Annotated in this window: 59 protein-coding genes (1 of these 59 cut by a window edge); 15 read left to right on the forward strand and 44 right to left on the reverse strand. The window is 65.5% G+C overall.

Annotated elements, in window-relative coordinates:
* The coding region (locus DK368_RS08225; RefSeq protein WP_162305932.1) for a transposase at window positions 1-326 on the forward strand (326 nt) is incomplete at its 5' end.
* A gap of 90 nt (window positions 327-416) precedes the next feature.
* On the opposite strand, the gene DK368_RS08230 is transcribed toward DK368_RS08225, so the two are convergent.
* From DK368_RS08230 to dapA, 3 genes are all read right to left on the reverse strand, one after another.
* Window positions 417-818, reverse strand: coding sequence for a DUF1036 domain-containing protein (locus tag DK368_RS08230; RefSeq protein WP_162305933.1), 402 nt, complete (start codon window positions 816-818; stop codon window positions 417-419).
* Between the two features lie 71 nt (window positions 819-889).
* Window positions 890-1366: an SsrA-binding protein SmpB gene (gene smpB, locus DK368_RS08235; protein WP_114393472.1), complete on the reverse strand. Its 477-nt coding sequence runs from the start codon at window positions 1364-1366 to the stop codon at window positions 890-892.
* Between the two features lie 25 nt (window positions 1367-1391).
* The gene (dapA, locus tag DK368_RS08240) at window positions 1392-2267 is read right to left on the reverse strand and encodes a 4-hydroxy-tetrahydrodipicolinate synthase (protein ID WP_114393473.1); all 876 of its coding nucleotides are present in this window, start codon (window positions 2265-2267) and stop codon (window positions 1392-1394) included.
* A gap of 45 nt (window positions 2268-2312) precedes the next feature.
* Here dapA and DK368_RS08245 point away from each other — a divergent pair, with 45 nt between their 5' ends.
* Complete coding sequence (locus DK368_RS08245) at window positions 2313-4304, forward strand: lytic transglycosylase domain-containing protein (RefSeq protein ID WP_240002402.1); 1992 nt, start codon at window positions 2313-2315, stop codon at window positions 4302-4304.
* Between the two features lie 249 nt (window positions 4305-4553).
* Window positions 4554-4784, forward strand: a complete 231-nt coding sequence (locus DK368_RS08250) for a hypothetical protein (protein WP_114393475.1) — start codon at window positions 4554-4556, stop codon at window positions 4782-4784.
* 33 nt (window positions 4785-4817) lie between these two features.
* Here DK368_RS08250 and DK368_RS08255 read toward each other — a convergent pair whose 3' ends face one another.
* Window positions 4818-5420 carry a DUF2934 domain-containing protein gene (locus DK368_RS08255; RefSeq protein ID WP_338045696.1) on the reverse strand — a complete coding sequence of 201 codons (603 nt, stop codon included), beginning with the start codon at window positions 5418-5420 and terminating at the stop codon, window positions 4818-4820.
* 293 nt (window positions 5421-5713) lie between these two features.
* Here DK368_RS08255 and DK368_RS08260 point away from each other — a divergent pair, with 293 nt between their 5' ends.
* The 4 genes from DK368_RS08260 (at window position 5714) to DK368_RS08275 (ending at window position 10127) form a co-directional block, all read left to right on the forward strand.
* Complete coding sequence (locus tag DK368_RS08260; protein ID WP_114393477.1) at window positions 5714-6355, forward strand: helix-turn-helix domain-containing protein; 642 nt, start codon at window positions 5714-5716, stop codon at window positions 6353-6355.
* Between the two features lie 259 nt (window positions 6356-6614).
* Window positions 6615-7424: a hydroxyethylthiazole kinase gene (gene thiM / locus DK368_RS08265; RefSeq protein WP_114393478.1), complete on the forward strand. Its 810-nt coding sequence runs from the start codon at window positions 6615-6617 to the stop codon at window positions 7422-7424.
* Complete coding sequence (thiE, locus tag DK368_RS08270; RefSeq protein WP_114393479.1) at window positions 7421-8116, forward strand: thiamine phosphate synthase; 696 nt, start codon at window positions 7421-7423, stop codon at window positions 8114-8116. The genes thiM and thiE overlap by 4 nt, the downstream gene beginning before the upstream one ends.
* Window positions 8117-8243: 127 nt before the next feature.
* Entirely contained in the window at window positions 8244-10127 is a 1884-nt protein-coding gene (locus tag DK368_RS08275) for an asparagine synthetase B family protein (protein WP_162305934.1), read from the forward strand.
* Between the two features lie 104 nt (window positions 10128-10231).
* Here DK368_RS08275 and DK368_RS21320 read toward each other — a convergent pair whose 3' ends face one another.
* The 4 genes from DK368_RS21320 to DK368_RS21730 form a co-directional block, all read right to left on the reverse strand.
* Entirely contained in the window at window positions 10232-10393 is a 162-nt protein-coding gene (locus tag DK368_RS21320; protein ID WP_155524517.1) for a hypothetical protein, read from the reverse strand.
* 400 nt (window positions 10394-10793) lie between these two features.
* A complete protein-coding gene (locus DK368_RS08280; RefSeq protein ID WP_155524518.1) occupies window positions 10794-11300 on the reverse strand; it encodes a hypothetical protein in 507 nt (168 codons plus the stop codon).
* Between the two features lie 113 nt (window positions 11301-11413).
* Complete coding sequence (locus tag DK368_RS21325; RefSeq protein WP_155524519.1) at window positions 11414-11602, reverse strand: hypothetical protein; 189 nt, start codon at window positions 11600-11602, stop codon at window positions 11414-11416.
* Between the two features lie 106 nt (window positions 11603-11708).
* Window positions 11709-11870, reverse strand: a complete 162-nt coding sequence (locus tag DK368_RS21730; protein WP_193552268.1) for a hypothetical protein — start codon at window positions 11868-11870, stop codon at window positions 11709-11711.
* Between the two features lie 279 nt (window positions 11871-12149).
* On the opposite strand from DK368_RS21730, the gene DK368_RS08285 reads away from it, so the two are divergent.
* Window positions 12150-12455: a DUF6916 family protein gene (locus DK368_RS08285; RefSeq protein ID WP_114393482.1), complete on the forward strand. Its 306-nt coding sequence runs from the start codon at window positions 12150-12152 to the stop codon at window positions 12453-12455.
* Between the two features lie 123 nt (window positions 12456-12578).
* Here DK368_RS08285 and DK368_RS08290 read toward each other — a convergent pair whose 3' ends face one another.
* From DK368_RS08290 to DK368_RS08315, 6 genes are all read right to left on the reverse strand, one after another.
* A complete protein-coding gene (locus tag DK368_RS08290) occupies window positions 12579-13076 on the reverse strand; it encodes a GNAT family N-acetyltransferase (RefSeq protein ID WP_205028104.1) in 498 nt (165 codons plus the stop codon).
* A 45-nt stretch (window positions 13077-13121) separates the two neighbouring features.
* Window positions 13122-13670 (reverse strand): phage tail protein, encoded by a 549-nt coding sequence (locus DK368_RS08295; protein ID WP_114393483.1) that lies wholly within the window; start codon window positions 13668-13670, stop codon window positions 13122-13124.
* Between the two features lie 31 nt (window positions 13671-13701).
* Window positions 13702-14289 carry a phage tail protein gene (locus DK368_RS08300; protein WP_114393484.1) on the reverse strand — a complete coding sequence of 196 codons (588 nt, stop codon included), beginning with the start codon at window positions 14287-14289 and terminating at the stop codon, window positions 13702-13704.
* Between the two features lie 23 nt (window positions 14290-14312).
* Entirely contained in the window at window positions 14313-14858 is a 546-nt protein-coding gene (locus DK368_RS08305) for a phage tail protein (RefSeq protein ID WP_162305935.1), read from the reverse strand.
* Window positions 14859-15130: 272 nt separating this feature from the next.
* On the reverse strand, window positions 15131-16069 hold the full coding sequence (locus DK368_RS08310; protein ID WP_114393486.1) for a phosphoenolpyruvate carboxykinase (ATP): 939 nt from the start codon (window positions 16067-16069) through the stop codon (window positions 15131-15133).
* Between the two features lie 70 nt (window positions 16070-16139).
* Entirely contained in the window at window positions 16140-16409 is a 270-nt protein-coding gene (locus DK368_RS08315) for a PqqD family peptide modification chaperone (RefSeq protein WP_162305936.1), read from the reverse strand.
* Between the two features lie 243 nt (window positions 16410-16652).
* Here DK368_RS08315 and DK368_RS08320 point away from each other — a divergent pair, with 243 nt between their 5' ends.
* On the forward strand, window positions 16653-18500 hold the full coding sequence (locus DK368_RS08320) for a phosphoenolpyruvate hydrolase family protein (protein ID WP_162305937.1): 1848 nt from the start codon (window positions 16653-16655) through the stop codon (window positions 18498-18500).
* Here the strand turns inward: DK368_RS08320 and DK368_RS08325 are convergent.
* On the reverse strand, window positions 18453-19154 hold the full coding sequence (locus DK368_RS08325; RefSeq protein WP_114393489.1) for a phosphoenolpyruvate hydrolase family protein: 702 nt from the start codon (window positions 19152-19154) through the stop codon (window positions 18453-18455). The two genes, DK368_RS08320 and DK368_RS08325, sit on opposite strands and share 48 nt — an antisense overlap.
* Before the next feature lie 246 nt (window positions 19155-19400).
* On the opposite strand from DK368_RS08325, the gene DK368_RS08330 reads away from it, so the two are divergent.
* From DK368_RS08330 to DK368_RS08340, 3 genes are all read left to right on the forward strand, one after another.
* Window positions 19401-20627, forward strand: a complete 1227-nt coding sequence (locus tag DK368_RS08330; RefSeq protein WP_114393490.1) for a Tm-1-like ATP-binding domain-containing protein — start codon at window positions 19401-19403, stop codon at window positions 20625-20627.
* A gap of 17 nt (window positions 20628-20644) precedes the next feature.
* On the forward strand, window positions 20645-21478 hold the full coding sequence (locus tag DK368_RS08335; protein WP_114393491.1) for a phosphoenolpyruvate hydrolase family protein: 834 nt from the start codon (window positions 20645-20647) through the stop codon (window positions 21476-21478).
* A gap of 224 nt (window positions 21479-21702) precedes the next feature.
* Window positions 21703-22761 carry a beta/alpha barrel domain-containing protein gene (locus tag DK368_RS08340; RefSeq protein ID WP_162305938.1) on the forward strand — a complete coding sequence of 353 codons (1059 nt, stop codon included), beginning with the start codon at window positions 21703-21705 and terminating at the stop codon, window positions 22759-22761.
* Between the two features lie 30 nt (window positions 22762-22791).
* Here the strand turns inward: DK368_RS08340 and DK368_RS08345 are convergent, their stop codons facing one another.
* The 25 genes from DK368_RS08345 to DK368_RS08465 form a co-directional block, all read right to left on the reverse strand.
* Entirely contained in the window at window positions 22792-23103 is a 312-nt protein-coding gene (locus tag DK368_RS08345) for a DUF3325 domain-containing protein (RefSeq protein WP_114393493.1), read from the reverse strand.
* Complete coding sequence (locus tag DK368_RS08350) at window positions 23096-24775, reverse strand: PepSY-associated TM helix domain-containing protein (RefSeq protein ID WP_114393494.1); 1680 nt, start codon at window positions 24773-24775, stop codon at window positions 23096-23098. The genes DK368_RS08345 and DK368_RS08350 overlap by 8 nt, the downstream gene beginning before the upstream one ends.
* Window positions 24776-24787: 12 nt before the next feature.
* Window positions 24788-25099, reverse strand: a complete 312-nt coding sequence (locus DK368_RS08355; RefSeq protein ID WP_114393495.1) for an iron uptake protein — start codon at window positions 25097-25099, stop codon at window positions 24788-24790.
* A gap of 8 nt (window positions 25100-25107) precedes the next feature.
* Window positions 25108-27546 carry a TonB-dependent siderophore receptor gene (locus DK368_RS08360; protein ID WP_114393496.1) on the reverse strand — a complete coding sequence of 813 codons (2439 nt, stop codon included), beginning with the start codon at window positions 27544-27546 and terminating at the stop codon, window positions 25108-25110.
* Window positions 27547-27662: 116 nt separating this feature from the next.
* The gene (locus DK368_RS08365) at window positions 27663-28646 is read right to left on the reverse strand and encodes a FecR family protein (protein WP_114393497.1); all 984 of its coding nucleotides are present in this window, start codon (window positions 28644-28646) and stop codon (window positions 27663-27665) included.
* Entirely contained in the window at window positions 28643-29170 is a 528-nt protein-coding gene (locus DK368_RS08370; RefSeq protein WP_114393498.1) for a sigma-70 family RNA polymerase sigma factor, read from the reverse strand. The genes DK368_RS08365 and DK368_RS08370 overlap by 4 nt, the downstream gene beginning before the upstream one ends.
* A gap of 164 nt (window positions 29171-29334) precedes the next feature.
* Window positions 29335-29874, reverse strand: a complete 540-nt coding sequence (locus DK368_RS08375; protein WP_420818892.1) for a hypothetical protein — start codon at window positions 29872-29874, stop codon at window positions 29335-29337.
* A 663-nt stretch (window positions 29875-30537) separates the two neighbouring features.
* On the reverse strand, window positions 30538-32277 hold the full coding sequence (locus DK368_RS08380) for an AIPR family protein (protein WP_114393499.1): 1740 nt from the start codon (window positions 32275-32277) through the stop codon (window positions 30538-30540).
* A 282-nt stretch (window positions 32278-32559) separates the two neighbouring features.
* Entirely contained in the window at window positions 32560-33702 is a 1143-nt protein-coding gene (locus tag DK368_RS08385) for a virulence-associated E family protein (RefSeq protein ID WP_240002404.1), read from the reverse strand.
* Between the two features lie 208 nt (window positions 33703-33910).
* Window positions 33911-37051: a type I restriction endonuclease subunit R gene (locus tag DK368_RS08390; RefSeq protein ID WP_114393500.1), complete on the reverse strand. Its 3141-nt coding sequence runs from the start codon at window positions 37049-37051 to the stop codon at window positions 33911-33913.
* Window positions 37051-37728: an abortive infection family protein gene (locus tag DK368_RS08395; protein WP_205028106.1), complete on the reverse strand. Its 678-nt coding sequence runs from the start codon at window positions 37726-37728 to the stop codon at window positions 37051-37053. The genes DK368_RS08390 and DK368_RS08395 overlap by 1 nt, the downstream gene beginning before the upstream one ends.
* Before the next feature lie 56 nt (window positions 37729-37784).
* Window positions 37785-38291, reverse strand: coding sequence for a DUF4411 family protein (locus DK368_RS08400; protein WP_114393502.1), 507 nt, complete (start codon window positions 38289-38291; stop codon window positions 37785-37787).
* Window positions 38288-39445 (reverse strand): XRE family transcriptional regulator, encoded by a 1158-nt coding sequence (locus tag DK368_RS08405; RefSeq protein WP_114393503.1) that lies wholly within the window; start codon window positions 39443-39445, stop codon window positions 38288-38290. The genes DK368_RS08400 and DK368_RS08405 overlap by 4 nt, the downstream gene beginning before the upstream one ends.
* Entirely contained in the window at window positions 39442-40740 is a 1299-nt protein-coding gene (locus tag DK368_RS08410) for a restriction endonuclease subunit S (protein ID WP_114393504.1), read from the reverse strand. The genes DK368_RS08405 and DK368_RS08410 overlap by 4 nt, the downstream gene beginning before the upstream one ends.
* Window positions 40733-42553 carry a class I SAM-dependent DNA methyltransferase gene (locus DK368_RS08415; protein WP_114393505.1) on the reverse strand — a complete coding sequence of 607 codons (1821 nt, stop codon included), beginning with the start codon at window positions 42551-42553 and terminating at the stop codon, window positions 40733-40735. Before DK368_RS08415 ends, DK368_RS08410 begins: the two co-directional genes overlap by 8 nt.
* A gap of 11 nt (window positions 42554-42564) precedes the next feature.
* On the reverse strand, window positions 42565-42759 hold the full coding sequence (locus tag DK368_RS08420) for a type II toxin-antitoxin system Phd/YefM family antitoxin (RefSeq protein WP_114393506.1): 195 nt from the start codon (window positions 42757-42759) through the stop codon (window positions 42565-42567).
* A gap of 256 nt (window positions 42760-43015) precedes the next feature.
* The gene (locus DK368_RS08425) at window positions 43016-43270 is read right to left on the reverse strand and encodes a hypothetical protein (RefSeq protein WP_114393507.1); all 255 of its coding nucleotides are present in this window, start codon (window positions 43268-43270) and stop codon (window positions 43016-43018) included.
* 26 nt (window positions 43271-43296) lie between these two features.
* Window positions 43297-44724, reverse strand: coding sequence for a glycosyl hydrolase family 28-related protein (locus DK368_RS08430; protein WP_114393508.1), 1428 nt, complete (start codon window positions 44722-44724; stop codon window positions 43297-43299).
* A 3-nt stretch (window positions 44725-44727) separates the two neighbouring features.
* Window positions 44728-45885, reverse strand: coding sequence for a phage tail fiber repeat family protein (locus tag DK368_RS08435; RefSeq protein ID WP_114393509.1), 1158 nt, complete (start codon window positions 45883-45885; stop codon window positions 44728-44730).
* A 4-nt stretch (window positions 45886-45889) separates the two neighbouring features.
* Window positions 45890-47299 (reverse strand): phage tail protein, encoded by a 1410-nt coding sequence (locus DK368_RS08440; protein ID WP_114393510.1) that lies wholly within the window; start codon window positions 47297-47299, stop codon window positions 45890-45892.
* Window positions 47299-47718 carry a DUF6950 family protein gene (locus DK368_RS08445; RefSeq protein WP_114393511.1) on the reverse strand — a complete coding sequence of 140 codons (420 nt, stop codon included), beginning with the start codon at window positions 47716-47718 and terminating at the stop codon, window positions 47299-47301. The genes DK368_RS08440 and DK368_RS08445 overlap by 1 nt, the downstream gene beginning before the upstream one ends.
* Window positions 47715-48284: a hypothetical protein gene (locus DK368_RS08450; RefSeq protein ID WP_114393512.1), complete on the reverse strand. Its 570-nt coding sequence runs from the start codon at window positions 48282-48284 to the stop codon at window positions 47715-47717. Before DK368_RS08450 ends, DK368_RS08445 begins: the two co-directional genes overlap by 4 nt.
* A complete protein-coding gene (locus DK368_RS08455; RefSeq protein WP_114393513.1) occupies window positions 48281-48964 on the reverse strand; it encodes a hypothetical protein in 684 nt (227 codons plus the stop codon). The genes DK368_RS08450 and DK368_RS08455 overlap by 4 nt, the downstream gene beginning before the upstream one ends.
* Window positions 48961-49557, reverse strand: coding sequence for a hypothetical protein (locus DK368_RS08460; protein WP_114393514.1), 597 nt, complete (start codon window positions 49555-49557; stop codon window positions 48961-48963). Before DK368_RS08460 ends, DK368_RS08455 begins: the two co-directional genes overlap by 4 nt.
* Complete coding sequence (locus DK368_RS08465) at window positions 49554-52226, reverse strand: phage tail tape measure C-terminal domain-containing protein (protein WP_114393515.1); 2673 nt, start codon at window positions 52224-52226, stop codon at window positions 49554-49556. The genes DK368_RS08460 and DK368_RS08465 overlap by 4 nt, the downstream gene beginning before the upstream one ends.
* Before the next feature lie 382 nt (window positions 52227-52608).
* Here DK368_RS08465 and DK368_RS08470 point away from each other — a divergent pair, with 382 nt between their 5' ends.
* Window positions 52609-53475 (forward strand): hypothetical protein, encoded by an 867-nt coding sequence (locus DK368_RS08470; protein WP_205028108.1) that lies wholly within the window; start codon window positions 52609-52611, stop codon window positions 53473-53475.
* A 285-nt stretch (window positions 53476-53760) separates the two neighbouring features.
* Here the strand turns inward: DK368_RS08470 and DK368_RS22385 are convergent, their stop codons facing one another.
* Together DK368_RS22385 and DK368_RS08475 are read right to left on the reverse strand one after the other, a co-directional pair.
* Window positions 53761-53976, reverse strand: a complete 216-nt coding sequence (locus DK368_RS22385) for a DUF7697 family protein (protein WP_420818893.1) — start codon at window positions 53974-53976, stop codon at window positions 53761-53763.
* Window positions 53977-54113: 137 nt separating this feature from the next.
* Window positions 54114-54473 (reverse strand): hypothetical protein, encoded by a 360-nt coding sequence (locus DK368_RS08475; protein ID WP_114393516.1) that lies wholly within the window; start codon window positions 54471-54473, stop codon window positions 54114-54116.
* Between the two features lie 88 nt (window positions 54474-54561).
* On the opposite strand from DK368_RS08475, the gene DK368_RS08480 reads away from it, so the two are divergent.
* Both DK368_RS08480 and DK368_RS08485 read left to right on the forward strand, forming a co-directional pair.
* Window positions 54562-54822: a type II toxin-antitoxin system Phd/YefM family antitoxin gene (locus DK368_RS08480; protein ID WP_089290722.1), complete on the forward strand. Its 261-nt coding sequence runs from the start codon at window positions 54562-54564 to the stop codon at window positions 54820-54822.
* Complete coding sequence (locus DK368_RS08485) at window positions 54822-55226, forward strand: type II toxin-antitoxin system VapC family toxin (RefSeq protein ID WP_089290723.1); 405 nt, start codon at window positions 54822-54824, stop codon at window positions 55224-55226. The genes DK368_RS08480 and DK368_RS08485 overlap by 1 nt, the downstream gene beginning before the upstream one ends.
* Before the next feature lie 18 nt (window positions 55227-55244).
* Here the strand turns inward: DK368_RS08485 and DK368_RS08490 are convergent, their stop codons facing one another.
* Together DK368_RS08490 and DK368_RS08495 are read right to left on the reverse strand one after the other, a co-directional pair.
* Complete coding sequence (locus tag DK368_RS08490) at window positions 55245-56180, reverse strand: phage tail tube protein (protein WP_114393517.1); 936 nt, start codon at window positions 56178-56180, stop codon at window positions 55245-55247.
* A gap of 16 nt (window positions 56181-56196) precedes the next feature.
* Window positions 56197-56380 carry the end of an acyl-CoA transferase gene (locus DK368_RS08495; RefSeq protein WP_114393518.1) on the reverse strand. 266 nt of this gene lie beyond the right edge of the window, so the window shows 184 of its 450 coding nt (coding positions 267-450); its start codon lies beyond the right edge, outside the window — the gene reads right to left on this strand; the stop codon is at window positions 56197-56199.

Below are 56380 nucleotides of genomic sequence, written 5' to 3' on the forward strand. Positions count from 1 at the left end.
CGGCCTTCCTGGCCTATGTGGAGCAGGTGCTGGCGCCGACGCTGGCGCGGGGCGACGTGGTGGTGATGGACAATCTGCCGGCCCACAAGCTGGCCGGCGTGCGCGACATCATCGAGCGGACCGGGGCCGAACTGCGCTACCTGCCGCCCTACAGCCCCGACTTCAACCCCATCGAGATGGCCTTCTCCAAGCTCAAAAGCCTGCTGAAGAGGGCGGCGGCCAGAACCAAAGAGGACCTTTGGCAGGCCATCGCCACCAGCATCGATGCCTTCACCCCAACTGAATGCCAAAACTACTTTGCCGCTGCGGGATATGACCTCGATTGAAAGGAAAACGCTCTAGGACCGGGCCCGCCCCCGTTGCAGGACGGCACGCCGGCGCTTCGCCGCCACTCGGTCGCCGCCAGTCGGTCGCCGTCAGTCGGTCAAGGTGTGGGTGACGGAGGTGGCACCGTCGGTGGTGACGACGAAATAGCCGGCCGTGACGTGTCCACGGGCCTCGCACGCCGCGTCGCCACGGATGCGGAAATCCTTGGCGTCGATGCAGAACGGATATTCCCCGGCCCAGCCGGCCGCCCCGGGCGTCAAGGGTCGGGCATAGAGGTAATAATCGGCCTGGGTCAGGTCGGTCTCGATCACCGTGGCACAGGCCCCGGGCTTGATCTGCCACCAGCCACGGGACAGCCAGCCCTCCGCCTCTTCCGCCCCGACGGCGACCCGCACCGTGTCGCTGCTCTTGTTGCAGACCGTCAGCCGGGCCTCCGCCGGCGACACCGGCAGCAGCAGCGCCGCCAGTCCCACAAGTATGATCCCGCGCACCGGCAGCTCCGATCGACCGTGGCAGCACCGGGCCAGGATACGCCGGCAGAAGGCTGCGCGGAAGTGGTGGATCAGCCGCGGGCCCGCATCAGTCGGGCCTTGTCGCGCTGCCAATCGCGCTCCTTCTCCGCCTCGCGTTTATCGCCCTTCTTCTTGCCCTTGGCGATGCCGATCTCGACCTTGGCCTTGCCGCGGTCGTTGAAATAGATCGACATGGGAATCAGGGTCATGCCCTCGCGCCGGACGGAATTCAGCAGCCGGACCAGCTCGCGCTTGCGCACCAGCAGCTTGCGTGGACGCTTGGTCTCATGCTGGAAGAACTGCCCGGCCTGCTCGTACTCCGGGATATAGGCGTTGACCAGGAACAGCTCGCCATTCACCTCGCCGGCATAGGACTCGGCAATGCTGGCCTTGCCGGCGCGCAGCGACTTCACCTCGGTGCCGTGCAGCATGATGCCGGCCTCGAGCGTGTCTTCGATAAAATAGTCGAACCGTGCCCGCCGGTTCTGCGCGGCGAGGCGATTCGGCGCGGAGTCTGCGCGGGACATGGACTTGGAACCTTTTCTTAAGCTATCAGCTCAACAATCCCGCCTGCACCATCGCGTCGCGGACCTGGGGACGGGCCGCCTCGCTGCAGGGCACCAGGGGCAAACGCACATCCGCCGTACATTTGCCGAGCAGGCTGGCGGCGTATTTCACCGGGGCCGGGCTGGTTTCGACGAAGAGGGCATGATGCAGCGGCATCAGCAGATCGCGGATACGGGCCATCTCCACCAGGTCGCCACGGCTCCAGGCGTCCTGCATCTGGGCGCAGAGGGCCGGCGCGACGTTGGCCGTCACCGAGATGCAGCCGACGCCGCCCTGGGCATTGAAGGCCGTTGCCGTGGCATCCTCGCCCGAGAGCTGGCAGAACTCCGGACCGATCTCCACCCGCGTGCGCAGCGGCCGGGCCAGATCGCCGGTGGCATCCTTGACGCCGACGATGTTCGGCAGCTTGGCCAGCCGCGCCATGGTCGCAACGCTGATATCCACCACGCTGCGGCCGGGGATGTTGTAGACGATAATGGGAAGATCGACGGCGTCGTTGATCGCCTTGAAGTGCTGGTACAGCCCCTCCTGCGACGGCTTGTTGTAGTAGGGCGCCACCACCAGCGCCGCATCGGCGCCCACCTGCTTGGCATGTTTGGTGAGTTGAATGGCTTCTTCCGTGCTGTTGGATCCGGACCCGGCAATGACCGGAACCCGCCCCTTGGCCACCTCGACGGCCAGAGCGACCACCAGACGGTGCTCCTCATGACTGAGCGTCGGCGATTCCCCGGTGGTGCCGACGGGGACCACCCCGTGCGTACCCTGTTTGATCTGCCAGTCCACGAAGTCCTGGAAAGCGCGCTCATCCACCGTCCCGTCCCGGAAGGGCGTGATCAGTGCGACGATAGACCCCCTGAACATAGCGATATCCCTCGGCCAGATCTCATGAAGCGGCGAACCTTAGCGGTGTCATTTGGGCGAAACAAGGGCTCCCTGCGCGCCCTTGCCGCCTCCCTCCTCTTCCTTGCCTGGACAGGCACCGGCACGCCGGCGCTGGCCGCCCTCGGCACGGAGGACGTACAGATCTACCGGCAGGCGCTGCGCGCCGCCGATGGCGGCCGCCTGGACGAGGCAGAGCGCATCGCCCGGCAGGCCCGGGAAAACCTGCCGGAAAAGCTCATCCGCTGGATGGACCTGACCCGGCCGGAAACCGATGCCAGTTGGGAGGAGTTGAACCGCTTCCTCAAAGACAATCCAACCTGGCCCAATCTTGCGGCCATCCGCCGCAATGCCGAAACCCGGATGCCGGCCCTGCCCTGGAAGGAGGTGCGGACCTGGTTCGAGGCGCATCCGCCCCTGACCACCATCGGCTTCACACGCTATGTCGATGCGCTGATGGAGACCGGGGCCAGCGACAAGGCCATCGACCTGGTGCGCAAGCGCTATGTGAGCGGCAGTTTCGGCGCCGTGGAGGAGAAGGACTTCCGCCAGCGCTATGTCGCGCTGCTGCGGCCGCACGACCATTGGGCCCGGCTGGACCGGCTGCTGTGGGACGGGGACGGCGTGACCGCCAAGCGGATGATGCCGCTGGTCGATCCGGGGCATCAGGCCCTGGCCCTGGCCCGTCTGGCGCTGGCGGACATGGCGCCCGGTGTCGAAGCCGCCCTGCGCAAGGTTCCGGCCAAGCTGCAGGCCGATCCCGGCCTGCTGTACGAACGGACCCGGTGGCGCCGGCGCAAGGACCAGGATGCCGGGGCCCTGGAGATCCTGATCAAGCCGCCCAAGGACATGGGCCGGCCCGAGGCCTGGTGGACCGAACGCCACATCATGGCCCGGCGGCTGATGGAACAGGGCCAATATGGCCGCGCCTACCAGCTGGCCGCCGCCCACGGCACCGGTGACGGTCTGGCCTTCGCCCAGGCGGAGTTCCTGGCCGGCTGGCTGAGCCTGCGCTTCCTGAAGAAGCCGGAGCAGGCGCTGAAGCATTTCGAGACCCTGTTCCGCGGCACCTCCAGCCCCATCAGCCGCTCACGCGGGGCCTATTGGGCCGGCCGCGCCCTGGATGCCATGGGCAACCAGGAACGGGCACGGCAATGGTACGAGGCGGCCATGTCCTACAACAGCACCTTCTACGGGATGCTGGCCGTGGACCGGCTGGGACTGGCGGCAGGAGCGGCGCCGGTGACGGAGACCGCCGTGGCCCCCGAGGCCGAAAGAGCATTCGAACGCAACGAACTGGTCCGTCTGGCCAAGATGCTGCACCGGATCGAGGGCAGTGACAGCCGGCGCCTGGAGCTGTTCCTGCGCCGGCTGAGCGGTACGGCCCTGTCGGCCGACAATTTCCGCCTGACCGCGGCGCTGGCTGCCGAGCTGGACCGCCCGGATCTGGCGGTGTGGACGGCGCGGCAGGCGCTCCAGGACGGGTTCGTCGTCTATACCGCCGGCTATCCCCTGCTGGAGCGTGGCGTGGCCGCCAAACCGGAAGCCGGGCTGATCCACGCCATCACCCGCCAGGAAAGTTCGTTCGATGCCGGCGCCGTCAGCCCGGCCGGCGCCCGCGGCCTGATGCAGCTGATGCCGGCCACGGCGCAGCATGTGGCCAAGGGGCTGGGGCTGAAGCACAGCCACGACCGGCTGACCAGCGATCCCACCTACAACCTGCAACTGGGGGCCAGCTTCCTGCAGGATCTGGTGGACCGTTACAACGGCTCCTATGTGCTGGCCATCGCTGCCTACAATGCCGGTCCCGGACGTGTATCGGGATGGCTGACATCCTTTGGCGACCCGCGCGACCCCGGCGTCGACCCCGTGGACTGGATCGAGACCATCCCGATCTATGAGACCCGGAACTATGTGCAGCGTGTTCTGGAGAATCTGCACCTGTACCGGGCTCGGCTGAAGCAGTCGCCGGTGCCGATGACGGTCGATCTCAAGCGCGGCGCGGATGGCAATGGCTGAGACGGTCCGGCATTCTCGGGGCTTGCGCCGGATGGACTACCCCGTTCGGCGCAAGCCCCGAGAAAAGCTACAGTCGAAGCCCATTTTCACAAAGGCTTCCCTGAGTCTGTGCCATACGTTTCGGGTTAGCGCCAAAGATGAGGGGACATGAAAAAGCCCCTTTACCACTCCTTAACTGGGCAGGGATGTAGATGGCCCTGCGTTCCGAATGCTGTCAGCAGCATCAACCAGTGACCAAGGGGCAGATCTATGCGCGGCGTTGCAATCGAGTCCGAAATCCGGCGTGCGGCCTATATCCATGCCAGCCTGCTGGACTCGTTCATTGCGCTGACGGAAGCCGAACTGGCCGGGCATGATTCCGGCTTCATCGCCGAAAGCCTGCAGGAGCTGCTGGAGACCCTGCGCAGCGAACGCAGGGCCTATGGCAGCATCGGCGGCGTCATGGCGGTGCCGATGCCGGTCATCGAAAACGCCGCCTGAAACGCAGCGCCGGTCTGCCGACGGATCCGGCGGTCAGGCTTCGCCTTTTCCCTCCGGTCTGGCCGGCACGCGCCGCGTGGCGGGTCCTTGCCTGCTCCCCGCGTCCGCCTCGATTCCGGATGCCGGCGCTTCCGCCGCAGGCACAGCGCCCGACGGCGTCCGGCTTGCCCCCGTGCGGCCGCGGCCGCGCGGCCGCGGGCCGGCCGGGTCGGCCTCGCCGCTCCCCTGGTCCGACGCCGCCGACCGCCCCCGACGGGCCGGAGCCGCCTCCGTTCCCTCCGTCTGCGGCCCGTCCCCGGACACTGTGCTCACGGTCTCTGCACCGGTGTCGGCGCCCCCTTCCCCTTCGGCGAGAACCTCCTCCCGCGCCCTGGCCCAATGCTCGTCCTGCCGGCCATCCGGGCAACCTTCGCGTTGCCAGATGTCATAGGCCCGCTGCCGGATTTGCGCATCCAGATCAGTCATGCTGTTGCCCCGTGGTTGGCCTGTTATCCTTGCGCCCTCTAACGGCGCGAGTGCGCCAGGGTTCCACCGGCCCCTCCGATCCCGGAGCGCAACCGCACGTCCTCCGAGTCGGCGCCAGATCGACGCCCCGGCCCGCGCCGGTGGCGCAGAAGATCCCGGAACTGCGCGCATAAGGTGATGACAAGCCGCATATCCCGGCGCATCATATCAGTTCATGCCGTGCTTGCACGCGATAGAGGGGGCAAGACCTCTGCGTGTGCATGGAAGCTATGGACAGACGGCTGTGGCGGCTTCATCCTCGCACACGATAGTATGTGATTCATGACAGCGGCCCGCCCTCTGTCGGCCGGACGCACCTCCAAGGGTTGTGCAGCACCGAATTTTCACATACGCATTCAGCCAATTCCGCCCTGCAGGAAGAACAGAGTGGCTGCAGCGGTGCAATATGGAGGCTTTAGGTTTCTATGCCGAGAAGAAGCAAGAACGTAGCGGTTGCCGCTTTGGAATCATCGATTGAGAACCATGTGGCGAGCCGCATACGTCTCCGCCGTGGTCTCCTGGGCATGAGTCAGTCCGACCTTGCCAAGTCCCTGGGTATCACATTCCAGCAGGTGCAGAAGTACGAGCGCGGTTCGAACCGTGTCTCGGTCGGCAAGCTGTATCGACTTGCCGAGATCCTGGACGTGCCTCTGACCTTCTTCTTCGACGGGCTGGATCTGCCCGACCTGAAGCGGCCGCCGGAATCCTTTGCCATGACCGAGGATGGCCAGAACCCCATCCTGTCGCGGCGCGAGCTCGATCTGCTGCGGGCGTGGAAATCCTCCCCCGACGAGATCGCCGACGCCGTCGCCTCGCTGCTGCGCTCCGTATCCTCCATGGCGGACTTCACTGAGGACACGCCGGCCCCGGTTTCCGTGGCCACGGACGCCGCTGCCCCCGTGATCGCCGAAGCGGTCAGCGCACCGGTGAAGGCGAAGCCCGGACGGCCGGCCAAGGCCGCCGCCGCCGCAGGGGCCGCAGCCGCGGCCGGCGGATCCCGCCGTCGCCGCGGTGCGGTCTGGGACCCGGCCGACATCCGCAACTATGACGACCGCGACAAGGACTGATCCGCCGGAAAGCCATGGCGCAACGGCCATGGCCCTGGTGTCAGGGTTCCAAAGCGTTCACAGGGCGGCTCTCCCGGAGCCGCCCATTTTTTCGGCATCGTTCCAGACACCCATGCCGGCGGCGCCGGGCTGCATCACCTTGCCCCCTTCCCCCGCAGCCCCCACCCTTGAGAAGACCAGCAGGACAACGCCCCGCCCTCATGCGGCCGGTGCTCATCCGACCGGTGACCGCGGGGGCGTCCCCGCCGCAGGAGACATCATGGCTTCGCACAATACTGCCTCCGATCAGGCTGCCGACCTTCTGGCCGCGCTGCGCCAGCGCCGCCCGCTGGTCCAGAACATCACCAACTATGTGGCCATGGACCTGTCAGCCAACGGGCTGCTGGCCATCGGCGCTTCGCCCGCCATGGTGCATGCGGTGGAGGAGGCGGCGTCCTTCGCCGTGCTCGCCGAGGCGCTGGTGGTGAATATCGGCACCCTGTCCGCTGCCTGGGTCGAGGCCATGACCCAGGCGGCCAGGGCCGCGGGCGCCGCCGGCCGGCCCTGGGTCCTGGACCCGGTGGCCGTCGGCGCCACCGATTTCCGCAACCGCACGGCCCGCGATCTCTGCACCCTGCGCCCGACCGTGATCCGCGGTAACGCCTCGGAGATCCTGGCCCTGCACCAGCAGGGCCAGGGTGGCGGGCATGGCGTCGATTCCCGGCACAGCAGCGACGAGGCCCGCGAGGTGGCGCGGGATCTGGCGCGATCCTTGGGCTGCGTCGTCGCCATGACCGGTGCCGTGGATTACGTCACCGATGGCGACCGTCTGCTGGCGGTGGAGAACGGGCACCCGCTGCTGGGGCTGGTCACCGCCACCGGCTGCACCGTCAGCGCCATCGTCGCCGCCTTTCTGCCCCTGTCCAACGACCCGGTGATGGCCGCGGCGGCGGCCCTGGCCGTGTTCGGCCTGGCCGGCGAGCAGGCCGCGGCCGGAGCCGCCGGTCCGGGCAGCTTCCGCGTCGGGCTGCTGGACGCGTTGTACCAGCTGACACCGGACGATGTGCGGACAGGAGCCAGAATCCGATGAGCGGGACCCGGACTGCGCCGCGCCTGCGCCGGCGCCCGTTCAATGCCGGCCTGTATCTGGTCACCGACCGCGCTCTCTGCCACGGGCGCCCGCTGGTGGAGGTGGTGCAGGCGGCGGTAAGCGGCGGCGCCACCCTGGTGCAGCTGCGCGAAAAGGCCCTGGAGACCCGCCCGTTCCTGGAACTGGCGCGGGCGTTGAAAGCGGCCTTGCAGGCCAGCGGCGTGCCGCTGATCATCAATGACCGTGTCGATGTGGCCCTGGCCGCCGGTGCCGACGGGGTGCATGTGGGCCAGGACGACATGCCGGTTGCCGATGCCCGCCGCCTGCTGGGGCCGGACGCCATCATCGGCCTGTCGGTCACCACGCCGGCAGAAGCGGCGGCCATGGACCCGGCACTGGTGGACTATGCCGCCGTCAGCCCGGTCTTCGCGACCCCGACCAAGGTCACCGAGCGGGTGGCCCCGCCGGAGGACTGGGCCCGCATCCGCACCCTGGTCGATCGGCCTTTGCTGGCCATCGGCGGCATCCATGCCGGCAATGCCGGGCGGTTGCGGGCGGCCGGGTTCGACGGTATCGCCGTGGTGTCCGCGCTCTGTGCCGCCGAAGACCCGCGGCAGGCGGCGGCAACGCTGCGCCAGCGGTTCATCCTGGGAGAAGAAGCCCCACGTTTCACCCTTGACGGGCCGGGATAAGGGGCTAGACAGACGGGCGGATTACCGCGGACGCGGCGCGCCAACAGAGGAGACGGTCAAGGTGACGGCGATTTGCGGCAGCTGGCATTTGGATGGTCACCCCGGGGCGGCCGAGGATTGCAGCCGCATGCAGTCGGCCCTGTCCCTCTATGGCCGCGACCGCAGCGCCCGCCGGGACATGGGGGAGATCGCCTTCGGATTGCAGCTGTGGCGGCTGGTGCCGGAGGACCGGTTCGACCGCCAGCCGCTGGTGGGCGGCGGCGGGCGCTTCACCCTGGTGGCCGACGTGCGCATCGACAACCGGCCGGAACTGGCCGAAGCGCTGGGCCTGCCCGCGGACCGCACAGCCAGCATGGCCGATGCGGACTTCATCCTGGCGGCCTGGGAACGCTGGGGCGAAGACTGCCTGGACCGGCTCTATGGCGATTACGCCTTCGCCCTCTGGGACAGCACGGAGCGGGTGCTGCGGCTGGTACGCGATCCGCTGGGCAAGCGCCCCCTGTTCGTCCACCGCAGCCCCGGCCATGCCACGTTCGCCACCATGGCCAAGGGGCTGCATGCGCTGCCGCACATCCCGCGTGCCGCAAACCCGGAGATGATCCGGGACTTCCTGGCCCTGCTGCCGCATGTGGGCACACAGAGCTTCTTCGCCGGGATCGAGCGGATCGAACCGGGCCAGATGCTGCGCCTGTTGCCCGACGGCCGGGCCGAGCGGGTGGACTGGTATGACCGCACGCGCATCCGCAGCGTCGCCCTGACCCGGCCCGAGGAGTATGTGGAGACGTTCCGCAGCCTGTTCGACCGGGCCGTGAGCGACTGTCTGCGCACCACCAGCCCCCATGTTGCCAGCCATCTCAGCGGCGGCATGGACAGCAGCACGGTGACGGCCACCGCCGCCAGACTGCTGGACGCCCGCGGACAACGCCTGACCGCCTTCACCCATGTGCCGCTGCCCGGCGCGCCACTGATGCGGCAGGCCAGGCGGTTCGGCAATGAAGGCCCGCTGGCCGCCAGCCTGGCCGCCCGCTATGCCAATATCGACCATGTGCTGGTGGATTCCGCCAAACGACAGATCGGCGACGATTTCGACAGCAATTTCCATTACTTCGAATATCCGCTGCTGAATCCCGCCAACAGCCAGTGGGGCAGCGAGATCGACCGGCTGGCTGCGGCGCGCGGGGCAAGGCTGGTGCTGAACGGCCAGTTCGGCAATGCCACCCTGTCCTGTACCGCCTATGAGCGGCTGCCCGAACTGCTACGCCGGGGCCGGCTGCTGGCCTGGCTGCGCAATGCGATCCCGCTGGCCCGCAGCGGCCAGATGCGGGCGGTGTCGGTGCTCTGGCGCAGCCTGGGTCCCTTCCTGCCCCCGGCCCTGCTCAGCGCCGCCCGCCGCCTCGGCAACAGCCATGACTGGTCCCTGGAGGGGTATTCCTCGCTGAAGCCGGAGGTGGTGCAGTCGCCAGCCATGCAGGCGCGGCTGGCCGAGGTGGGGATCGATGGCCGGTTCGCCCCCTATGCCGATTCACGCAGCCCGCGGATCTTCATGCTGTGGCGCGTCGATTATCTGGCGCAACACCAAAAGGGCATTCTCGCCTCCACCGGCGTCGACAGCCGCGACCCGACCCTCGACCGACGCTTCGTCGAGTTCTCGCTGGGGCTGCCGTCAGAGATGTTCCTGCGGGACGGGCAGTGCCGCTGGATCTTCCTGCAGGCCTTCGCCGACCGGCTGTCACCGGAAATCCTGACCCAGCGCGGCAAGGGGCTGCAGGCGGCGGACTGGGCCACGCGGCTGCGCGCCGACCTGCCGGCCCTGCGCAGCGAGATCGAGCGGGCCCAGCACAGCAGCACCGCCGACGCGCTGATGGATCTGCCGGGTCTGCTGACGCTGGCTGGCGAAGGGCCGCGCACCAATGGCGAAGATCCGGACGAGGATATGGCCTATCGCTGCCGCTTCCTGCGCGGGCTCGCCATGGCGCATTTCCTGCGCAAGCTGGAGGCCGGGAATTACTGACGCCTGCCCCACGGCAGCGGGGCAGACCGATTTTCAGCAAAATACGTTATATAACTACACGCCAGAATCTTCTCTCCCGGGATGCATTCATGGGAGTGGCGTACTTAACTGAAGCCAGTTCCATCAAACGCTCCGGACGAACCATTCTGGGTCTCGATCATCGCCAGTTCTGAAAGGGCCGGCGCCTGCCAGGGCTTGCGGACACGGTCCGGCGTCTCACCCACAGCGATCAGGACCTGCTCGGTCCGCTCAGTCTGCTCACGCATCACTCCGCCATCCCCTTATATGTGTAAATGCGTCAACCTCATTCCCGGCAGAGCCAGTGATATACTGTTTCACCTATAGGTGATCACACCATATTTTTGCAAAGATATTCTCTTGAAAATGGCCGATTTCTGTAAAAAATTCCCCTTTGCCGGTTCAGGCCACAGACAATAAGCGGCCACGGACATCATCGTGCCAGCCTCGTCCGACAAAGCTGAATCCCTGCCGGGGCTGCTGGCGGCCGAGAGGCCGATACACACGGGCTTCATCGGGCAGGCTTCATCGAGCAGGCTTCATCGGGAGGACTATTCCGCACGGCCGCCAGATCGGGCTGGAGAGACAGCAACACAGACATCGAGGAGACGGGTGCCGGCATCCGGGCAACCGGCGGGATAACCTGACTTACCAATCGAGACCGAGTTTTCTGGCTTCGTCCCTGATGGAAATCATCTTGTCGATGGCAGGAAGCGGCTGGCCGAGAATTTTCTGGGCCGCCATCCGGTTCCAGTCGTTGGGCACCAACTGCACACGCAGGTCGCCTGGGTCAATGATCCCCCAATTGTCCAAGTCTCGACAGCCTGAGCCGCCGCAATAGGCCTGGAACAACACGGTAGGCCTGTTACGCCCGTTCCTGAGGCATACGCCCCCGATAAAATCAATATTGCCGTCATAGCGCAGCACCGTCGCCCGGCTATCCCGGCTGACGGTGAGCACGGCTTCCACATGCTCCTCCCCTTCGGTGCGCTTGTTGAAACTGAACGTCACGTCGGCACCACCACAGGAAAAGGCGCCCTCGGCACGTGCGGCAACCGGTGCCATTGCCAGCATGGATGCCACCAGCATCGAACGCAGCATCAATGCGTCTCCGGAAAACTGAATATTTCGACAAGCATCCTTGCTCACCGACATGCCGTCAATCCGTGGCATGCTCACCTTGTCATACCGATCGAAATCACGACGGCCGAAATCACGACGGCCGAACGAAGCGCGACAAACCGCGCATTCAGCAAATGATTTCCGCATCAAGGCAAAATAATACTGATGAATTTTGCACCCCGGCGCGGGGGTGCAGCAGCCTCAACCAAAACCAGTAAAAATACACCAAGCGGCAGCATGAAATAATCTGGCATCACCGCTCGATAAACGGGCGGCAAATAAACGCCTGCCCCGCGGCGGCGGGGCAGGCGATGCACAGTCTGGAACGACGCCAAGTCCGGAACACCAGCCCCAGCACGTCACAGCGTTGGAGCCATCACAGGATTGGACTTACCGCCCAGACCCGCTTGGCCGGCCGTGATTCCGGCGTCACTGGTTCGATTACGAGAAAATACCGCCGTCAATAGTGCCGGGTCCGCCAGCCCGGGTCTCGCTCATCGCCAGTTCTGACAGGGCCGGCGCCTGCCAGGGCTTGCGGACACAGTCCGGCGTCTCACCCACAGCGGTCAGGACCTGCTCGGTCCGCTCAGTCTGCTCACGCATCATCCCACCACCCTGTCATGTTTAAAGGCAAGCATAGCGCTATCCCCGACGCAGCCAAGGAACACGCATCTCCTTATATATCAAAAGTACCATATTGGTGCAAATCGCTTCTCCAGCCGACCAGAGTGATACCCGCGAAAAGACTTAGCCGCATCCCTTCCTGCCGCAGAAGACAAGTAGGCCCCGGAACTGTCCCCGCAATAGACGCCCCACAATGCAGTAGCGATGCCTGGGGTTGCTGCGCTATTTTACGCACACCAAAAAAACGGGAATACAACGATGCCGCTGGATCTCGCCACCGTGACCGCTGAAGAGTTCGAGCCGCTGCGGGGCGGCCGTTTCCGCGTCTGCTGGGAAGGGCTGGAGGAGACCCTGACCCTGCAGGAAATCCGGCGCCTGCGCTACGGTCTCCCTGGTGGACGGTCGCCCTTTGCCCTGACCTTCAAGGGCGGATCCGACAGCATCCTGCTGAACCAGCGCATCCATCCGCTCCAGGCCGAGGGGCTGGGCGATATCGAGATCTTCCTGGTCCCAATCGGCCGCAACGACGACGGCACCTATCTTTACGAAGCCGTGTTCAACTGATCCGGACCGACCGCTCCACGCCGCTACCGACCCCGCCGTCGTGGAGCGGCCGGCGTGGAGCGGGATGCCTGCCGGTCAAAGTCTGCCGGCCAAACCGGTCAGGCCGGGCCGTCAGGCAGCGGCTCATGCGGCCCAGTGCAGGCGGATATAGGGTCCCACCAGCTCCACCTCCCGGAAATCAAGGCGATTATAGAGCCGGCGGGCCGGGTTGCTGTGTTCCACATGGATGGAACAGCTTTTCCCGGCGGCCCTGGCCCGTTGCTGTACCGCGCGCAACAGGGCCGTGCCGAAGCCGCGGCCGCGATAATCGGGCAGGAAGCCGATCTCGACAATGCGCAAATCAGCGGGATTGTGATCCCACAGGTAAAGCCGCCCGGCCGCCTGTCCATCCACCTCCACCACCATGAACTCGGCATCATGGTAGTGTTTTTCGTAATGCAAACATTGCAGCCGGAACTGGTCGTTGAGAAAGGCCAGCTTCTGCTCATCGGTCCAATCGATGAGAACCTGCACCTCTTCCCAGCGATGGCTGACATAGATCTCCCGGATCAGCGGCTGGTCCGCCCCGGTCAGGGGGCGGACCGTAACCCGATGTCCGGCGATGGCACCGTCGAACTGCACAGCGGACTCCCGATCGATTCTGGCCAACCAAGGCCGCCCGGGCCCTTAGGGACGCTCGGGCCAGATCCCGTTGGTGCAGATACAGAAATTGATGCAGAGCCAGGGCTGCATATTGTTGTGCGGCTGCGTTGACAGGCTACCGGCCGGACCGATGACAGCGAGATCAAGACCGGTGGTCGTGGTCCAGGGGTCGATTTCCGTCGTGGAGTAATTCCACTGGTTGAAGGTCCGCGACAGCGTCACGGTCGATGCCGGTGCATTGACCAGATTGGCCGCAACACCGGTGACGAGGGCATTGACCGCATGCTGATGCGGGGGCATCTGCGCCGGGGACAGGGTTTCGGACAGGGTTCCCCCCTTGCTGGCAACCGGACGCGAGGTCAGGTTCGCGCCATTGCCCGCTCCGACCGGGGTGCGCCCCTGGAGATTGGGCAGCCCGATGGTGGTGCGGCCGTCGCCGCCATAGAGCGAGCCGATCACCGCCGCCAGGGCCTGGAACTGCGCCAACGGCAGGGTTGTGCCATTGCACAGCGCCCAGTCCTGGGGCGCCCAGTTGAAGCCCAGGGGGCGGATTTCGCCGAAAAAAGGATCCATGATGTCGACTCCTCCCGTTCAGACCGCGGCTTCAAGGCCGGTCCGGATAAAGGCCGCTGACGCAGATGATGTAGTTCAGCGCCAGGAACGGCATCATGTTGTTGTGGGGATTGCCGAGTTCCTTGCTGCTTCCACCGCTGGCCATACCGCCGGAATAATCCAGGAAATTGGGATCAGCGACCTGCGCGATGGCCCCAGCCGTGGTGGTATTCATGTACAGCCCGCTGGTCTGGCCATTGGGCGTGACCACCGCCAGCATGTTGTTGGTGGGAATGCCCGTGCTGGCCGCCACATTGACGGCGGAAAAGCTATGGGTATGGGCGGCATTCTGCGCCGGTGTCAGCGATACCGTCTCGCTCCCCCCCATCTGTCCCAACAGGAAATTCGTTGTCGTCACACCCGCCGCCGCCGGTGCCTGACCCTGCCCCACCACGGCCCTTCCGCGGAAATCCGGAAGGTTGAATGAATTCACACCATCACCGCCATAGGTTACACCAATCAGGGAATAGAGCGGCTGATATTCCCGGATTGCGAGTGCGGCCCCGTTGCACAGCATCCAGTCCACAGGTGCATAGATCCCGCCGAACAGGCGGATCTCACCGACGAAACAATCGGCCATGACTTCCTCCTCTCTGGCGGGTTTTACGGACGGGACGGATAGACGCCCGTCGTGGCGATACAATAATTGGTCACGGCCCAGGGCTGCAGGTTGGGGTGAGGCGCCCCCCCGCTGGAGGACACGGTGCTGGCGGCAAGGGCCACCGGCGCGTTGCCGCCCCGCGGCGCATAGATCGCGATGACGGGATTGTTCTGGTACACCCCGGGCTGGGCCAGCAGGTTGGCACCGGGTGCCGGACTGTTGCCGGTGGTGGTCACCACGTTGGTGGTATGGATATGCTGCGGGATCTGCGGCTGGGTCAGGGTCACCGTCTCGCTGCCGCCGGTGTTGCCGATCTGGTAGGCCGCGGTGCCGGCCGGATCGACATACTGGCCCTGTCCCAGCGGCACCCTCCCCCGCAGGTCGGGGAGGTTGAAATTGTTGACCCCGTCCCCGCCAAACTTGTTGCCGATCAGCGAAAACAAAGCCGGGTTCTGCCGCACCTGCAACTGCGCCCCCGTACAGGCCGCCCATCCCCGTGGGGCCCAGACAAAGGAGAACATCCTGATTTCACCGACGAATGGATCCATGGTGGCTCCCCGATAACGATTGGCCCGCACAACCAGGCTCCGCGATGGTGGCACAACCAGACCGCCACGTCCACTCGAAGGCGGCATTCCGAATAGGAAGAAGCACGCCCCCGCCGGGCGCGGGCTTCGACGTAGTCCCTGGCGGGAGTCAGCCGCACGGAATTCATGCCGCAACCGGTGGAGACCAGGAACCAGCCCTCCGTTTATTTGCGGTTAACATTCCAGTCTCTTGACTGTCACGCAGACCTGAAGATGTAGGCGTCCCGTCTCGCTCAACCGGCCTGCCCGCCGCCGGCGCGGACGACCCCTTCGATCACGGTGCAGAGCGCATCCAGCCGTCCCAGATCCTGGGGCCGCCGCAGCAGATGGACAGGCGTGCGCTGGGCCAGGGCCGTGGCCCAGCGGAATGCCGCGCGACCGCCATCCAGTGCAGCAGCACTCTCGCGGCGGTGAATGACCCGGTGCAGCAGGGCCGCAGCTTCGGGCCGGGTCAGCTGTTCAAGCGCGGGAGCCGTGCGCCCCGGTTCCGGCCTCAGCACCAGGACAGCCGCCAGCGGCACCGGTTCCGACTGGAAGACATGCAACTGCGGCATGTGGAACTTGGCCAGATCGCGGCGGACACGCAGATCCTGCTCCATCGCATCGCCGAACACTTCCGCCGATGCGGTCCATAGCTTCAGCGACGGATATCCGGGGTGGACCAGCCCGGAGGCGGGATCGATCACCGCCTGATCATCGGTCAGCAGCCGGGCGCCACGCTGGATCAGGGCACGGGCGGTGGTGGACTTTCCCACCCCGGAATCACCGGCCACGGCCACACCGACCCCATCAATGGCAAGAACGGCGGCATGCAGGGGGGGCTGCCCGCGCTGATGACACAGCGCCGAGGCGGCGGGGCCGCTGACATAGCTGTGCAACTCGGCGTCGGTCAGGCCGCCGGGGCCGGTATCCACGGTCACAAGCCGTCCCGCCTCGACCAGGAGCCGCACCCCGTCCGGCGTCTGCAACAGAATGCGGCCATCGGCCAGGACATCGATGGCGGGCCGGGACCGCTCCACCACGCCCTCCGGCAGCGGCACGGGCGCGAAACGCACCATGATGACATCGCTGTCGGCCGTCTCCGTCACCGGGCCGCCGTCATCGGGGCGCAGGAACGGAAGCGGACGCTCCGAGCGCAGCCGCCAGCCATACAAACGGTAATCATAGGTCACTGCCCGTCCCCCACAATCCACACACCGAAACGGCAGACCACGCTGCCCGGCGCCGCCGGCACGGCCACTGTCACGGCTCGATCCGGATCAGCCGCTTGTCCAGCATCTCCGTCAGGAAGCGCAGCACGCAGTCACGGATCACCCCGGCCTCTGCGTCATATTCGGCCTCGAGCCGACGGCACAGACCGTCCACCTCGACCGGATTGGCCAGTTCCTGCCAGATGCGGGAGCCGACATCGTTCAGCGCATAATACTGGCCGCTGTCCATATTCATCATCACCGTTTCGCCGTCGATCTCTGTCGACAGCAGATCCCCATTGGCCACAACCCGATCCGTCAAGGCTACCATTATCAGACCCCACATTCGGCAAAGGTGGGCCAAGATATGCTGGCGCGCTCCGAGCCGCTACGGAAGAAATCCGCCCCGGGCCGATGAATTCCAGGCTCGGCATCGGGCCGGCCTTTGCGGCATGATCCGGGCATGGAACCGGTGGCGGGGCCAGCGAAGTCCCCGACCAGACCAGCAGGAGAAGCGCATGTCCTCCCAGACCCCTGCCCATCCCGTCCGGGGCGGACGGCTGCCGTGACACGCGGCCAGCGGACCCGCGCGGCGACCGCCACGGGACAACGGCTGTGCCCGGACCGTCCTGGAACGGATGGCCGATTCGGCATCGGTGCCGCCATCGGCGCCGGGCTGGTGGCGCGTTCGGCCGTGCGCGGGGGCGCCGACTTCATCCTGGCGCTCAGTGCCGGGCGGGTGCGGGTCATGGGCGCCCCCTCGGCGGTCAGCATGCTGCCCATCCATGACAGCAACGCCTTCGTCGCCGACTTTGCCCGATCCGAACTGCTGGGCCGGGTGGATGTGCCGGTGCTGTTCGGCGCCTCGGCCCTGGACCCGCGCACCGACATTCCCGCGCTGGTGCGCCGCATCCGCGGCTGGGGCTTCGACGGGGTCGTCAATTTTCCCAGCAGCATCCTGCTCGACCCCGCCCAGGCCGCGGCCATGGCAGCCCAGGGCCTGGGCTGGCCGCGCGAGGTGGCGCTGATCCGGGAGGCGCGGACCGCCGGACTGGTCGCCAGCGCCTATGTGCGCACACCGGAGCAGGCCATGGCCATGGCCGATGCCGGCGCCGCCCTTGTCTGCATCAATTTCGGCTGGACGGCCGGCGGCCATGGCGGCGAGCCGGCGACCCAGGACATCGCCGAGGCCGCGACGGAAGCCCAGGCGGTGTTCCGCCTGCTGCGCCAGCAGCATCCGGACGTGCTGTGCTTTGTCGAAGGCGGTCCCATCGCCACGCCGGAGGATGCGGCCCAGGTCTGCCGGGCCAGTCAGGCCGACGGGTATATCGCCAGCTCCACCATGGACCGCATCCCGCTGGAAACGGCCGTGGTCGATGCGGCGGCAGCCTTCAGGACGGTGACCGGCCTGACCCGCACGGTCGAAGCCCTGAAGACCGAGATGCTGGGGCCGGGCCGCCGATTCGGCCTGATCGGGCGGTCGGCGGCCATGGGCCGGCTGGTCCACATGATCGAACGGCTGGCCGACAGCGACCTGACCGTGCTGATCCGCGGTGCCAGCGGCAGCGGCAAGGAGCTGGTGGCCGAGGCCCTGCACCACAGCAGCCACCGCCGCAGCCGCCCGCTGGTGGCCGTGAACTGTGCCGCCATTCCCCGCGACCTGCTGGAAAGCGAGCTGTTCGGCTTCGACCGCGGCGCCTTCACCGGGGCCGACCGGGCCCGCATCGGCAAGTTCGAGACGGCGGACGGAGGCACGCTGTTCCTCGACGAGATCGGCGATCTGGACCTGTCGCTGCAGGGCAAGCTGCTGCGCGTTCTGGAAACCGGGGTGGTCGAGCGGCTGGGCAGCAACCAGCCGCGCCGCCTGGATGTGCGGGTCCTGTGCGCCACCCACCGCGACCTGCGCACCATGGCCGCGGAGGGCCGGTTCCGCGAGGACCTGTTCTACCGGTTGAGCCAGCTGGAGATCCGCGTCCCCGGTCTGGCCGAGCGCATCGACGACATTCCGCTGCTGGCGCAGAATTTTCTGTCCGCCCTGGCCGCCCGTCACCGGACCCGCCCCAAGCTGCTGGACAATGACGCCTATCAGCTGCTGATGACCCGGACCTGGGCCGGCAATGTGCGCGAACTGCGCAACGTGGTGCAGCAGGCGGCCATCCTGACCGATGCGGAGATCATCGGGGCCGCGGATCTGGCCCTGCTGCTGGAGCCGGCCGGCCGGGCCATGACAACGCCCCCGCCTGCACCGGCGGCCATGGCGGGGGCACCGGCCGACAGCACGGCCATGAGCGAGCGCGACTGGATCCTGGAGGCGCTGCGGCGCAACCGTTTCCGCCGCGGCGCCACGGCCGCCGATCTCGGCCTGTCACGCAAGACCCTCTACAACAAGCTCCGCCTGTACGGGATCGACTGACCCGGCACCGCCGCGCGGAACGATGGCCCAGTCGGCGACACCGTCGGCCAGCGCCACCGCCGGAGCAAACGTGGCGGCCACCAGCGGCGGACGGAAAACCAGCACCCGCGCCGATGGTGCAGCCGCCCGCACCGCCCGCACGGTGTCCAGAACCGTCGTGACACAGGCATCCGCGGTCAGCTCCGGCCGGGGGCAGATCAACAGCTGGTCGAGACCGGAGGCCAGGACGCGCCCCGCCTGACCGGGATCGCCGGCCACCGCCATGACCTGGAACCCGTGGGCCTTGGCCTGGACCAGGGTCACCAGCTCCGCGGCATAATCGGCACCGGCGTGGTGCAAGGCCGCGGCCAGGCCGCCGCCGATCATGGCCAGCGAGGGGAGATTGATGACCGCGCGAACCCCCGCCTCCCGCAGGGCGGGAAGCAACAGCGGCGGCGGACGGAACGGATCGGCCGCCAGGATGGCGGCGTAGGTTTCGGTATCGTCAGCGAAGCGGCCGGCCAGGGCCAGGGTGGCACCATTGGCATCGCCGATGGGCAGGGCGCCGGCCAGCATCGCCTCCACCGCGGTCAGCCCGGCGAAATGGGGACAGACAACGGCGAAATCCCCGGTGCGGCCCTGCGGGCGCTCGACAATGAGACCCCGCCGGCTCACGCCACACCTCTGCCGCCGATCCGGCCAGCACGGAGACGGTCGCGGCCGGGCCGGCCAAGTTCGGGTAATTTTGGGTAGGATCGGGTCATTGTCCCCATTTTACTCATTCGCGCCCCCGGCGGCACCAGTGCCGCCCTGCTGTTGCGTCTGGCATGCCGATTGCTGCGGCCCCGGTTGACGGCGTCCGTTCCCTGACCGCGGCGCCAGCGCGACAGCGGAAGCGACACAACAGGGGGAGGAACCCAGATGCAGCCACCGATCACCAGCCTGTCCACACCCGGTTCCAGCGTAGCCTATGTCGCCGGAACCTTCGATACCAAGGGCAGTGAACTCGCCTTCCTTGCGGACTGCCTGAAACGGACGGGGGTCCGGGTCGTCACCGTCGATCTGTCCACCACGGGCAGGGCCAGCGGCGCCGATATCCAGGCCGGCGAGGTCGCCGCCCACCATCCCGGCGGCACGGCCGCGGTTTTCACCGGCGACCGCGGTTCCGCCGTCGCGGCCATGACCGAGGCGTTCCGCCGCTTCGTCGCCACGCGGCGCGACCTCGCCGGCCTGATCTCGGCCGGCGGGTCGGGCGGCACGGCGCTGGTGGCGCCGGCCATGCGCGATCTGCCAGTGGGCGTGCCGAAGGTCATGGTGTCCACCATGGCCTCGGGCGATGTGCGCCCCTATGTCGGGCCATCCGACATCTGCATGATGTATTCGGTCACGGATGTGTCGGGCCTCAACCGCATTTCCGAGCAGGTGCTGTCCAACGCCGCGCACGCCCTGGCCGGCATGGTGGCCCACCACCGGGCGCCCAGCGCCGCCGCCAAGCCGGCCGTAGGTCTGACCATGTTCGGCGTCACCACACCCTGCGTACAGGGGGTGACGGCGGCCCTGGCCGACCGCTTCGACTGTCTGGTCTTCCATGCCACCGGCACCGGCGGGCAATCGATGGAGAAGCTGGCGGATTCGCATCTGCTGGCCGGTGTCATCGACATCTCGACCACCGAGGTCTGCGACCATCTGTTCGGTGGCGTGCTGGCCTGCACCGACGACCGGTTCGGCGCCATGATCCGCACCCGGATCCCCACCGTGGTCTCGTGCGGCGCACTGGATATGGTGAATTTCGGCGCACCGGAGACCGTGCCCGCGCACTACCAAGGCCGCACCTTCTATCCCCACAATCCGCAGGTGACGCTGATGCGCACCACGGCGGAGGAAAATGCCCGTATGGGCGTGTGGATCGGTGAACGGCTGAACCGCATGGAGGGGCCGGTCCGTCTGCTGATCCCCGAAGGCGGCGTGTCGATGCTGGATGCGCCGGGCATGCCCTTCCACGACCCGGACGCCGACCGCGCCCTGTTCACGGCGCTGGAGCGGACCGTGGTGCAGACCGACACGCGCCGTCTGATCCGCCTGCCCCACCACATCAACGACCCTGCCTTCATCGAGGCCGTGGTCGCTCATTTCCTTGAGATTGCCTGAGCAAGGGAGATCCCATCATGCCCAGATTTTCGCGTGAGACGCTGCTGACCCGGTTCCGCGCCATGATCGCCGCCAATGAGCCCATCGTCGGCGGCGGCGCCGGCACCGGCCTGTCGGCCAAGTGCGAGGAAGCCGGCGGCATCGACCTGATCGTCATCTACAATTCCGGCCGCTACCGCATGGCCGGACGCGGCTCCCTGGCCGGGCTGATGGCCTATGGCAATGCCAACGATATCGTCGTCGAGATGGCATCGGAGGTGCTGCCGGTGGTGAAGAAGACCCCGGTGCTGGCCGGCGTCAACGGCACCGATCCCTTCATGCTGAAGGAGCCGTTCCTGCGCAAGCTGGGGGATCTCGGCTTCTCCGGCGTGCAGAACTTCCCCACGGTCGGTCTGATCGACGGCGTCTTCCGCGCCAACCTGGAGGAGACGGGCATGAGCTACGGGCTGGAGGTGGATATGATCGCCACCGCCCACCAGCTTGATCTGCTGACCACGCCCTATGTCTTCGATCCCGATCAGGCCCAGGCCATGGCCAAGGCCGGCGCCGATATCATCGTCTGCCACCTGGGATTGACCACCGGCGGCAATATCGGCTCGCAGACCGCGCGCAAGCTGGAGGACTGCCCGGCCCTGATCAATGACTGGACCGAGGCGGCACTGAAGGTGCGCAAGGATATCATCGTGCTCTGCCATGGCGGCCCCATCGCCGAGCCGGAGGATGCCAATTACATCCTGAAGCACTGCCCGAACTGCCACGGCTTCTATGGCGCCTCCAGCATGGAGCGCCTGCCGACCGAGCGCGCGCTGACCGACCAGACCCGCCGCTTCAAGCAGATCCGGCGCGGCTGACCGGCTGCCCGGGAAGGGGTGCCCTCCCCCGGCACCCCTTCCCCGCCCGCATCGGCGTCATGACCGCCGCCGGGGCGGGCGGCAGCGCACGCGGGAGCGGTGCGACGGCACGCCCCCTGGTCCTGCCCGCCCGCATCGGTCAGAACGGCAGCATGGTTGCCGCCGGTCAGGGCCGCCCGTCGCGCGGACGCCCATCGGTCAGGCCGTTTGGAGACCCCGCCGACATGCCGCTGCCCGCCCCCACCTACGACGTCGCCAAGAGCTACGACGAGAATTACGCGGCCGGCCCGGCCTTCAGCGGCCCCGAGCCGGTGCTGGCTCCCCCGCGCCGGACGATCTCCTTTCTCGGCCACCGGCTGAACAGCCCCATCGGCGTCCCTGCCGGGCCGCTGCTGAACAGCGCCTATGTCTCCCTCTATGCCCGCCTGGGCTGGGACATCCCCGTCTACAAGACGGTGCGCAGTGTCGAACGGGCCTGCCACCCGGCCCCCAACTGCCTGTTCATCCCCGCCGATCCGTTGCGGGAGGAGGATGCGCTGTCGCTCCGGCGCACGGCGCCGGCGCCGGACGCGCTGACCGACCTCAGCATCACCAATTCGTTCGGCATGCCCAGCAAGCCGCCGGCGGAATGGCAGGCCGATGTCCGTGCCGCGGATGCCGCCATGGGACCGGGCCAGTTGCTGATCGTCAGCATCGTCGGCACGCCGGGTGCCGAGGGCCGCGATCTTGCCGCCGATTTCGCCCATACGGCGGCGCTGGCGAAGGCGGCCGGCGCCCGCGTGATCGAAGCCAATTTCTCCTGCCCCAACGTGGTCAGCAGCGAAGGCGCGCTTTATGGCGATGCCGTCACGTCAGCCGCCGTCACGCAGCGGATCAAGGAGGCCATCGGCGATACCCCGCTGCTCATCAAGATCGGCGCCCTGCCCGAGGAGCAGTTGACCGCCGTCGTCCGCGCCAACCTCCCTTTCGTGGACGGCATCGCCGCCATCAACACGGTGCCGCTGCGGATCGTCGATGCCGCGGGGCAGCAGGCCCTGCCGGGCGACGGACGGCTGAAAAGCGGCGTATGCGGTGCCGCCATCCGCGGCGTCGGCGCCGGGATGACCGCCCGCCTGATCCGCATCCGCGACAGGCTGCACGCGCAGTACGCCGTGGTCAGTGTCGGCGGCGTGATGACGGAACAGGACATCGATGACCGCCTGGCCCTGGGGGCAGATCTGGTCATGTCGGCGACCGCCGCCATGTGGGATCCGCTGATGGCCGCCCGCTGGCGCAACCGCTGACCTGCACCCGCCCCATCCCGGGGCGTCCTCTCAGCCGCCGGGCAGCAGCCAGCGCAGGCTGGCCGGCCGCCAGGACAGGGTGAAGGTGATGGTCAGGGCGGCGGCGGCCAGGGTCATGATCCAGACCAGGGCCGCCATCGACGGGTGATCGGCCCCCAGGCAGAGACAGAGCGACAGGACCAGCGCCAACCCGCCGGCCAGACGCAGGCCCCGGATGGTGCCACGGCGCCGGGCACGGCCGCCGAAGACCTGACCCCAATGCGGTTCCATCGCCAGGGCCAGCCAGCCCATGCCCGCAGCGCTGGCCAGCATGGCGGCAGCCAACATCATGATCTCAGGCATGGGTGACCCCGGTCTTGACGGTGTCGAGGGCGGGAGCGGCCGAGGCCCGCCGTTTCAGCCGGCGGGCGGCCAGCAGCGCCAGGGCGGCACTGGCCAGCAGGCAGAGATCCAACCCCGCCACCGGCCAGTAATGCGCCGCCAGCGTGCGCAGCAGATGATCGCCGGTCATGATCCAGTTCAGCAGCACGGCCAGCGGCGCCAGCAGGGCAATGGCCCGGCACTGTTCCGCCCAGGCCGGGGACAGGCGCCCCGCCGCCACCGGCGCGCTGCGCAGCAGCGCATGGACGAAGGCCAGCAGCCAGCCCCCCCAGAAGGCGTATCGTTCCAGATCCCCCCGCGGCGGCCACCCCCCGGGCAAGGCGTCGGGCAACAGCTTGTTGGCGATCAGCAGGCACAGGGTGGCCACCACCATGCCCGTCACCGTGGTCACGGCCAGGGCATCCACCAGCCGGGCGCCCTGGATGCCCTGCTTGGCGTGCTGGCGCTTGCGCTTCTCCACAAAGAAGATGAAGCCGGTGGCGATGCAGACACACCCGGTCAGCCCGCCCAGCACATAAAGCCAGCGCAGCAGCCAATGGCGGAAATGCTGGAGATGCAGGCCGGTCAGGAACTCGTTCACGCTGCCGACGGCGCCAGGGGCAGGATCTTCGCGCAACAGTTCCCCGGTGGAGGCCTTGAAATGGATGCCTTCGCCGGTCAGGGCGATGCGGTCGGTGCCGGCGCGGTAGACGCTGACATAGCCGTTGGCATCGCCCACATGCTGCAGAGTCAGGAATCCGACCTCGCCGGCCATGCCCCGGGCGTGCCAGCGGCGCTGCGCCTCCGCCACCATGGCATCGACCGAGGCGATGGGGGCCGGCACACCCGCCCGCTCATGCGGCAGACCGGTCTCCGCCGCTTCCAGCCGCTCGCTCAGCTGGTGCAGCGGGTCCAGCTGGGTGTGGCCGACAGGGAAATAGATGCCGGCGAAGATCACCAATCCGGTGAAGGCAAAGAAGAAATGGAACGGCAGGGCCACGACGCCCGTGAGATTGTGCAGATCCAGTACACTGCGCTGGATGGTCTTGTCCGGCCGGAAGGTGAAGAATTCCCGGAAGATCTTGCGGTGCATCACCACACCGCTGACCAGCGCCGCCAGCATCGCCATGGCGGCCGCGCCGACGATCCAGGTGCCGGCATCACGCCAGTGCAGGTTCAGGCTGTAATGCAGCGGATAGAAGAATTCACTGCCGATCTTCAGCCGGTCATCCGGCAGGCTGGCGCCCGTGCGCGGGTCGATGGTGCGATAGGCCCAGAGGGCCTCCTCCGGGTCCTTCGCACCGGGCACATCGAAGCCGATGAACAGTTCCAGCACCGGGTCGCGGTGGGTGGTATAGGCCCCCATGCGATCAATGGCCGTGTAGGTCTGCGGCATCGGGCCGTTGACGCGGGGGGCCATGTCGGCGATGGCCTCCCGCGTCGGCTGCATGCTCTCGAACACCGGGCGCAGCACCATGTCGAAACTGGGCATCGGCTGGGGCTCGAAGCGCGATTGCGGCACGGCCCAGCGGTCGATCTCCCGGTCGAACACCGACAGGGCGCCGAAGAAGAAGACGACCATCAGCACGAAGCCCAGCACCAGACCGAACCAGGTGTGCAGCCAGGCCATGGAGAGGCGGACGCTCTGGAACATGGGGGCTCCGGATCAGGTGAGATGGTTCTGGATCAGGCTGGCGGCACCGGCCATCAGCCCCGCCCCGCCTGCCGCCACGATCCAGACCCGGACCAGACTGCGGGCCGCGAAGGCCCACAGCAACAGCGCCAGATAGACGGCGACGCCGATGATGGCCGTCAGGTGTTCGGCATCATGGAACGGCATGCCAAGGGCGAACAGCGACGCCATACCGAAGGCGATAAAGCCCCAGGTGAAGGCGTAGCCACCCAGGACGGCAGCCGCGATCCGCAAGACGGGGTGCCAGAGGGGATGCCAGAGGGGATGATGGCCGGTGATACGCATGGGCCTCCTCAGAACCGATAGCTCAGGGATACGGAGATCTGACGGGGTTCACCGTAGAAATTGCTGTAAACATTGGTGCTGGAATAATATTTCTTATCCAGAAGATTGTTGATGTTCAGACTGGCGGTCAGCGCATCATTGACGTCGTACTTCGCCATCACATCCAGGATGATGAAGTTCTTCTGCTCGGAGTAGACCGGTGTCGCGAAGTTGCCCCTGGCCACGAAGCGGCTGCGGCTTTCCCAGCGGGCACCGCCGCCTAGGGTCAGGCCGTCCCACGCCCCGGGCAGACGATAGGCGGTGAACAGCTTGGCGACATGGCGCGGCAGACCGACATTGAGGTCGAAGCCCTCCGGCAGGTCCGGCTTGGCATAGGTGTAGCTGGCCTGCATCTGCCAATCCGGCAGCAGTTCCCCCGACAGGTCGATTTCCACGCCCTTGATGCGGGCGCCATCGGCCGCCACGTAGGCGGAATCGCCATTGGGGGCCATGTTGCTGCCGTCCACGACGGCGTAATTGTCCTGCAGGCTTTTGAACAGGGCCAGGCTGGCATTGAGCGCGTCCTTGAAGAAGGCGCCCTTCACGCCGGCCTCATACGTGTCCCCCACCAGCGGATCCAACACCTTGCCGCTGACATCCTGATTCTGCTGCGGCTGGAAGATGCTGGTGTAGCTGGCATAGACGGAGATCGTGTCGGTCAGGTCCTGCACGACGCCGACATAGGGGATAACCTTGCCATTCTCCTTCATGTCGTCGGGATAGGGACCCCATTGCACATAATCGTAGGAGGCATTCTGGTCGAACCAGGTGAGACGGCTGCCCAGGATGACGGACAGCGTGTCCGTGGGGCGCAGCCGGGCGGCACCATAGAGCGATGCCTGCTTTTCCAGGAAATAGCGCTTGCCCGACGTTTCCCACACCGGCTCCGGCTTGTTGCCGTCCCAGGTGAAGATGTCGGGCACGGAGGCGTCATAGCCGGGCACGGTCCAGAGCGGATACATGGTGTAGTTGGCCCGCGTACGCGACAGGTTGAGACCGACCGACAGGTCGTGCTGGCGGCCGAACAGCTCCACAGGGCCGGAGAGGCTGGCATCCAGCGCCGTCTGCGTCTTCGGGATGGGCCATTTCGCCACCCACAGCGAAGCCCCCGCCCCGGTTGCCGGATCGGCCAGCCCATTGTCGCTGAACCAGCCATAGGTGCGGTCGTTGTCATCGCCTGTGCGGGTCAGGGTGACGGCTCCCTGCCAGTCGCCGGCGAATTCATGCTCCAGCGTGCCGGCGAAATTGTAGCGCGTGCGGGTTTGCCGGCTCCAGTTCGTGGCGGAATTGTAGGAAACAGGGAAATCGGTGTGCGACCCGTTGGCGAAGACGCCGGGAAAGCCGAAATAGGAACAGGCCGTGCAGTGCTTGCGCTGATATTCACCGCTGAGGGTCAGCAGGGTGCGTTCCGACAGGGTCAGTTCCACCACGCCATAGAGCAGGCGGGAGTCCGCCTCCAGCCGGTCGACATAGGAATCCCCATCCTCCCATGCCCCCACGATCCTGGCGCGCACGGTCCCGCTGTCGGTGACCGGGCCACCGGCATCCAGTTCCAGGCGCTTTTTGCTCCAGGACCCGATGCTGGCCTTGGCCTCTGCCTGGAAACTGGCCGTCGGCTTCTTGCGCACCAGATTGATGGACGCGGCGGGGTTGCCATTGCCGCTCATCAGGCCGGTGGAGCCGCGCACGATCTCGATCCGGTCATACAGGGCGGTATCCATGCTCAAGGCTTTGAAGTCCTTGTGCAGGGGGACCCCGTCCACCAGCATGTTGGTGATTTCCATGTTGCGGGCGAACAGGCCCTTCTCATTGTCGTCCGCCGTCGCCTTCTTCTTGAAGACGATGCCGGGCGAATTCACCATCGCATCCTCGACGGTCGTGATGTGCTGGTCGTCCAGCCGCTGGCGCGACAGCACGGCCACCGTCTGCGGCGTTTCCCGCATGGTCAGCGACAGGCCGGTGGCGCTGCGCATGGGACCGGCGGTGTAGGACCCCGTGCCTTGCGTCAGCGCCGTCCGCTCGGTGTCGCCTTCGATGCGCAGCGTCGGCAGCAGGACGGCGCCCGTGTCGGGCGGCGCTTCCCCCGGCATCAGCGTGTAGCCGCTGGCGGTGCGGCCGATGCGGAAGCCGCTGCCGCGCAGCAGCTGGGTGAACCCCTCATCCACACCATAGGCCCCGCGCAGCCCCGGGCTCTGCAGCCCCTGGATCTGGCCGGCATCCACGGCGATGGACACGCCGGCCTGCTGGGCGAAGCGGTTCAGCACCTGGGCCAGCGGTCCAGCCGGAATATCATAGCTGACACCCTGCTGCGCCGTCTGGGCACGGGCAACCACGGGAGCAAGGGCGGTCAGGCTGGCCAGGGCGGTGCCGCCGGCCAGCGCCAGCCGGTAAAGACGCGGGACATGCATAATGGAGGGTTCCTCTTTCCCAATCCGTTGCTCTCTCCCAGCGGTTGACGAGCGAGGTGGAAAAAGTGGAACCGGGACGGTGAGAATTTTTCCGCGCGGCTGGACCGTGGCTCCCATCATGGCGGTGCGTCCACCAGCACCAGATACGGGGTGAGCGTGCGCAGGCGCAGGGCGGGGAAACTGCTGCGCAGCAGACGCAAGGCCCGGTCGGTGTCATCCAGCGGCAGCACGGCGCTGACGCGCAGGCCGGCGATCTGGTCCCGGTCGTAGAGGATGCGGCCGGGCCGGTGGCGGGACAGCTCATCCAGCACCTCGGCCAGCGGCCGGTCGCTGACCACCAGCTGGTGCCGCGTCCAGGCATCGGCCAGGCTGGCCGGATCCACCGGGGCGCCCCGGGTGACGCCCGCCGCGGTGATGCGGGCGGACTGGCCGGCGGTGATGGTCAGCGGGGCCTCTCCCGCGGGCTGCCCGCGGGCGGTGATGCTGGTGCTGGAGTCCAGCATTTCCACCACCGTCTCCCCGTCCCGCCGGTCCACGGTAAAGCGGGTGCCCAGGGCACGGATGCGGCCATGCGCGGTGTCCACCAGGAAGGGCCGGGCGGCATCCTTGGCCACATCCACCAGGATGTCGCCGCTGACCAGTTCCAGACGGCGGCTGGTGGCATCGTAATGCAGGTTGACGGCGCTGTTGGCGGACAGGGTGATGCGGGTTCCGTCCGCCAGTTCGCGGCTTTCCCATTGGCCGGTGCCGGTGCGCAGATCGGCCAGCAGATAGGCGGGCGGCCAGAGGGAAAGGGCCGCCCACACCGGCAGGCACAGAAGCAGCAGCAGGGCGGCTCCCGCCGCCAGCGGACGCGCAGCGCGCGGCTTTGCGGCGGCGGCCAGCGCCGCCAGAGCCGGACGGGCGGTGGCCGGGCCGCTCAAGGCCCGGACCCGGCCCAGCAGCCCGTCGATCCGCGCGGCCGCCGCGGCATGGCGCGGATCGGCGGCTTTCCAGCGGACGAAATCGCGCTCCGCCTCGGCCCGTTCCGCCGGATCGTCATCGCCCAGGCGCACGATCCAGGCGGCGGCCTGCTCCAGGATGGGATCAGCCCCGGTCACAGCCCATGCTCCGCCAGGGCCGGGCAATGGAGGTGGCAGCACAGCAGGGCCTGGGCCAGATACTTCTGCACCATCCGCTTGGAAACCCCCAGCGCCCGCGCGATATCCGCCTGGGTCTGCTGTTCCAGATAATGGCGCAGGAAGGCTTCCCGGGCACGCGGCGGCACATTGTCCAGCGCCCGGGTGATCTGGGACAGGGCCTCCACGGCCGCCATGATCTCGGCCGGGGACGGATAATGCGGCAGTGTTTCCGCCAGCAGGGCCAGCTCCGCCAGATAGGCCTGTTCGATCACCTGGCGACGAGACCGGTCGATCAGCAGATGGCGGGCGGTGGTGGTGAGATAGGCGCGCGGTTCCTGCAGCCCGATCAAGGCATCGCGCGAGGCGATCAGCCGCAGAAAGGTTTCATGTGCCAGATCGGCCGCATCGGCGGCATTGCCCAGACGGCGGCGCAACCAGCCCTGCAGCCAGCCATGATGATCGACATAAAGCGTATGGATGGTGTGGGCGTCGGCAGCGGGCACGGATTCATCTCATCCCAGGGGCGGCCGGAACCGCCAGGGTCACAAGGAAATAAGAATGATTTGCATTCCTAAGGGTCCCGGGCCGTTTACGCAATCCCTGTCGTTCCCGGCGCGATGCAGACCGGTCCCACCTGAACCGCTCCGGGAAACCCGGAGCGGTTCACTCACGGCACACCTCCCGCCCGGTGCTGGATGGTCCAGTGCAGCAGGGCGATGGCGTCGGCCTCGTTGTCGTCCGCCGGATTGAGCCCGCGCGCCCGGATGGCGGCGATCACCGCCTGTTTGCCGGCGTTGCCCTTGCCTGTGGCAAAGCGTTTGATCGTGCCCACCGGCACCGCCTCATAGGCGACAGTCCGGTCCTCGCACCAGGCCGTCAGCGTGGCGAGGAAGCCGCCATAGACGTGGGCGGCATCGGTGCCGGCATGGCGGCGGACTTCCTCATAGACGATAAGGCCGATCCCACCAGTGGTGGTGGCGATCTCCCCCAGCCAACGCCGCAAACGCAGGTAACGCATACCGCCGCCGGACCAGCGGTCCTGGCGGAAGGCTTCGGTGCCGGAGACGATGGTGCCGTCGCCGGCGCGCAAGGCCCAGCCCATCACCGTGCCCAGGTCGAGGGCCAGGATGGCATGAGGTACGCGGCTGGCCCCGCTGGGGGCGGGCCTGGGGGCCGGCGCTGCCGGAACAGAATGCAAGAGGAACATGATGAAGGCTCACGCATGGGTGGGCCTTCGGCTTCGGTCACGAGGATGGAATCACAGGCCGGCGGACGGTGCAAGAGGGTCGTTTACTTGCTGCGCTCATCCCTCGGCGGTCCCAACCGTCCCATGTCCCAACGGGGGGTGCAAACATCCTATAGCAAAAATAATTTTAGTCATATTATGTGTATAAGTGGCAATTAACCACATCCCATGGGTGATTTTTCTCTCTCCATATTGCCTTTGCCAGAGGTTGGGACCGTTGGGACGGATGGGACAAAGCCAGGATTTCAGAGGCTTTCAGCGTGTCCCAACCTCCTGATGAGGTTGGGACGGTTGGGACATGTCGGGCGGGGTGAGTTTGGAATGGGGCTCGGGGTTTGTCCCAACCTTGGCAGACGACGCAGGTCTGCTTCAGAGAGGTTGGGACAGCGATCCGCAGCAGGCGATCGGGACAGTGTTGGCCATGTTTCCGGTCGCCAAACGTCCGTTTGACAGATGCCAGACGGTAGGTGGGAATCTATGATCCCTTTGTACGGCTGCTTAGCGCCCCATGGTCGCCGTTTAGAGCCCCGAGTGACGAGCCCAAAAGCCGTCGTTCGCAGCATGCCTTGCAGTACGACCATTTTAAGAACGATTAGCCCAACCGCAGACTTATTCCTCGAAACCTCACTGTATCGGTATGTCCTCATCGACCAGATCGTGATCGAAAGCCTTCGCGAACGCTTCGGATCGAATTGCATCGCGCAATCTCTCCCTGGTGCTTGCGTCAGTTGCCGTGACCCGCTTTTGTAGGACTTTGTAGACCGTCTCGATCGTTGCCTTCAGGCGATGTTCGTTGTCCGCGAGGGTCACAATGCGTTGCGAAATTGCCTCTATGTCTTGCTTTCGGCGCGCAAAAATATCTCCGTTCCCAATTACTTTTCGACCGATCGCGGCAAGAATATAATAACGGTAAAGTTTTAGACCATTGTCCAGCTTCTGTTTTCGCCAGAGGCAATCCAAACGGTAATACAAGTAACATGCAGCATAATAAAGCCTGACATCGTGATCGTCCAAGAACAGTTTGGATTGATACTCGGCACTAATGCCACGATAGTCTCGTGCTGAGCGATTCGGCTGGTTTAAAAGTGTTGCCGCCACGGCTTTCATCAAGGTTGATGGCTGTATAATGCGAGCCTTCTCAACCTTCTGACCGCGGAACTGATTTTCACGCCGCTCAAAAAAGATACGGTGATCATCGTCAAGAGACTGGCAATACTCTTCAAATGATTTCATGAACGGGCGAAGCGCCCAAAATTGCTCTTCCCGTACCGAATTCTGCCGGTTCGTTCCAGCGATGATTGACGATATAAATTCATCGTCTTTCGTTCCGATTAAACGGAACGGAATATTAACGCCATCGGCTTTGTCTCGGTTATTGAAAATAATGTTACTGGTTTGACAACCGTTTACGATCTGATAGTCTTCTATGCGAAAGCGATCGCCAGTCCTATCTATAGATTTAGCGACTACGGTTATCCCGTTATTTCGAAAAATGAAATCCGATCCTTCTCCTTTGTTCAAAGTCTCGGCTATGTCGATATTTATCTTTGAGTCTGGATCAAAGTCGCGGATGTTATCGAAAAAGACCGATTTATTGATATCGGTAATCATCCCATCGTCATCACGCAGCGCGACGAGCTTCACGACCTCGCTTGCTGTAAGGTAACCCAAGTAGGCTTCCTCAACGCTTCCGTGGCTTGGCAGGACGACGTTCCGGGGAAAGTCGATCGTCACCTCAACCGCACTCGACGCAGCGCGATAGAGCCTCTGAAGCTCCTTGGCTCCGAGCATGTGGATGTTGAGCTTTTCCGGGTCGAAGATGTTCAAATCGGCCCACTGCGTCTGCGTCGACTGGATCAGCTTCTCGATCCGAGATGGCTTGTCGTAGTTTCCGGTGCAAACGTAATAGGCATGAAGCCCTGGATTCCGCCGCCCCACCGCCTTACTGTAAAGAAGGTCCTTCGCTGCCATCAAATCATCAAGCTGAGGGCTCTCGCCTTTCATGCCACCGTCAAAAAATCCCAAGATACCATCGAAAAACTTTGATATGTTGCCGTAGTCGAAGGAGGTGCCGGTCTTCGACTGGAAGAAGTAGAAGTCGATCTCTGGGCTTCGGATGTCTTGAATGGCTTGTTCCACGTCGGTCGTGTCTGTGACCAAGCGCCCCTGAACTATAATAGCCACGGCATCGATACCGAACTCATCGCCCTTGAGGTGTGCCTCGACCGCATCGACGCTCTCTCCAAGCCCTCCGTTCAATACGGAGTAGGCCGAGTAGATCTCAAATGCTTCGTTTTCGGGGTGGTCTCCGAGGTCTTCCCTCGCCGTGAATTCGGCGACTTGCGCCTTGATAACCGGGTTCATTTTCGCGCCTCTCCCAAACTTACTGGCAATCTATCAGGTTGGGGGCGCTTGGCTAGCTGTCGATTGAGACAGAAAGCCGTCTGATCGTTGACCGCCGGGTGCAGGCCATCAACAGCCATGTAGACGATCCCTACTGGCTACCTTATTGGAAGGCGGCTCCCCTGGCCCACTCGCCTAAAAGCGGTCCAGCGGTTAGCGGCCCAAAGTAGCCGATCCTATGCGCCTTCATACTGTTCATCGCCAAGCGTCGACGACGAATTTCCGGATGAAGCCGTGATCAAATCAATCGACTGCCCACACCGGCCGCCAATACCGCCACTCCCGTCGTCCGCCGCTTCCCGCCTTATACCGCTCCCACTGCCGGGCCTTCAGATACGCCGCCACGCGCATCTGGTCGCCGCGTGACCACTTCCCCGTTTCAATCCCCAGCGCTCCTTCCAGGATTTCACCCACGGATACGTCACAGACCGGCTGGTCGCGTTCGACCTCCTCGTCGCGCCAGTCGTCATAGCCGAGGGCGCCCCGGTTGACGCGGCGGCGTTCATGGGTCAGCCAGCGGTCGATGCGGGCGTCCCAGGCGTCGCCCTGGGTGCGGGCTTCCTGCCCGACCCTGGCGGCGGCGATCAGGTCGGGATCGTCCAGCCACCAGATGGCGCCGTCGCGGTAACGGACGACCGCCTCGGCCCAAAGCTGGTCGCGGTCCTGGCGCAGACCGTCGAGGTCGATGCGGCCGCAGCGCAGCGGCCAGAAGCGGCGGTTGCCGGTCTCGTCGCGCAGGTAGGTGTCGGGGTTGACCGACCCGGCAAAGACGCATTGCCGGGGCACGTCGATGACGTAGCGTTCATAAGGCGGGCGGTAGCGGTCGGTGGTGCGGGTCAGGAAAGCCTTGATGCGCTCGACCTCGGCCCGGCCGATGGCGTCCAGTTCGGCGATCTCGATGATCCAGACGCCGCGCATCTGCTGGGCGCAGTCCTTGCTGCCGATCTCCGCCAGTTCGTCGGTGAACCAGTCCTCCCCGGCCAGGATCTTCAGGGCGGTGGATTTGCCGGTGCCCTGCGGCCCTTCCAGGATCAGCATATGGTCGACCTTGGCACCGGGGTGCCGGATGCGGGCGATAGCGGAGATCAGCCAGCAGGTCCCGAAGGCGCGGTTGAGCGGCGTGTCCTTGGCGCCCAGATAGCGGATTGCCCAGGTCTCCAGCCGTGGCGTGCCATCCCAACGCAGATGGTCGAGATAGTCGCGGACGGGATGGACGCGGATGTCGTTGGCCACCGCACCCACGCTGCGGCTGACCACCAGGGGCGTGACATTGATCTCGCGGCGCTGGAGCCATTCGGCGCAGCGCACATCGTCCGTGGCATTCCAGGGGCGCGGGGCCTGGAACGGGGTGCTTTCGCCACAAAAAAGGCCGCGTGAGCGGCCCATGGTCTGGTTGGTACCGGGGTAGTGGCGGAGGGAGATGGACTCGGAGCAAACTCTCTCTTCGCATGAGTTCTCGATCGTTCGATTGGGCTGACAGGCAACGCAAAAAGCAAAATTTGATAAAACAGAATAAATGTTGCCTTAACGGATCGGATTTTTACAACAAGAATCACAGCTTCGACATGCGTTGGCAGCCTCCATGATTTTCAAATCATTGCATCCAAGTCGCTGAAAGCGCTTCCGCTTGGCGAAGAACTGTTTGCACGGCAGCGTCCTGAAGATCGGGCGGGTAGCCGTGCTTGCGCAAAATCCGCTTCACAAGCACGCGCATCCGCGCCCGGGCACTTTCGCGGTGTGACCAATCCACCGAGACGCTGCCTTTGAGGCTGACGAGAAGCTCGTGCGCGATCACCTTAAGGGAATTATTGCCCATCAGTTCGACCGCGCTCTCGCTTTCGGCCAGGGCGTCATAGAAGGCGATCTCGTCTTGCGACAGGCCTTCATCTTCGCCCCGCCTGCGGGCTGCGCGAACCTCTTTGGCGAGGTCGATCAGTTCCTGCAACACCTCCACGGTGCTGATCGCGTTCGTATGGTAGCGGGCGATGGCAGTTTCGAGGCGCTCGGAAAAGCGCTTGGTTTCCACGACATTCGTCTTGCTGCGTGAACGGATTTCATCGTTCAGCAGCTTTCGTAAGGCCTCAAGCGCCAGGTTCTTCTTTTCGAGCTGCTGAACCTCAGCAAGGAATTCGTCCGACAGGATTGAGATATCCGGTGTCGTGATGCCGGCGGCAGCGAGAATGTCCACGATCTCCGTTGAGACGACAGCCCGATCCAAGATCTGCTGGATTGCGAACTCCCGATCGGCACTGCTCGTTCCTGCACCGCCGGCGGACTTCACAAGGGCGGCACGAACAGTTTGGAAGAATCCCACCTCATCCCGGATGGCGCAGGCCTTATCGCTTGCAGACGCCAGGGCGAAAGCTTTTGAGAGCGCAAGCACGGCATCCTGATAGCGCCTATTCTCGCGGCGCTTGCCCTCTTCGCTGGTCTCCCTCGCTGCGGCTTCGTGCTGGCGGCCAAGTATCCACTCGATGGCTTCGGCGAGCACCACTAGGCGCTCATGCGGTGTGCCAGCCAAGCCGCGCTCATAGTCGAAGCCATGGTACATGGCCTTAACGACCTCGTACTTCTCAAGCAGTACTGCAACCGCTTCGGCTTCATCAATGCCAGCCTGAGTCTGGTCGGACCCGGAATACTGGCCGAGTGCGTTTTTGAGGTTCTGGGCGATGCCTATGTAATCTACGACAAGGCCAGCGGGCTTATCCCGGAAGACCCGGTTCACGCGGGCAATCGCCTGCATCAACCCATGCCCCTTCATCGGCTTATCGATGTACATCGTGTGCATCGACGGCGCATCGAAGCCGGTCAGCCACATGTCCCGCACGATCACAAGCTTGAGCGCGTCTTTCGGGTCCTTCGCCCGTTTTGCGAGAAGATCGCGGCGGGTCTTTGTCCCGATATGCGGCTGCCACTCCTCAGGATCGGCCGCCGAACCGGTCATCACAACTTTAATTGTACCCGCGGCATCATCGTCGCTGTGCCAATCGGGCCGAAGCGCGATGATCTGGTTGTAGAGCCCCACGCAGATGCGGCGGCTCATGCAAACCACCATCGCCTTGCCATCCATGGCGGCAACGCGATCTTCAAAGTGCCGCACCAGGTCCGCGGCGACCATCGCGAGCCGTTTCTCCGAGCCGACCAGCGCCTCTACGGTCGCCCATTTGCGCTTGATACGTTCCTGCTCCGTAGTCGTCTCGTCTTCGGTCAGCTCCTCGATTTCGGCATCGATCTTTGGCTTTTCCTTGTCGGGAAGCTCAATGCGCGCAAGGCGGCTCTCGTAGTAGATCGGAACCGTGGCACCGTCTTCCACCGCCCGGCTGATGTCGTAAACGTCGATGTACTCGCCGAACACCGCAGGCGTGTTTACGTCGTCCTTTTCGATCGGCGTTCCAGTGAAGCCGATGAAAGATGCGTTCGGCAGAGCATCGCGCAGATACTTCGCGAATCCATAGGCGATTTCACCCGTCTTTTGTTCAATCCGCGCCTTGAAGCCATACTGGCTGCGATGCGCTTCGTCTGCGATTACGACGATGTTCCGCCGGTCCGACAGCATCGGATAAGTCGCTTCGCCGGTTGTCGGCGAGAACTTTTGAATGGTTGTGAAGATCACGCCGCCCGAAGCACGGCTAAGCGCTGATTGCAGATCATCCCGGCTATCAGCCTGAACAGGCGTTTGCCGGATCAGATCGCGGCACATGGAAAATGTACCGAAAAGCTGATCGTCAAGATCGTTGCGGTCGGTGATGACGACAATCGTCGGGTTCTCAAGCTCGGGACGCCGCACAAGCTGCCCGGCATAGAACGCCATCAGCAAGCTCTTGCCGGACCCTTGTGTGTGCCAGATCACCCCGACCTTACGGTCGCCTTGGGGTGCCGATGCCTCAACGGTCTTGTCCACGGCGTGCCGCACGGCATGGAATTGATGATAGCCCGCGATGATCTTTGTCAGGCCGGAACCCGTCTCGCCGAACACCGTGAAATCGTGCAGGAGATCGAGCAGGCGCCGGCGATCGAAAACACCTTCGATCAGGATACTGAGTTCCGGTTGGCCTTTCGCGGCAATGACTTTGCCGTCCGTGGTGCGCCAGGGCATGAACCGCTCCTGATCGGCCGTCAGCGAGCCCACACGCGCGGTGATGCCATCCGAGGTGACAAGAACGGCGTTCGTCCGGAAGAGCGAAGGGATTTGCGCCTTATAGGTTTGAAGCTGGTTGTAAGCACCGGCAAGCGTGGCGTTCTCGCCGCCGGGGGCTTTGAGTTCGATCACCCCGAGCGGCAGGCCGTTAACGAAGACGACGATATCCGGCCGCCGGTTGATGCTGCCCTCAATCACCGTGAATTGGCCGGTTGCCAGCCAGTCGTTCGCGGTGAGATCGTCGAAGTCGATCAGGCGAACCTTGTCGCCACGGATCGTGCCGTCCTCGCTATAAAATTCGACATCTACTCCCTCGACCATCAGCTTGTGCAGGCGGCGGTTCTCTTCAACGAGCGACGGCTTCTCGGTAGCCAGCACCTTGCGCAGGGCATCACCGCGCGCCTCTGCCGGGATCTCCGGGTTGAGCTTTTCGATGGCCGCTGTCAGGCGCTTGGCGAGCACCACATCAGCATAGGCTTCCCGCTCGGGCGCCTTTCCATCCGGGCCGATTTCGGCGTCGGTGGTGATCGCGTATCCAAGCGCGGCAAGATGATCGAGAACGACCTGCTCGACAGCGGCTTCGGAAAGATAAGCCATCAGGCGACCTCCGCATCTTGAGGCGCAGCGGCCTTGGCTTCACGGCATGCATTCAGCACGAGCTTGTAGGCTTCCCGATCCACGCCGAACAGAAGGCGCGAGGGTTCGATCGCAAGCGGCACTTCTTCGCCGCCAGGCAGGCTGACGACCACCTGGAGGAAGCCCTCGTCGTCAGTTTCGGCCCTCAGCGCGGCGAACTCGTCGATGATGGTGTTTGACGCTTCAAACCGCTCGTACGGTTCAAAGGTGCGCACCGGATCCGGCTCGCGCTCGAGGTAAGCCTCGTGCAGGAAAGTGATGATCGCGTCGGCGGCCAGCATGGCCGAGCGGCGGTGATGGGCGGACAGCTTGGCGATGAAGCCATCTTTGCCGTGGCTCACTGTTCCGGCCTCGTTGCGCAGGACCCGGAGGGTCTCCGTCAGTTTGTTGTGCTGCTTGATGAGGTCCGAGAAGGCTCGATGACGGACCGCGCCAAGGTCGAGCAGGCGCGTGGCGACGCCGACGAGGTGGCCGAGCGGCGTATCGGCAGCCTCCGGCTTGAGCGGGGCAAGCGGATCGTCGAGTTCCTCGATCAGCACCCGGCAGGCACATTCGACGAGGCCCTTGGCGGCGTCAATGCAGGCGTCGTTCTCGTCGGTGAATTCCCGTTCCAGCGTCGCGAAGGTCTGCTGGAGCATGGGCGCATGCTTCCAGTGTGTGCAGAAGGCTCGAATGCCGGGATACCAGTCTGCGCTCATGCGGCCCTCGTCGCTGGCCCGAGAACGAACCGGGCGCGTTCACGCCGGAGCATTTCATAGGGGCTGATGCAGGTCAGACCCAGCCCGATGCAGGCATTGGGAATCTTGATCTTGCGCGTTGAATCCGAAGGCACCTCGTGCGTGACGACGATAAAATCATGGGCCAGCGCGTGCGCGACGAGCCAGTAGTCGGCGACCTGAAGGAATGTCGCGATCGCCGCCGCCTCGTAGTTCTGTCCGGTCGCCCAGGTGCTCACCTGGCTGAGCGCAGGCACAACGGGATCATCGGGCGGCAGGAAGAAGGCACGCCCGCGCGCGGCCGTCCAATCGGAGAGATCGTCGCCACCAGCCTGCAATTCGTCACCGACCTTGTCGATGCTCGCGACGCGGCCGGTGCCGTTCTGTGTGATCAGCCATTCCCAGAACGCCGGGCAAAAGTCGAAGCCGTAATGCAGGTTCTTCGCCTGAATGAAGATGTTCGTGTCGAGAAGGTAGCGGGTCATCCCATGACCCCCACTTCACGCCCGATATTATTGAAGGTCTCCGTCTTCTTGACGCCCAGCATCCGGAAAGCATCGCGGTAGAGCGTCTGTCCTTCCAGCGTGCTTTCGACGAGCGCGCGGGCAAACCGGCGGCTCACGCGCGACAGCGTCGTACGGTAGAAGTCCCCGCCGCCCGCGCCGGACCGGGCAAGTTCGCGCAGGCGCGCGCGCTCCTCAGTCCAGGCGCGGTCAAAGGCCGGGCGGTCGAGCACGTCCGCGTCCAGCAGCCGACGCAGGATGACCAGTGTGCTGACCTTGAACTGCCGTGCCAGGCGCTGCATCGCTTGATCGAGGGGCTCATCTGGCTGGATCACGGGCCGCAGTGCCGCGAGCGGCACCAACATCTCGGCGGCAACCGCATTGCACCAGACCTCCTCACGGCGGTAGCCGCCCGGCGGCGCGGCACTGGCATCCGACACCGCCGAAGAGCCGAGCCAGAGATGCGCCAGCTCATGCGCGAGCGTGAACATTTGGCCGGATTTCGTGTCCGCACCATTGATGAACACCAGCGGGGCGCGCCTGTCGGCCAGCGCGAAACCGCGAAACTCCTCCGGGTCGAGCGTTCGGCGATTGTTGGACAGCACAACGCCGCTCACCATCACCAGCACACCGGCGGCATCCGCCTGCGCGATGAACAGCCGCAGCGCCTCTTCCCAGGTGCGGCAGGCGGCGCGATGGGCCACATTGAAGCCGAGCGTCTCGGCCATGCGGGCTGCTACATCTTGCGGCCTGTCGGAGATCGCCGCGCTGCCGACAAAGGCTGCCTCGGGCATGCGCACAACAGCGGCGAAATCGCGATACCAGCCCTGCCGTTCCTGGCAGGCATAGAGCATGTCGAGCAGATCGGGGCTGGCGCGCCGCACGGCGCGCCCGTCATGGGTGCGGAAATCCGGGATCGGCAAAGGCTCTTCGGGGGGCTCGGGCAGGAACAGATAGCCGATGGGCACATGCAGAGCCTGCGCGAAGGCTTCCAGCTGCTTGAGCGTCGGTTGCGCCTCGCCGGTTTCCCACTCGTTGAGCTTTGGGAAGCGACCCAGCATATCGCCGACGTCATGAATGCCGGCCCGCTCCCGCGCCCAGCGCAACATCTCAGGGCGGATGGCCGCGCGTGTCATGTGGCCTCCCCAACTTGTTTTTCGGCGTCTTTCACGCGCACCTCGCCCGACATAAGCTTCGGAAGAAGCAAATCACGGGTGGCGGCGAGGGTTTGCGCCTCTGCATCGTTCGCAGCAATTCGCTTGAACATCGGGTCAATAATGCTGCCCAGCCTCATCCAAATCGCATCATGTGCCGGCTTAAATAAGGGATAGGCAGACACCGCATCGTTCGATGCCCTTTGCCTACCCGATGTTCCAGTCATGCTCCGAATAGCATTTGCACGAAACACCGGATCGCGTGCCACTAGGTAGGCGAAAGGCTTTGGAATCGGTGGGCGCGAGCGAAGCACGATAAACTCGGTTGAGCCCCACCCCACTTCGCCATCGGGCAGGCTTTGAACGTATCCGGTCTTTCCGTTTTCCAGACACGGTGTGATCCGCGCTAGCAGGGCATCGCCATTCCGAAACCGCATGCCAGAGCCAAATTCTCGAAGAACGTAAGGCGCCGGGTTCGGGCCTGCGGTCGGGATCGAAGCCATGTCGAGATAAGGCGCATGCTTACCGCGCGCCAAAGGTTCGGACGGGTTTACCTCGATCAACGTCGACAAAGGCACCGGCAGCCACCCCTCCGGTTTGCCTTCATCGTCGAGGCGATCGGGGAAGAGGGACCAGATATCCGGCGCAAGGTAGGGCGCGCGGCCTTCAGCCTTCGCGCGGGTCGGGCCGAAATCGACGAACCATTCCTTGAATATCGCCCGCGCCGTCGCTTCCAGAGAAGCATTCATCTGCCTAATCAGGTCAATTTTTTCCTGAAGTGGACCGATGATTTGAATGATCTTCGCTTGTTCTTTACTATCCGGAACAGCAACGCGCATTCGCTTGAGATCTTGGATCGTTACATGCCCAAGGCCAGTAGTCTGCTTGTTCCTGGCAATCTCTGCAAAGCGCGGCCTCAGCCACTTGAGAAGAAAAAACAGGAAGGAATCAGACAGTCCTTCCCCAGCGGTAACCTTGAAAATATGCTGGTTAAGCCAACCATCTTCACCCTCCCATCGAAAAACGTCGATCGAGGTGTCGGGATTGCCCGACCAAGAAAATAGCATGTCTCCAGCTTTGACAAAGACAGACCGATCATAATCGGCCATCGTACGCGCGGTCTGAGGCGATACTCCGCTCTTCAGCTCGGCGATCTTGATCACGGGTCGCCCATGATCAGAAAAATCTATATTCTTGAAGGCAAGCCCGTTTTTCCAGTGGGCGAGATCGAACACACTGGAGACGTTCCAATCGTCTGGGCCAACAAGCTCATACATTGGCACAAATCCAGCCAAGCTTCTCTCGAATAATCGCGTTGAGCTCGTCAGAGCGCGAAAACTGCGCGTCAAGTTTGCTGCTGAGAAGCGAAATGCGTTCAGCGAACGGCATGTCGTCCTCTTCGACATCCGCCGCTCCGACATACCGTCCCGGCGTCAGTACGTAGCCGTGGGCCTTGATCTCCTCCAGGCTGGCCGACTTGCAGAAGCCCGGCACATCCGCATAGGCGCCAGCTTCACCTTCCCCGCGCCAGGCGTGATAGGCGCGCGTAATCTTTTCGATGTCGGCGTCGGAGAACTCCTTGCGCGTGCGGTCCACCATGTGGCCGAGCTTGCGCGCATCGATGAACAGGACCTCATTCCGCCTGTCGCGGAGCTTTGCGTCGCGGGCGACGCCGTTCGACTTGTCGCGGGCGAGGAACCACAGACAGACGGGAATCTGGGTCGAATAGAAGAGCTGACCCGGCAGTGCGACCATGCAGTCGACGACTCCGGGTGCGCCGTTCACGCCCTCGATCAGCGCACGCCGGATTTCCCCTTCGCCGTTCTGCGTGGACGACATCGAGCCGTTGGCCAGCACTACGCCCGCCACGCCGGAGGGCGAAAGGTGGTGCACGATATGCTGCACCCAGGCGAAGTTGGCGTTCCCGGCCGGCGGGATGCCGTATTTCCAACGCACATCATCACGCAGACGGTCTCCGCCCCAGTCGGAGATATTGAAGGGCGGGTTGGCGAGGATGAAATCGGCCTTCAGATCGCGCAGCTCGTCCTTATGGAAACTGCCCTCGCTGTTCCACTTGATATCTGCGTCGATGCCTCGCACAGCGAGGTTCATCTTGCACAACCGCCAGGTCGTGTAGTTCGATTCCTGCCCATATACGGCGATGTCGCCGATGCGTCCGCCGTGCAGTTCGACGAACTTCTCCGACTGCACGAACATGCCGCCCGATCCGCAACATGGATCATAGACCCGGCCCTTATAAGGCTCGATCATCTCGACCATCACGCGCACCACCGAGCGCGGCGTATAGAACTCCCCGCCACGTTTGCCTTCAGACCCGGCGAACTGGCCAAGGAAATATTCATAGACGCGGCCGAGCACGTCGCGCCCCTCGCCCCGTTCCGCCCCCAGCGTGATGCCCGAAATGAGGTCGATCAGCTCGCCAAGCATCACCGCGTTGAGCGCGGGCCGGGCATAGTCCTTCGGGAGAACGCCCTTCAGGTTTTCGTTGTCCTTCTCGATGGCGATCATCGCCTCGTCGATCATCTTGCCGATCGACGGCTGCTTTGCATTGGCCTGAAGATGCGACCAGCGCGCCGTGGGCGGCACCCAAAAGACGTTGTCGGCCGCGTATTCGTCGCGGTCCTCTGCGCCTTCCGGATATTCGGCCAGCAGTTCCGCTCGCTTCGCCTCGAAGCTGTCGGAGATGTGCTTGAGGAAGATCAGGCCGAGCGCGACGTGCTTGTAGTCCGACGGCTCCATGTTGCCGCGCAATTTGTCGGCCGCCTTGAACAGCTCCGCCTCGAACCCGAGATCGCCACCCTTGCCGTTACCATTGGCGCGTACAGGTCGCGCACGGGCAGGTGCCGGAACAGCTTCAGCCGCCGCCGCTATCACAGCACCGGGAAGCGATACGGAACCGCCCCGGCCACGCCCCGGCGCAACACGCCCTTCCGCGATGAGGGCGGCTTTCACGGCATCGTACGTGGCCTCGTCCCACGCCAATGCTTCGCGCAGCCGACCGTTGCCGGCGGAGCCGCCAAGCTCTGTAAGCGCCGCCACGAACCTGTCTTTCTGCGCCTGTTCAGCCATTCCGCCCCGCCTTACTTCTTTTCGCCGGAGCGAGACGCTTTCGCGCTCCGTTCCGATTCGATTGCTTTCAGCCGCTCGTATTCCTCTACCGCCAGCACCACGACGACAGCCCGGCCGTGCTTTTCGACCGTTACGGGTTCCGCCCGCGCCGTGTCGATCAGCCGCCCGAAATTGTATTTCGCGTCCCTGGCCGATAGCGTTTGCATGTCCCGCCCGAAGCAGCCTTATTTGCTCCATTTGTGGCCAAAATGGCCTAAACTTCAAGCGCTTTCTTAACGACGCGAGCGCGCCCGAGCCTGGTCCCGCATCACGCTGTAGTCGGAGAGCATTTCGGCGACAGGCTACCCCTCCGGCAGCAGATCGAGCTCGTCGGCTGTACTCCAGAGGAGCCTCGCGCGGAAGAGCATAGACATGAGGGGCTGCTCGTCGCAACCGCCAGATCTCCACATAAGATCAATTGGATCAATGCTCAGCATGTCGCAACGCCTGCCGCACCTCCGCAATCTCGCTCTTGATCACCGCAACATCGTTGACGATCTGCGCCACCACGCGGCGGCCGGTGATGTCGTTGTCGACGGCGCGTTCCAGGGTGCCGATCCGGCCTTCGATGACGGCCACCTTGGCGGTGCGCCAGGCGACCAGTTTCAGAAGCGCCGCCATGATGGCGGCACCATGGGCGACGATGGCAACCAGCAGGGCCCATTCGGCGGTGGTCATGGGCGGGTCTCCTTCGGGTCGGGGGCTCAGGACAGGATCCCGGCGGTCTTCAGGTCCAGGATCAGGGCGCGCAGCACGGCGCGAACGTCCGCCAGGGTGGAGCCGTCGGCGTTCAGGCTGCGGGTGAAGGCGCTGCCGGTGGGATTGGGCCAGACCGCGGCGGGACGGTCGTAGCGGGCGGCGATGATGTGCCAGGCCGCGCCATTGGAGACGACGACGACATGGTCGCCGCGCCGGCCGAGCCGGACCGGGTCGGCGTCGGGGCCACCGCCGCCGGCCTGCGTGACGGTCACGGCGTGGGGGCCGCTGTCGCTTTTCTTGACCACCAGCACCACGCCGTTGTGCGGGTGCGGATCGGGCAGTTCGGCGGTGACCGGCCCGGTCCAGGCGCTGATCAGGTGGACGGCCCGCGCCGGATCGAGGGTGACACTGGCCATGCCTTCGGTGAAGGCGGTCTCCAGTTCCAGCCGCCCGATGCGTGCCTCGGTCAGTTCGGTGCGCTTCAGGTGGTTCTTCACCGGATGGCCGGCGTTGAAGGCGGTGTAGCGGCCGGCCCCGGTGGTGTCCCAGATCGGCGCCCCGCCGGTGGCGGAGAACAGGTTGAGGATGGCCGTGTTCTGCGAGCCGCCGTCGATGCGGATGCCCGGCACCGGGCCGAGGCTCTCGGCGTAGAAGTTGACGATCAGGTTCTGGTCGGTGGAGAACCCGAGCCGGAAGCAGGCCTCCGCCCCCGGATGCAGGTTGGCCTCGCAGTCGACGAAGCTGTTGTTGAATCGCCCAGCCGAGACGAAGAACCCGCAGCCGGACATGGGGGCCGCCAGGGAATAGACCCGGACGTCGTGGAACTTGTTGGCATTGGGCGTGTCGCCGGTGGAGTCCACGGTCAGCAGCACCCCGTGCAGCTGCGGCCGGGCGATCAGGGCGCGGGCGATGTGGTTCCAGTAGCAGGGGCGGTCGGGATTATCGTACCCGTCCAGCACGATGCCGATCACCGCGTCCCAGATCGAGACGTTCTCGATCACCGTCTTCACGCAGGGTCCGTCGCGGCCAAACAGCTTGATGCCACTGGCCCCGCCCACAATGCGCAGATTGCGGATGGCCGCATAACCATCCACCACCTCGACCGCATTCCAGCCGGTCTGGCTGTAGAGCGGGGCCGCCCCGTCGAATGGATCGGGCCGCGCCTGGAGGACGGAGCCTTCCCCCACCCCCATCAGGGTCTGGCCGTAGCCGAGCACGACGGGCTGCGAGACGCGGTAGGTGCCCGGCACCAGCAGCACGGTGGGGGCGGCGGCGAGTGCTGCCTCGATGGCGTCCGAACAGTCGGAGACGCCGTCGGGGATGCCGCCGTAGCTCTGCGGCACGGCGATCTCCCGGCCGCGCAGATAGTCGCGCAGGCGCTGCTTGTCCACCGGCTGGCCGGGGATCAGCACATCATCGATCGCGGCCGGCATGGTTCAGAGTTCCGCGCTGGCGAGCAGCCGCCCGCCGAGGCTGGTCAACACCACCGGGGTGCCACTGGTCAGACCGGAAAAGCCACTGACATCAAAGCGCCCGCCGTCCGCGGTGCGCTCGTGGATGCTGCCGATGCCAGCGGAGGCTTGCGTATAATTGGCGGTCACCATGTCGGTGATGGTCAACGCCCCTGTCACCTGATAGGCGGGGGCCGCCCGCATACCGGGATGGTTGACGGTCAGTTGGATGTTGGTGCCGGAATTGGCGCGGCCGAAGGCGGTGGCGATCGGCCGAAGCTGGCGGTGGACCAGGGCCGTCTCAAGGGCGCTGGGGCGCAAGTCGAAGTCTGTGGCGGTGCTTCCCGCTTCCAACTGGACGGCACCCAGATAGAACCAGCGGCCGGACACGGCCCCGCACGCGGCGGTGACGGTGATCTGCAGCCCGGTCTCGCAGGCGCCCATGTCGGGCACGGCCAGGACGAGGTCGGTGTTGCTGTCGTGGGGCACGGTGATGGTGGTGGTGGCGATGGTGCTGACGCTGGAGAAGCTGTCGGGGGCGCCGGCGTGGGCCAGCGTCAGGGTCCAGCCGACATCCCGCCCGCAATCATGGTAGGCGCGCGCCGACAGCACCGCCGAGCTGTGACGTAACCGCAAGGCATCGGCCGCCTCCAGACGCAGGCGCCAATGGATGGCACCACCGCTGCCCAGGGTGGCACCCTGGACGAGGCAGGCGGCCCCCGACGGCGACAGGGTGAACACGCCCGTGGCGCGCTTCACCGTGCCGGCGCTGGGGCTGCCGTCGGCCCGGACCCGCCACAAATCGACCTCCCCCGGCTGCCAGGTGGCGGCCAGGGGGGCGGCCGGACGGTGGGAGACGCGGGCACAGCCATTGACCACCAGATTGCGCTGGGCTGCCAATCCGCCTGCCCCACTGCCCGCCGACAGCCGGGGATCGTCGGCGCGCACAAGCTTTGCGGGATCGCTCTCCCCCAAATTGGCCACCGGCAGGTCGGCCAGGGCGTGGCTGTGGATGATCGCTGCCTTGCCGTCCAGCGCCGTGGACAGCCCCGTCACATCGTCAAGACTGTGGCTATGGTCAGCCGGCGCCTTGCCGTCCAGGGCGGCGCGAACGCCGGGCAGGATGAAGCGGGCATCGCGCATGGGGCTACATGGGTTTCAGCCAGGAGGGATCGTGGGCGTAAACGTCGGCGGCATCCTCGGCCAACGCCAGATCGACGCCCATCTCCTCGGTCAGCCGCCAGGTCTCCACCCGAAACGGCGTGCCAGCCAAGCCAAGCCGCCCCAAGGACACCGCCACCGGATAACCCGCAGCCAGCCGCAGGCCTGCCAGATTAGCGGGCCAGTCCAGGCTCTTCTGTCGGCGGTTCTGGCGCAGCGCGATGCGGGCGATGCGCTGGGCCATGGTGTGCGAAGTGGTGAAGGGCAGATCGAGGGTCAGGGCTGCCTCGCCATCATCGGCGGCGATGGAAGCGGCGTCGGCCACCGGCGGATAGTCGGTCGGCTGCCAGTTTTGCGCCGGGCTGGTGAAGGCCCCGCGCACGATGTTGACCAGATCGCGCCGTGAGCGCCAGGGGCGATAGGATACCGGCGCTCGCAGCTCGTTCTCCCCCAGGATGACGGTCGGCGGCTGCCATGCCCCTACCGCCAGCCGCCACTTCCCACCGGTGAAGCTCAATCGGCCGGCACAACTGGTCAGCAGGGATTCCAGATTGTCCAGCGGTCGCCCGGCCAGATCGAGCACGCCGTTGCAGGTGTAGCGTGGTTCACTGCCGGTCAGGGTGGCGACCTGTTCGTCGCAGATATTGGCCTGGGCGATCCAGCCGGCAACGTCAATCTCGTCCGGGCCGGCGGCCAGCCCCCAGGGCGCCATCAGATAATCGAGGATGCATAGCGCGGCGTTGGCCGACCAGCGAGTGGCACCGTCGCGCGGATCCCAGAGTTTCCGGCCCCGCACCAGCCGGCTGAGATTGGGAATGCCGCTGGCAAACGCGTCCTGATCGTAGCGTAGACGCAGATGGGTATAGGCCCGCCCGCGCAGCCGGTGGTTATGGGTCCAGCGCCCGCCCGCTTCCGCCACCAGCACCCCATCGGCCCCCTGGTCCGGATGGCCAGCATGGCTCCAGACATGGACCTTGCCGGCCCAGGGTGCGGCAGTGGCGGCCCCACTGCCATCCAGTGTGATGGCGGTGTCACCGAACCAGACCGTACCCAGGTCCTCCACCTCGTGTGCGGCGTGGACGACGACCAGATGCAGAATGTCGAGCTTGCTGCCGCCATCAGTGCGGGTATGGGCAAAGACCAGCGGGCCACCCGTGCGGACTTCGCCATAGACGATGTGATGGCTGGTCACCGGCTGCACCAGCATCTGGGTGCGGCCAGCAGCATCCAGCATGGTTTGGCTGGGTTTCGGGGTGCCGATGACGCGGTTGCCGAGATAGGAGACGCCAACCGTGACCGTGGCCCCGACCAGGGCCCCGATCAGCCCGCCCCCCACAGCGGCAGCCGCCGCCGAACCGGCCACCGCGGCACCGACCGCAATGATGGCCGGTGGCATCAGCCGATCCTCCACCCGGACAGCGCACGGGTGCGGTCCAGGGCGGCCAGACCGCGCTGCGCCGGCAGGACCAGCGCGGCACCCAGGCAGACGGCGAGTGCATGGCGGCCGTCGTCCAGCCGCACCAGGGCCACGTCGCCCCGGCCGAGGAAGGCCGGAGGCACCGCGGGCCAGCCGTGATGGCGGGCAACGCGGGCGGCCATTGCAGAAAGGCCCCCCATCCGCGCCAGCAGGCGGGTAGCCGTGCCGGCATCGGCGTAGGTACCGCGCCAGGGAGCGGCGGGATCGACGCCGGTGACCGCCACCACCGCATCGGCGGCGAACAGGCAGCAGTCGACCCGCCCCCAGGCGAAGGTGCTGTGCCGCGCGGCTTCGACCACCCGGTCGAGCCGTTCCGGCCAGTCGGGCAACCGGGTCATGCCGCGGGCGCCCCCCAGCGGATCTCCAGTTCCTGAAGTTCCGGCACGAAGTCGAAGCCGCGGTCACCGGGGTAGTCCGATTGCTGGTCCTGGCTGGTGTAGCGGCGCAGCCGTGGCCGCTCCAGGTCGCGCAGCCGGTTCTCGGCGGCGAGCGCGATGGTGGCGATGCGGCCGCCGTCGGTGACCTCGACCATGTCCATCCGCCCGTCGAACAGCGGCACCGGTGCTTCGATGAAGCCGCCCCAATCCTCCGCCATGAAAGCCAGCCACAGCCGGGCCCGGCGCCCCTGGACGCTGACGCCAACCACTTCGTTCAGCAGGCCGGAGGGCACACCGGACAGTTGGAAACGCGCCCCGGTCGCCCGCACCTCGGTGGTTTCCTCAATCGGCCCGACCGCGCCGAAGCTGCCAACGCCAACCCAGGTCTGCCCCTCCCAGACCAGATCGCCCACCCCTGACCAGGCGCGCACGGCACCGCCAGCAAAGTTGAACAGGGCCAGCAGCACCGGCCGCACCACCGGCTGCGCCGTCTCCGCGGCCAGGGTGGCGCTGAGGCGTTGGGTCACGCCAGATCCTCCAAAAGGTTCAGGGTCCAACGGGTCCGGGCCGGCGGGCGGGTACGCCCCCGGCCCGCCTCGTCGTCCGCCAGCCGCATCCGCAATGTCAGCCCGTCGGTCGCCAGGGGCGCGCGGCCGATGGGGGTGCGCAGAGGGGGACGGATGGTGACGATCATCCGGCCGTCAATGTCGGTGCGCCCGGTCTGGACCAGCAGATGGACACTGCCGGATGGGACAGAGACGGCATCGCCCGGTCTCAACACCCCTTCTGTCCATGGTGCAAAGCCGGCCACGGCTAACCGTGCCGCGACGCCGCCGGTGATGTGGGGTTGCCCGCTTCCCTCGATGAAGCCGGCGCCGTCGTCGAAATCGGTGCCGTCGGCAAAGCGGGTGATGCCGATGGCAGCGGCGTACTCGTCCATCGACCGCAGCGAGCCGGCGGCCCCGTCATGCAGCCACAGTGGCACGCGGAAGGCGGCGACGGGACCGCGACAGGCGGCCAGCCACGCCCCGAAGCGGGCGGCCTGCGGGCCGGACAGCTCCACGGTGACCTCCGCCACCCAGCGGGCGCCGTCCCGTTCCAGGGCCAGGGTCTGCCGGGTCAGTGGCGAAACGGTCTGCGCCGTCACCGGCTCGAACCAGAAGGCCACCGCGACGGGATGGATGTCGGCCGGCCAGTCCGGCGTCACGGCAGCACCTCGAACAGTTCCAGCGACCATTCGGTGCGGCGCGGCGGGCCGGTCGGGTTGCGCCCGGCATCGTCGGACGACAGGCGCATGCGCACCCGGCAGGCCGTGGTGACCAGCGGACCGACCGCAACCGGCTCCCGCAGGCGCGGCTCCACCGGCACGGTGGCGCCGCCGTCCGGTCCGGCGTTGACCGTTGCGGTGACCAGATGGGCACGACCGGGCGAGGTCTGGATCAGGTCGCCGGGCAGCAGCACGCCCGTTGCCCCTGGGGCAAAGCCGGTCACGGTCAGGCTGCGCCCGCTGCCCCCCGCCAGTTGCGGCGTTCCTGCCAGCGTCCCACGCGCGGCCGGGGTCCGCCAATCCGGTACCAGCACGGTACCGGCGGGACCCCGCAGAGACGCGATCAGGGCATCAACCTGCCGGGCCACCGGATCGCCACGCTGGAAGGTCAGGCGACTGACCCAGCGGGCACCATCACGCTCCAGCACCTGGTTCTGCCCGGTATAGGGGCTGGCCCAGACGGTGCTGAGCGTCTGGATGTAGAATTCCTGGCTGGCCGGCCGCAGGTCCAGGGGCCAGACAAGATCGCTCACCCCAGGCGCCCTCCGCGGCGGCTCCACTCATCGGCCACCTGCGACCGGGCCACGCTGGCAGCCGCCTTGACCACGCCCGGCAGGCGGACGGCCAATGCCTGATCCAATGCCGCTTCAACCCGTGCTGTCACTGCTTCCGGATCGTCGGCACCCCGGGCATCGACCTGGATCATATAGACCGGCCCGCCGGTCCCGACGTCGCTGCGGGTGCCGCCCGCCACCATGGCGGCGGACTGCGCCCGGTTCAGCACGATTTCCCCACGTTGCAGGATGGCGGGGATTTCGTCCGCTGCCAGCCAGGGCATGGTGCCGCTATGCAGACGTGGGGCTGCCAGGAACGCCGCCGGCGACACCATCCGCGCCGGTGCGGCACCACCCGCCATGCCGCCACCGTGAAAGATCCCGGCCAGGGCGCTGGATGCCGCCTGGGCCAGCGGGGCGGTGATGGACATGCGGATCATCATCCGGGCGAAATCGGCCGCGATGGCATTCAGCAGGTCGGCAATGCTCAGCTTCTGGCGTGTGACCAGATCAACCAGGGCGTCTTCCAGTCGGCCAAAGGCGCTGCTGATCACCTCTTCAACCTGGGCGGCGGCATTGCTGGCCGCATCGGCGTAGTCTTCCAGGCCCCGGATGGCGCCATCCTGCCAGCGCCGGCTGGCGGCCAGCACCCGGTCGGCCGCCTGTTCCTCGGCACGACCCCTTGTCTCGGCGGTGATCGCGCCCGCCGCCTGCAACTCGTTCAGCTTCGCGATGGTGGCGGCGTACTGTTCGGTCGGCGACAGCAGCCGCTCGGTCAGCCACGCCCCGTGTTCCAGCAGGCGGTTGCGCTTCTGCGTCTCCGGATCGGTCTGTGCCGCCCGCTCCAGGGCACGGCTGTAGGTCTCCCAGGTGATGGCGCCGGCCTCCAGCAGGGCCTGGAGCCGCGCCAGTTCCGCCTGATAGCGTTCGGTCGGGTCGAGCAGGCTGTCGGTCAGCCGCGCCCCTTCCTCCATCAGCCGGTTGCGCTCAGCCGTCGCGGCGGCGGCATCGTAATTAGCACCGGCTTCCGCACGGATCGCCTCCCGCTGTGCTTCAGTCAGGGCGATACCGCCGCGTCGTGCGGTGTCTTCGGCGCGCAGCAATTCGGTTTGGATGGCCCGCTCACGCGCCGACAGGGCGACCGCATCCCGTTCTCGCACTAGGGCGGCAATCTGGCCGTCGATGGCATCCATCGCGGCCTGCCGCCGCTTGGTTTCCGCGTCCTGTTCGCGGGCCGCCCGGTCGCGCTCGGGCTGTTCGATCTGCGTGATGCGCCGCCGCGCCAGTTCCTCGGCCTTGGCCAGGGCGCTGTTGACAGCATCGGCATTGCTGCCGTCAGGACTGCGCAGGGCCTCCAGCGCCTGCCGGGTGCGGTCGAGTTCGGCATTGACGCGGGCGATGCGCTCCGCCGGATCATTGGCCAGTTGGGCCAGCCCGTCGTCGAGCTTGCGACGCCACTCGGCAATGATCTCCGCCCGCTTTTCGGCCTCGGCGCGGGCACGGCCTTCGTCGGCCTGCCGCTGGTCGGCATCGGCTTTATCAGCCTGCTGGCGGGCCTCGGTGATCAGCGCGTCCAGTTCGGCTTCCAGGCTGGCGACATCGGCGCGGGCGTCGGCCAGCCGGCGTTGGCCGAACCGGCCGTTGGAGGCATCGACGATGGCCTGGATCTCCGCCGCCCGATCCTGCGCTTCCACCAGCTGGCGGTTCAGGGCAACGATACGTTGGTCGATGGGCGTGCCCTGGAGGATGTTGGCCCAACCATTGGCGGCCCTGGCCAACAGGTCCAGCACCGCCTCGGCCGGCCCGGCGACGGCTGGGGTCTTGCCGATCTCTTCCAGCATCTTGCCCCAGGCATCGGACAGGCGATTGACCGCCCCGGTGACGCCACCGGCCTCCGCCTTGGCAGCACCACCCACCTGTTGTTCCAGCGCATCCAGGATGATCCGTTGCGCACCGGCCACCTGACCGGTCTCCACAAGGCTGCGGATCACCTCCGCCTGACTGCCGGTGAAGCTGACGCCGACCCGCCGCAGCGCGCTCAACCCTTCCACCGGGTCTTCCAGCGCCTTGCCAAGCTGCATGGCCGACGACGACAGGTCGCCGCCGAACACCGCCGCCATGTCGCCGGCCAGGGTCAAGGCGCGGGTGAAGGTGTCGCCGGCCACGGAGCGGAAGGTGGCGAGCACGGAAGCGGCGTCCTGCACCGCTTCGGCACTGGCCAGCGTCGCCGCCTCCTGGCCATCGGCGAAGGCGGCGATCTGCTCGGCGGTCAGCCCGGCGGCATGGCCGGTGGCCTTCAGCACCGCCTCCAGGCGGCGGTAGGACTGCTCCGCCTCGCCGGCCGCCCTCAGCCCCTCGGTGATGCCGAGGGTGAGCACGCCCATGGCCGCCGCTGCCGCCAGCCCCACCGGCCCCAGGGCCGCCAGCGCCGCGCCCGCCGGCCCCAGCCGCCCCGCCATCGCCTCCGCCCCGCTGCGGACTTCGCCGGCCGCAGCGTCCACGGCTTGCAAGGCACGGGAGGCCGGCTGGGACGCCTGCTCGATGCGCTGAAGGGCGCGTTCGCCGGTGGTGCCAACCTCGCGCAGATCCGCCCGCACCCGGTCGCCGCCGATGGCGGCGAGGCGCACGGCAATGGTACGGTCGGACATACGATGACTTTCGCGCTAACGTTCAAGAATGATTTTGGTTTGGAAGTCCGCTGTTAACCCAGAGCGGGGATCGCTGCAACCCAAATGCGGTGTCTGCTTCGCGCCCACAACCGAAATTGCGGCTCAATACCTGTTGCCCATGATCCGACGTTGTGGCACAGAGCTTAAATTTGCGTTCTCCGCCTATGCTCGTGAGATCCGTCGTATATGCTCGATATCCAGAGGGTAAAATGGCGCTAACAAAGAGATGGGCAGGTAGAACTTGGAGGATGAACATCGGAAACGTGTTCGTCACGCTAGAGGGCGAGGACACTATACAATCCGGCTCGTCATAGCCTAGACCGCGCACGACAGCCTTTTGTCAAGTGTCAGGAGGGAACAAGTGACAGAGACGGTGTCGCAAGCCCAGAATATGTTTGGCGACAAGCTCTACCAAATTCGCGCAAGAAAAGCGTTGCCCATACTTGTTCGTCAGGCCGCCTCTCGAAAGCCGATATTCTATGAGGCATTGGCCACCGAACTCGGTATGCCAAACCCTCGCAATCTGAACTACGTGCTGGGTAGCATCGGCACCACTCTAAGCGAGCTGTCTCTCGAGCCGAGATGGGGTGAAATACCTCACATCCAGTCCCTGGTAATAAATCAGCATCATCGGCTTCCAGGAGAGGGCTTTGAGGGATTTCTCGCCCAGAGGATGAAGGAGTACCAAAACCTCTCACCAGCCGATAAGCGCGCGTATCTCGAGGCTTATTGGCACGAGGTTTATGCCTACCCCTACTGGCAGGATGTTTTGGAAGCCTGCAAGCTGGCTCCCGCCTCAAGCGGTGCCTCCAACATCATTGAGAAAGCCAAGACTGGAAAGAGCGGCGGTGGTGGCGAGGGCGAGGAGCACCGCAGTCTAAAGGAATATGTCTCCAACAATCCCAGGCTCGTAGGTCTGCCCACCCATACTCGCGGAAGGACAGAGGCTTCCCTACCCTCCGGGGACAAGATTGACGTGCTGTTTGAGGCGCCAGAAAGATTAGTTGCTGTAGAAGTAAAGTCAAGGATTTCCGATGATGTTGATCTAGTGCGCGGGCTGTTTCAATGCGTTAAATATCGCGCAGTTATGGAAGCAGAGCGCGGTTTCAAGAGTGCTCGATATTCGATTGATATATTCCTGGCATCAGGTCGGTGTTTTCCAGAGAGCCTTCGCTCTTTGCAGAACAGCTTGGGGGTTGAGGTTATGGAGGTTCTTAGTCAGCATTGATACGCGACGCAGGCAATTTTGGCGCTTATCGAGTATATCCAATGTCACGTCGCGCTCGACTCGATTCAATGAAGAAATTCGTCAAGGCATTAATAGTATTCAATAAGGATTTGTCCTTTGGTAAGCCCGAGAGTGACAGATATCGAGACGTGGAACTCGCAAGTCGCTGTTCGGATGGCGGACCAACACCGCCTTCCTCATCGTTAGGGCAAGCGTCTGCTTCCTGATCTGTAATGGACATGGAGCAAGTATCCCTGGCCCGATAATAAATTCTGTGCCAATTCACTATCGTCCAAGGGTGTTTTGTTCGCGAGAAACTACCTCAACAAGAGTTGCTTCGATTGCAGGCGCCAGAACGGCCACGACTGCGGCTGGCAAGTCGTGTGCCGCTGCCATGGTCAGCACGGCACCATAATCGAAACCGAGCACCAGCCCGCTCGGTGCGATCCGAAGCTGCCCGGCGCAAGCAAGCGCGAGATCCCAGACCTGCCAGCCCTCCACCGTCTGCGGGGCGTGCTCATCATAGGGGCAGCGAGCGCCCGTCGGTCCTGGTCGCCCCTCGGCACAGGGCAGGCCGGCAGCCGCACAGTTCGCGCAGTATTGTGGCCCGCCGCCGAGGTGCCACTCGGCGCGGGCCTTCAGACGTTTTTTTCCTGTTCCAGCAGCGCCACCGGCCCCAGATAGCGCAGGCTGAAAGCGTCGGCCACCGGGTGCAGGTCGAGCAGCGCGTCGATCCCTTCTGGCGTGGGCACCACCGGGTTGCCATCGGCGTCGCCCACCCCGTCCCAGCCAAGGATGGCCAGCCGGCCCATCGCCTTCAGAAAGGTGGCGGTGCGCGTGCCCTGCACGAGGTCCGGCGGTTCGTCGGTCATGTCCGCATCACGCACGGCTTGGCGGGCGGCCAGCACCAGCGCCGTGGTACAGGGCCGCAGGTGAAGACGCACCCCCATTCCCAGATCGAGCCAGAACGGCTCGCGGGCCAAGTCGAGGCGGATCATGGTGGGCAATCCCCTGAGATTGGTTGAACCTTGACCGGCTTCGGACCACGGCGCATATTCTGGACAGAAATTCTGGACAGGTGCTGCCATGTCTCAGTCGAGCTGGTCGTTACAGGACGCCAAGAACAAATTCAGTACAGTGGTCGATGCTGCCTTGGCCGGGGAGCCACAAATGGTTACCCGGCATGGTAAGCCTGCTGTCATTGTGGTTGCCGCAGACACGTTCGCACGGTTGCATCAACTGGACCGCGAACGGGCACCGTCACTTGCCGAGATGTTGCTGGCGATGCCGCAGGATGATGGATCCTTCGAGCGTTCCCATACGCCTCCGCGTGATGTGGAATTCTGATGTTCCTGCTCGATACTGTCGTGCTGTCAGAACTGCGAAAACGGGACCGCAATCCCGGTATCGTCGCCTGGATCAGCGAACAGCCAACGGCCGATCTGTTTATCAGCACCGTCACCATTGGCGAGATAGAACGCGGCATTGGCCTGCAACGGTCGAAAGATGCTGCCTTTGCCGCGTCCCTCACCACGTGGCTGGACCGTGTCCTGACCACCTATGGCGAGCGGATCCTGCCGTTCGACCTCAAGGCTGCCCGCCGATGGGGACGCCTCAGTGCCGGGATCGGCCATGAGGGTGCGGATCTGATGATCGCTGCGACCGGACTGGAACATGGACTGACGGTCGTTACCCGCAATGTCCGCCATTTTCAGCCAACCGGCGTGGCGACCTTAAATCCGTTCTCGTGATCACCCATCCTGATACCATCAGTAGCTGGCGACGTCGTTCTTCAGGGTGACGGTGACGAAGCCCCCGCTGTCGGGCTTGGCGGCCTGCCAGTCGAAGCGGGCCTCGATGCCGGCCGGGCCGGTGATCGGGATGCGCGGCTTGGGCAGGAAAACCGATGGCAAGGCGATGGTCAGCGACCGGTCGGCGTCGATCACCCAGGCGAACTCCAACGCCATCGCGGTACCATCGGTGGCGGCGTCCAGCAGCACCATGTCGGCGAAGCGGGCCGCCAGATTGCCGGTGCAGGATGCTACGCCAAGGTCCGCCCCCTCGATCTTGCCGTCGTCCCGGATCACGCGGACCGGGTCAAGGTTGTTGGCGTAGGTCAGCTCGGCGGCGGTGATATTGGCCAGCGCCGCCCCGTCCTTGCGGATGCGCCCCTGGAACTGGTGGAAGCGCTGGAAGGCGGGGGATGTAGGCATCCCACCGGACGAGGCGGCGGCATCGGTCTCGCCCTGCGCGATCACGGCCAGGGTGGCGTTGGCCTTCCCCGACGGCGCCCAGCCGAGCCTCAGGCTGTTGACCAGGACGCCGAGGTTCAGGAAGTAGCGCGGCACCTGCGGGTGCCCGATCTCCAGCGCCAGGCTCGGCAGCGTGTCGGCCCCCGAGGTGAAGGCATGAATGTAGGGGCCGGTGCCGGTGGTGGTGGGTGCCCCGAACAGGCCCTTGAGCCAGAAGCCGATGCTGCGCAGGTCCACCGGCACGGTGACCTGCCCCTCGGCGGTGATGACGTCGCGCGAGGGTGGTGCGGGATCGCGCCCCAGCCCCAGCACGTCGGACGCCTCCAGCGGCTGCTGGCTGCCCAGGTCGCAACTGACGAAGGGCAGCGTGTGGAAAGTACCGCCGGGGGCGGTGCCGTAGGCGGTCTCGAAGGCGCCCAGCAGCTGCGCATGGGCGCCGGTGGCGCGGGCCATGGTCGGGTCTCCCGGATCAGGTCAGGGGATCGGGCGTGGAGTAGGTGAGCGTCACCGGCACGCGGGCGGCCTTGATGGCGGCCCCGCCGGCGACGGCGATGTCCTCGGTCTCGGGTGCCCCCCAGGCGAGCCAGTCAACGGTGCCGCCGAGCGTGCGGTCGGCGGCGAGCGACGCGGCCAGGGCCCGCAGCAGGTCATCC

Origin of the sequence: Oleisolibacter albus, assembly GCF_003336875.1 — a bacterium.
Taxonomy (GTDB): domain Bacteria; phylum Pseudomonadota; class Alphaproteobacteria; order Azospirillales; family Azospirillaceae; genus Niveispirillum; species Niveispirillum album.

What these genes read in the sequence shown, in the direction of transcription:
- thiM (WP_114393478.1), top strand. Translation starts at nt 6,615, where the DNA reads ATGGCTTCGCACAATACTGCCTCCGATCAGGCTGCCGACCTTCTGGCC.
- DK368_RS08340 (WP_162305938.1), top strand. Translation starts at nt 21,703, where the DNA reads ATGCCGCTGCCCGCCCCCACCTACGACGTCGCCAAGAGCTACGACGAG.
- DK368_RS08295 (WP_114393483.1), bottom strand. Translation starts at nt 13,670, where the DNA reads ATGGATCCTTTTTTCGGCGAAATCCGCCCCCTGGGCTTCAACTGGGCG.
- DK368_RS08285 (WP_114393482.1), top strand. Translation starts at nt 12,150, where the DNA reads ATGCCGCTGGATCTCGCCACCGTGACCGCTGAAGAGTTCGAGCCGCTG.
- DK368_RS08435 (WP_114393509.1), bottom strand. Translation starts at nt 45,885, where the DNA reads ATGCGCGATGCCCGCTTCATCCTGCCCGGCGTTCGCGCCGCCCTGGAC.
- DK368_RS08400 (WP_114393502.1), bottom strand. Translation starts at nt 38,291, where the DNA reads ATGACCCGCTACCTTCTCGACACGAACATCTTCATTCAGGCGAAGAAC.
- thiE (WP_114393479.1), top strand. Translation starts at nt 7,421, where the DNA reads ATGAGCGGGACCCGGACTGCGCCGCGCCTGCGCCGGCGCCCGTTCAAT.
- smpB (WP_114393472.1), bottom strand. Translation starts at nt 1,366, where the DNA reads ATGTCCCGCGCAGACTCCGCGCCGAATCGCCTCGCCGCGCAGAACCGG.
- DK368_RS08390 (WP_114393500.1), bottom strand. Translation starts at nt 37,051, where the DNA reads ATGGCTTATCTTTCCGAAGCCGCTGTCGAGCAGGTCGTTCTCGATCAT.
- DK368_RS08485 (WP_089290723.1), top strand. Translation starts at nt 54,822, where the DNA reads ATGTTCCTGCTCGATACTGTCGTGCTGTCAGAACTGCGAAAACGGGAC.
- DK368_RS08490 (WP_114393517.1), bottom strand. Translation starts at nt 56,180, where the DNA reads ATGGCCCGCGCCACCGGCGCCCATGCGCAGCTGCTGGGCGCCTTCGAG.
- DK368_RS08415 (WP_114393505.1), bottom strand. Translation starts at nt 42,553, where the DNA reads ATGGCTGAACAGGCGCAGAAAGACAGGTTCGTGGCGGCGCTTACAGAG.
- DK368_RS08360 (WP_114393496.1), bottom strand. Translation starts at nt 27,546, where the DNA reads ATGCATGTCCCGCGTCTTTACCGGCTGGCGCTGGCCGGCGGCACCGCC.
- DK368_RS21730 (WP_193552268.1), bottom strand. Translation starts at nt 11,870, where the DNA reads ATGCGTGAGCAGACTGAGCGGACCGAGCAGGTCCTGACCGCTGTGGGT.
- DK368_RS08430 (WP_114393508.1), bottom strand. Translation starts at nt 44,724, where the DNA reads ATGCCGGCCGCGATCGATGATGTGCTGATCCCCGGCCAGCCGGTGGAC.
- DK368_RS08475 (WP_114393516.1), bottom strand. Translation starts at nt 54,473, where the DNA reads ATGATCCGCCTCGACTTGGCCCGCGAGCCGTTCTGGCTCGATCTGGGA.
- DK368_RS08250 (WP_114393475.1), top strand. Translation starts at nt 4,554, where the DNA reads ATGCGCGGCGTTGCAATCGAGTCCGAAATCCGGCGTGCGGCCTATATC.
- DK368_RS08275 (WP_162305934.1), top strand. Translation starts at nt 8,244, where the DNA reads ATGCAGTCGGCCCTGTCCCTCTATGGCCGCGACCGCAGCGCCCGCCGG.
- DK368_RS08255 (WP_338045696.1), bottom strand. Translation starts at nt 5,420, where the DNA reads ATGCGCGCAGTTCCGGGATCTTCTGCGCCACCGGCGCGGGCCGGGGCG.
- DK368_RS08465 (WP_114393515.1), bottom strand. Translation starts at nt 52,226, where the DNA reads ATGTCCGACCGTACCATTGCCGTGCGCCTCGCCGCCATCGGCGGCGAC.
- DK368_RS21320 (WP_155524517.1), bottom strand. Translation starts at nt 10,393, where the DNA reads ATGCGTGAGCAGACTGAGCGGACCGAGCAGGTCCTGATCGCTGTGGGT.
- DK368_RS08380 (WP_114393499.1), bottom strand. Translation starts at nt 32,277, where the DNA reads ATGAACCCGGTTATCAAGGCGCAAGTCGCCGAATTCACGGCGAGGGAA.
- DK368_RS08300 (WP_114393484.1), bottom strand. Translation starts at nt 14,289, where the DNA reads ATGGCCGATTGTTTCGTCGGTGAGATCCGCCTGTTCGGCGGGATCTAT.
- dapA (WP_114393473.1), bottom strand. Translation starts at nt 2,267, where the DNA reads ATGTTCAGGGGGTCTATCGTCGCACTGATCACGCCCTTCCGGGACGGG.
- DK368_RS08440 (WP_114393510.1), bottom strand. Translation starts at nt 47,299, where the DNA reads ATGCCACCGGCCATCATTGCGGTCGGTGCCGCGGTGGCCGGTTCGGCG.
- DK368_RS08345 (WP_114393493.1), bottom strand. Translation starts at nt 23,103, where the DNA reads ATGCCTGAGATCATGATGTTGGCTGCCGCCATGCTGGCCAGCGCTGCG.
- DK368_RS08330 (WP_114393490.1), top strand. Translation starts at nt 19,401, where the DNA reads ATGCAGCCACCGATCACCAGCCTGTCCACACCCGGTTCCAGCGTAGCC.
- DK368_RS08335 (WP_114393491.1), top strand. Translation starts at nt 20,645, where the DNA reads ATGCCCAGATTTTCGCGTGAGACGCTGCTGACCCGGTTCCGCGCCATG.
- DK368_RS08420 (WP_114393506.1), bottom strand. Translation starts at nt 42,759, where the DNA reads ATGCAAACGCTATCGGCCAGGGACGCGAAATACAATTTCGGGCGGCTG.
- DK368_RS08350 (WP_114393494.1), bottom strand. Translation starts at nt 24,775, where the DNA reads ATGTTCCAGAGCGTCCGCCTCTCCATGGCCTGGCTGCACACCTGGTTC.
- DK368_RS08260 (WP_114393477.1), top strand. Translation starts at nt 5,714, where the DNA reads ATGCCGAGAAGAAGCAAGAACGTAGCGGTTGCCGCTTTGGAATCATCG.
- DK368_RS08280 (WP_155524518.1), bottom strand. Translation starts at nt 11,300, where the DNA reads ATGTCGGTGAGCAAGGATGCTTGTCGAAATATTCAGTTTTCCGGAGAC.
- DK368_RS08355 (WP_114393495.1), bottom strand. Translation starts at nt 25,099, where the DNA reads ATGCGTATCACCGGCCATCATCCCCTCTGGCATCCCCTCTGGCACCCC.
- DK368_RS08375 (WP_420818892.1), bottom strand. Translation starts at nt 29,874, where the DNA reads ATGTTCCTCTTGCATTCTGTTCCGGCAGCGCCGGCCCCCAGGCCCGCC.
- DK368_RS08445 (WP_114393511.1), bottom strand. Translation starts at nt 47,718, where the DNA reads ATGACCCGGTTGCCCGACTGGCCGGAACGGCTCGACCGGGTGGTCGAA.
- DK368_RS08425 (WP_114393507.1), bottom strand. Translation starts at nt 43,270, where the DNA reads ATGACCACCGCCGAATGGGCCCTGCTGGTTGCCATCGTCGCCCATGGT.
- DK368_RS08385 (WP_240002404.1), bottom strand. Translation starts at nt 33,702, where the DNA reads ATGGGCCGCTCACGCGGCCTTTTTTGTGGCGAAAGCACCCCGTTCCAG.
- DK368_RS08405 (WP_114393503.1), bottom strand. Translation starts at nt 39,445, where the DNA reads ATGACACGCGCGGCCATCCGCCCTGAGATGTTGCGCTGGGCGCGGGAG.
- DK368_RS08480 (WP_089290722.1), top strand. Translation starts at nt 54,562, where the DNA reads ATGTCTCAGTCGAGCTGGTCGTTACAGGACGCCAAGAACAAATTCAGT.
- DK368_RS08395 (WP_205028106.1), bottom strand. Translation starts at nt 37,728, where the DNA reads ATGCTCCAGCAGACCTTCGCGACGCTGGAACGGGAATTCACCGACGAG.
- DK368_RS08305 (WP_162305935.1), bottom strand. Translation starts at nt 14,858, where the DNA reads ATGGATCCATTCGTCGGTGAAATCAGGATGTTCTCCTTTGTCTGGGCC.
- DK368_RS08410 (WP_114393504.1), bottom strand. Translation starts at nt 40,740, where the DNA reads ATGTATGAGCTTGTTGGCCCAGACGATTGGAACGTCTCCAGTGTGTTC.